The sequence below is a fragment of the Pseudomonas sp. MYb2 genome (assembly GCF_002979955.1).
In the GTDB taxonomy this organism is placed as follows: Bacteria; Pseudomonadota; Gammaproteobacteria; order Pseudomonadales; family Pseudomonadaceae; genus Aquipseudomonas.
This window is the reverse complement of record NZ_PCQC01000003.1, coordinates 110,510-165,141: the sequence shown is the minus strand read 5'-3', so window position 1 is coordinate 165,141 and position 54,632 is coordinate 110,510. Positions and strand designations below refer to the sequence as shown.

Below are 54,632 nucleotides of genomic sequence, written 5' to 3'. Positions count from 1 at the left end.
GTCGTTCTTTAAAAATTTGGGTATGTGATAGAAAGATAGACTGAACGTTACTTTCACTGGTAACGGATCAGGCTAAGGTAAAATTTGTGAGTTCTCTTAATTGAGAAATTCGAATTTTCGGCGAATGTCGTCTTCACAGTATAACCAGATTGCTTGGGGTTATATGGTCAAGTGAAGAAGCGCATACGGTGGATGCCTTGGCAGTCAGAGGCGATGAAAGACGTGGTAGCCTGCGAAAAGCTTCGGGGAGTCGGCAAACAGACTTTGATCCGGAGATGTCTGAATGGGGGAACCCAGCCATCATAAGATGGTTATCTTGTACTGAATACATAGGTGCAAGAGGCGAACCAGGGGAACTGAAACATCTAAGTACCCTGAGGAAAAGAAATCAACCGAGATTCCCTTAGTAGTGGCGAGCGAACGGGGACTAGCCCTTAAGTGGCTTTGAGATTAGCGGAACGCTCTGGAAAGTGCGGCCATAGTGGGTGATAGCCCTGTACGCGAAAATCTCTTAGTCATGAAATCGAGTAGGACGGAGCACGAGAAACTTTGTCTGAATATGGGGGGACCATCCTCCAAGGCTAAATACTACTGACTGACCGATAGTGAACTAGTACCGTGAGGGAAAGGCGAAAAGAACCCCGGAGAGGGGAGTGAAATAGATCCTGAAACCGTATGCGTACAAGCAGTGGGAGCCCACTTTGTTGGGTGACTGCGTACCTTTTGTATAATGGGTCAGCGACTTATTTTCAGTGGCGAGCTTAACCGAATAGGGGAGGCGTAGCGAAAGCGAGTCTTAATAGGGCGTCTAGTCGCTGGGAATAGACCCGAAACCGGGCGATCTATCCATGGGCAGGTTGAAGGTTGGGTAACACTAACTGGAGGACCGAACCGACTACCGTTGAAAAGTTAGCGGATGACCTGTGGATCGGAGTGAAAGGCTAATCAAGCTCGGAGATAGCTGGTTCTCCTCGAAAGCTATTTAGGTAGCGCCTCATGTATCACTGTAGGGGGTAGAGCACTGTTTCGGCTAGGGGGTCATCCCGACTTACCAAACCGATGCAAACTCCGAATACCTACAAGTGCCGAGCATGGGAGACACACGGCGGGTGCTAACGTCCGTCGTGAAAAGGGAAACAACCCAGACCGTCAGCTAAGGTCCCAAAGTTATGGTTAAGTGGGAAACGATGTGGGAAGGCTTAGACAGCTAGGAGGTTGGCTTAGAAGCAGCCACCCTTTAAAGAAAGCGTAATAGCTCACTAGTCGAGTCGGCCTGCGCGGAAGATGTAACGGGGCTCAAACCATACACCGAAGCTACGGGTATCATCTTCGGATGATGCGGTAGAGGAGCGTTCTGTAAGCCTGTGAAGGTGAGTTGAGAAGCTTGCTGGAGGTATCAGAAGTGCGAATGCTGACATGAGTAACGACAATGGGTGTGAAAAACACCCACGCCGAAAGACCAAGGTTTCCTGCGCAACGTTAATCGACGCAGGGTTAGTCGGTCCCTAAGGCGAGGCTGAAAAGCGTAGTCGATGGAAAACAGGTTAATATTCCTGTACTTCTGGTTATTGCGATGGAGGGACGGAGAAGGCTAGGCCAGCTTGGCGTTGGTTGTCCAAGTTTAAGGTGGTAGGCTGAGATCTTAGGTAAATCCGGGATCTTAAGGCCGAGAGCTGATGACGAGTGTTCTTTTAGAACACGAAGTGGTTGATGCCATGCTTCCAAGAAAAGCTTCTAAGCTTCAGGTAACCAGGAACCGTACCCCAAACCGACACAGGTGGTTGGGTAGAGAATACCAAGGCGCTTGAGAGAACTCGGGTGAAGGAACTAGGCAAAATGGCACCGTAACTTCGGGAGAAGGTGCGCCGGTGAGGGTGAAGGACTTGCTCCGTAAGCTCATGCCGGTCGAAGATACCAGGCCGCTGCGACTGTTTATTAAAAACACAGCACTCTGCAAACACGAAAGTGGACGTATAGGGTGTGACGCCTGCCCGGTGCCGGAAGGTTAATTGATGGGGTTAGCTAACGCGAAGCTCTTGATCGAAGCCCCGGTAAACGGCGGCCGTAACTATAACGGTCCTAAGGTAGCGAAATTCCTTGTCGGGTAAGTTCCGACCTGCACGAATGGCGTAACGATGGCGGCGCTGTCTCCACCCGAGACTCAGTGAAATTGAAATCGCTGTGAAGATGCAGTGTATCCGCGGCTAGACGGAAAGACCCCGTGAACCTTTACTATAGCTTTGCACTGGACTTTGAATTTGCTTGTGTAGGATAGGTGGGAGGCTTTGAAGCGTGGACGCCAGTTCGCGTGGAGCCATCCTTGAAATACCACCCTGGCAACTTTGAGGTTCTAACTCAGGTCCGTTATCCGGATCGAGGACAGTGTATGGTGGGTAGTTTGACTGGGGCGGTCTCCTCCTAAAGAGTAACGGAGGAGTACGAAGGTGCGCTCAGACCGGTCGGAAATCGGTCGTAGAGTATAAAGGCAAAAGCGCGCTTGACTGCGAGACAGACACGTCGAGCAGGTACGAAAGTAGGTCTTAGTGATCCGGTGGTTCTGTATGGAAGGGCCATCGCTCAACGGATAAAAGGTACTCCGGGGATAACAGGCTGATACCGCCCAAGAGTTCATATCGACGGCGGTGTTTGGCACCTCGATGTCGGCTCATCACATCCTGGGGCTGAAGCCGGTCCCAAGGGTATGGCTGTTCGCCATTTAAAGTGGTACGCGAGCTGGGTTTAGAACGTCGTGAGACAGTTCGGTCCCTATCTGCCGTGGACGTTTGAGATTTGAGAGGGGCTGCTCCTAGTACGAGAGGACCGGAGTGGACGAACCTCTGGTGTTCCGGTTGTCACGCCAGTGGCATTGCCGGGTAGCTATGTTCGGGAAAGATAACCGCTGAAAGCATCTAAGCGGGAAACTTGCCTCAAGATGAGATCTCACTGGAACCTTGAGTTCCCTGAAGGGCCGTCGAAGACTACGACGTTGATAGGTTGGGTGTGTAAGCGCTGTGAGGCGTTGAGCTAACCAATACTAATTGCCCGTGAGGCTTGACCATATAACACCCAAGCAATTTGCATGCTCCGAGCTGAAAAGCGAGAGAGACCAGATTGCGGTGTGTGAAGACGAAACGAACCGAAAGTTCGATGTTCACAAAACACCAGCTGTCACATACCCAATTTGCTGAAGCGAGGCCATAAGGCCACGACTCAGTACCCGAATTTCTTGACGACCATAGAGCGTTGGAACCACCTGATCCCATCCCGAACTCAGCAGTGAAACGATGCATCGCCGATGGTAGTGTGGGGTTTCCCCATGTGAGAGTAGGTCATCGTCAAGATTAAATTCCGAAACCCCAATTGCGAAAGCAGTTGGGGTTTTGTTTTGCCCGCGAAAAAGTTTTTGAACGCTTTCCATGACTATCCCAACCGTCGCACGAGCAGTCATAGGGGGAAATCGTAATGAAGTGACCGGGCTGTTTTTGGTATGGTGCAGCTCGTTTTTTAACGGACTGATGTCATGCCCACGGATCGGCACTCATTTATGTCAAAGAGTTGCTGTAGAAATGCCTGAACCAATTCCGATCAAGGATCACGAAAAAGAGACGCGTCTGGTCAACAAGCGATTGATCGCCTGCGCCTTGTTCGTCTTCGCCGTCAGCTGTGCCCTGGTCGTGCGCCTGTATATCCTGCAAGTGGTGGAATTCGACTACCACTCGACCATCTCTGAAAACAACCGTGTTCACGTCCTGCCGATTCCGCCAACACGTGGTCTGATCTACGACCGCAATGGCGTGTTGTTGGCTGATAACCGTCCCAGTTACAACTTGACCTTCACCCGTGAACGAGCGACTGACGTCAACCATGAACTGGACGAGGTTATCAATCTCCTGCATTTACCTGCAGAAGACCGCACAGTCTTCGATAAGGCGATGAAGCAGTCTCGCCATCCGTTCACGCCGGTAACGCTGTTTTACGAGCTGACGGAAGAGCAGATTGCCGTCCTCGCGGTCAACGAGTTCCGCTTGCCGGGTTTCGATGTCGAACCCCAATTCGTGCGCCACTATCCGCTTGGAGCACATTTCGCTCACTCGATCGGCTACGTTGGCCGGATTAACGAAAAAGAATCCAAAAGCCTCGACTCGGTTGAATACCGCGGCACGCAATCCATCGGTAAAACCGGTATCGAACGTTTCTATGAGGCGCAACTGCACGGTCACGTCGGTTACGAGGAGGTCGAGACCAACGCCCAAGGTCGCGTATTGCGCGTGCTCAAACACACCGATCCGGTACCCGGCAAGAACATCGTCCTGAGCCTCGACGTCAAACTGCAGGAAGCGGCGGAGGCAGCACTCGGTGATCGTCGCGGCTCGGTAGTCGCGCTCGATCCGTCTACAGGCGAAGTGTTGGCGATGGTCAGCAACCCGAGTTTTGATCCGAACCTGTTTGTCACCGGCATCAGCTCCAAAGAGTACTCGGCGCTGCGCGACTCGATTGATCGGCCGCTGTTCAACCGCGTGCTGCGCGGCCTCTACGCGCCGGGCTCGACGATCAAGCCGGAAGTTGCGATTGCTGGTCTCGATGCCGGTGTGGTAACACCGCAGACCCGCGTCTTCGACCCGGGCTACTACCAACTGCCGGACTTCGATCACAAGTACCGCAACTGGAACCACAGTGGTGACGGCTGGGTAGATATGGACGCGGCGATCATGCGATCCAACGACACTTACTTCTATGATCTCGCGCACAAGCTCGGCATCGATCGCCTGCACGACTACATGGCGATGTTCGGCCTCGGTGAAAAAGTGTCGCTGGACATGTTCGAAGAATCGCCTGGCCTGATGCCATCTCAGGCGTGGAAGCGTGCGACGCGTCGACAAGCATGGTTCCCGGGCGAAACCGTGATCCTCGGTATCGGTCAGGGCTACATGCAGGTCACGCCATTGCAACTGGCCCAAGCTACTGCGCTGATCGCCAACAAAGGCGTGTGGAACCGTCCGCACCTGGCCAAGACGGTCGATGGCATAGCACCGGTCGATGAAAATCCAATGCCGAACATCCTGCTCAAGGATCCGCGAGACTGGGAGCAGGTCAATCACGGCATGCAGATGGTGATGCACGATGCCCGAGGCATCGCTCGTGCGGCCGCGGCCGGTGCGCAATACCGCATCGCCGGTAAGAGTGGTACGGCGCAAGTGGTGGCCATCAAGCAGGGCGAGCGTTATAACCGCGAGAAAACCCTCGAGCGCCACCGCGATAACGCCTTGTTCGTTGGCTTCGCGCCGGCCGAGCATCCGAAGATCGCCATTTCGGTGATGATCGAAAACGGCGAGGCCGGTGGTCGTGTCGCCGGCCCTGTGGTGCGGCAGATCATGGACGCCTGGCTACTTGATCAGGACGGCCATCTCAAGCCGCAATATGCGGCGCCGTCCAAGGCGCCTGGAGACCCGCACGTCTAACGGTTCGCAGCCCCGGCTCATGCTGGAGAGCCGAGGCTGTTAGTTGCCCTGCAAAGTCTACTTGCAGCGGTAGCCTTCGGGCATCGTGACGGTATAGTTGCGCTGCACACGGTCCTCGAAGTTCAGGTTCTGCAAGCCTTGCTCCACCAGAAAGTCTTCGACCTTGGTTGCCTGGCAGTCTTCGTTATAGGACGAAGCGCGGAGCAGGTAGACCGGACGTTTGCTGACTTCATCCCGGGCAGTTGCTATGAACGTACTGAGCGTGGTGTAACCGGTGCGCTCCGAGGTACCTATCGGGCCATAGGTTGTGTTTGGTGTACTCGTGCAATTGAGTCGATCGTCTTTTTTCTTGCTGTTCTTGCACACGGTAGAGGTGCTGGTCGGCACCTGCCCGTAATCGGTAGCGGTATAACGGTAGGTCACTTGTCGGCTACCAATGTCGAGGCTGATGGTCATTTTTATCGGCGCGTGGTTCTTCGGCAGACTGACATCGGTGTAAACCTGCTGGTAGCCCATGTCTTTCAGTGCATTCACCATGTCGCGCAGATAGTAGCGGGCGTTAAGCGCGTTTTCGTCGCTGCCGCCGGCAGACGTCACGAGCACGGTCGCCTTTCGGTCAAAATGATAATCCGGATCAGGTGTCGCATTCAGCGCTACGTCCATTTGTGTGGCGCAGCCGCTGATCACCGCTGTCAGTGAAAACAGCGCGCAGAATAAAAAGCGGGTCATGAAAAAGCAGCCTTGTACTAAGGATTGAATAAGAGTTAAACGATGGAGACTGGCGACAATTAATTGCGCTGGTGCGCAAGGATCAGTCTTTCTGGAATTCCAGCAGATCACTTGGCTGGCAATCGAGTGCTGCACAGAGTTTGTCCAGAGTGGCCATCTTCACGCCCTGACCTTGCCATTCTTCAGTAATGACAAGTTGGCCGCGGTGATGCCCAGCAGGCTGGCTAGCTCTTTCGAGCGAATTTTTTGCGTGGACATGACAACGTCAAGGCGGACGATAATTTTATTCCGGTAATTTGTGGCGGCTGTTCTGACGCCTTCGCGAGCAAGCCCGCTCCCAGATGTTGAAATGCATTCCAATGTGGGAGCGGGCTTGCTCGCGAAGAGGCCCTTAAAAATCGCCGCAAAACTCAGGCCCCCGGCACCGGGCAACTCATGTCACCTTCCTCACACTTCAAATACTCCTTCAGCGCCTCAACCCGCACTTTTGTTACCCCAGTCAGGCAATTGCTGTAAATCAACGGATAAACACTCCCGCCCGTCACTCCTGATGCAGAAAACTTGCACTCCGCATCACGAAACCCGACCCACGCCCGCTGTGCACTGACCAACAGTTTTTTGCCATCAGGGTTGTCCTTCAACCGCCCGGTAATCTGCTGATAAACCGCATTCAACTCTTTATCCGCCGCTTTGAAATCCTGCCCGGCGCACTGGTTCATCGTTGCCTGATCGCTGGCGTTGGCGCAGTCGACGGCGGCGTGGGCGAGGGAGGGGAATAGTAATGGCGTCAGGGCCAGCAACCGGCGTGGGGACATTTTGTGATCTCACTCTTGGTATCAGGATTGCCATGCATTGTAGCGATCAGGTTCAACTACCGCTGTAACCGCGCAGGCGCATGCAGTCATTGGTCAGGTCGATCTGTTTCTCAGCCACCACAATGCCATCACCCACCCCGGCACCGACTGCCGCTGACATGCTTTTGTCCGACGGTGCGCTGCTGTAACTGGCGGTTGCCGATTTGGCCTGATATTGGCACTCGGCTTTATCGTGATCGATGGTCGCCTGGGTCGCACCGGGTTTGCTCCAGTGATCGACAGATGTCACGCAAGCAGACAGCGTCAGCAGGGCTGTCCACAGAAAGAGGTGCGTCAGCCGCATGTGGGGTTTTCCTGTATCCGATGAATTGACCCTTGAGTCTAGACGCAACTCCGTGTGGCACCCGTGACCAAATAGCTCCTTGATACAACTTCACATTGGACATGTGGTCATACAAGCCTAGTGTTCAGAACAGGAGGTGACGTATGAAACCAGTACCCAATAGTTTCGAACGCAAAATCACGCTCAAAGCGACGCGTTCTCATGTCTGGCGTGCATTGGTCGATGCCGAGGCGTTTGGCCAGTGGTTTGGTGTGGCGCTGGAGGGCAGGCGGTTCATTGCCGGTGAATGGACACAAGGGCAGGTCACGTATCCGGGTTATGAACATGTGTTGTGGAATGTGCTGATCGAGCGGGTCGAGCCGCAGCAGTTGTTTTCGTTTCGCTGGCATCCGTATGCGGTGAATCCGAAGATCGACTATTCCCAAGAGCCGACCACGCTGGTCAAGTTCGAGTTGCAGGATTACGAGGACGGCACACTGCTCAAGGTTTCCGAGTCGGGTTTTGCGCATATCCCCGATGTGCGCCAGAAAGAGGCGTATTTCATGGACAGTCGTGGCTGGGAGGAGCAGTTGAGCCGGCTCGAACAATTTCTCGCCGAAAGTGCCAAGGCTCGCGAGCGCGACGGTGGCTGATATTTTCGAACCCTGGCTGACGCGGTGGTCTTTAGTGACGGACGGCGCGCCGATCATCACGCCCGGCAGCCGACTGTTGCCGGTACGCCTTGGCGCCACGCCAGCCATGCTTAAAGTGGCAATGGATAATGACGAAAAGCACGGCAACCGGTTGATGACCTGGTGGGACGGTGACGGTGCTGCGCAAGTCTTGGCGCATCATGAAGATGGCCTGCTGATGGAGCGTGCCATGGGCCGGTGCTCGCTGATGCACATGGCAATGCATGGCGAGGACGACGAGGCGAGCCGGATTTTGTGTTCGGCGCTGGCGCGATTGCATGCACCCCGTCCGATGCGACCGCCGCCGCTGGTCGAACTGGGGCCATGGTTCGCTTCGTTGCGAATCGCTGCTGTCCAACATGGCGGCCTCTACGACCTGAGCCTGCAAACCGCCGAAGCCTTGTTCGCCGCTCCACAGGACGTGGTGGTGCTGCACGGCGACATGCATCACGACAATGTTCTGGATTTCGAATCGCGTGGCTGGTTGGCGATTGATCCAAAGCGGGTCAGGGGCGAACGCGGCTTTGACTACGCCAACCTGATTTGCAACCCGGATCTGCCGACGGCCACCGATCCCCAGCGCTTTCGCCGGCAACTGGAGGTAATTGTCGAGGCTGCCGGGCTTGATCGTCGAAGGCTGCTGCAATGGGTGCTGGCGTTTGCCGGGTTGTCGGCAGCGTGGTTTCTGGAGGATGACGCATTGGAGCAGGCCTCGGGGCAGCTGAAAGTCGCGCACATCGCGGCGTCCATGCTCGATGCCTGACACGTCTAGGGGTTTTCGGAAGGGCTGCTATGGCGAATGTCTTACACGCGCTGGTAGCTTTTACGACTATTGCCGATTGGATCCACTGCGTAACCTACACACATCAACTGAGACACAGGGAGTGTTTCAGGATCACGGATGATCGACCATATGCAAGGATCGCTGCCGACAGGGAGTCGATAATGGTCTTGGGAAAAACCCGCTTCGGCGGGTTTTTTTTCGCCCCCAGAAAAGCACAATCCCCCTGCAGGAACTGCCGCAGGCTGCGATCTTTTGATCTTGTTTTTTTAAACCAAGATCTGGATCAAAAGATCGCAGCCTGCGGCAGCTCCTACATGGGGCATGCGTTACGAGGCGATCAACTGGCGCAGGACGTAATGCAAAATCCCGCCTGACTTGAAGTACTCCACCTCATTCAACGTATCGATCCGGCACAGCACATCGATTTTCTCCTGGCCCCCGTCCTCACGGGTGATCACCAGCGGCAGATTCATCCGCGGTGTCAGCTCGACGCCGGTCAGGCCCTGGATCTCAAAGGTCTCCTTGCCCGTCAGGTTGAGACTCTTGCGGTTCTGATCGAGCTTGAACTGCAATGGCAGCACGCCCATGCCCACCAGGTTGGAGCGGTGGATTCGCTCGAAGCTTTCGGCGATCACCGCTTTCACCCCGAGTAGATTGGTGCCCTTGGCCGCCCAGTCACGACTGGAACCGGTGCCGTATTCTTGGCCGGCAATCACCACCAGTGGCGTGCCCGAGGCCTGATACTTCATCGCCGCATCGTAGATCGCCAGTTTCTCACCGGTAGGAATGTAGATCGTATTGCCACCTTCCTCGCCGCCGAGCATTTCATTGCGGATGCGGATGTTGGCGAAGGTGCCGCGCATCATCACTTCATGGTTGCCACGGCGTGAGCCGTAGGAGTTGAAGTCCCGCGGCTCGACACCTTTTTCACGCAGATAACGCCCGGCCGGGCTGTCGGCCTTGATGTTACCGGCAGGGGAGATGTGGTCGGTCGTCACCGAGTCGCCCAGCAGGGCCAATACCCGCGCACCTTTGACGTCCTTGATTGCCGGCAGCGGGCCGGAAATATCGTCAAAGAATGGCGGATGCTGAATGTAGGTCGAATCGTCCTGCCACACGTATGTCGCCGCTTGCGGCACCTCGATGGCCTGCCACTGTTCATCGCCGGCAAACACTTCGGCGTATTCCTTGTGGAACATTGCCGTGTTGACCTGACTGACCGCATCGGCGATCTCTTTGCTCGAGGGCCAGATATCGCGCAGATACACCGGATTGCCCTGCTTGTCCTCGCCCAGCGGTTCGCTGCTGATATCGCTGCGCACGCTGCCAGCCAAGGCATACGCGACTACCAGCGGTGGCGAGGCCAGCCAGTTGGTTTTCACCAACGGGTGGACGCGGCCCTCGAAGTTACGGTTGCCAGAGAGTACCGACGCGACGGTGAGATCGGCTTTCTGGATGGCCTTCTCGATTGGTTCGGGCAGCGGTCCCGAGTTGCCGATGCAAGTGGTGCAGCCATAGCCGACCAGTGAAAAACCGAGCTGGTCGAGGTATTGCGTCAATCCCGCAGCCATGTAGTAATCGGTAACCACTTTCGACCCCGGTGCCAGCGAACTCTTCACCCACGGCTTACGCGTCAGGCCTTTCTCAACGGCTTTTTTCGCCAGCAGGCCAGCAGCCATCATCACGCTCGGGTTGGAGGTGTTGGTGCATGAAGTGATCGCAGCAATGACCACCGCGCCGTTTTTCAGGCGATAGGTGTGGCCTTCGTATTCGTAATCGGTTTCACCGACCAGATCGGCGTTGCCCACTGCCACGCCGCCACCGCCCTCGCTTTCCAGGCGGCCTTCTTCCTTGCTGGTGGGTTTGAATTGCAGATCGATGAAATCGCTGAAGGCTTGCGGTACGTTCGGCAGCGAGACGCGATCCTGCGGACGTTTCGGCCCGGCCAGACTCGCTTCGACGCTGCCCATGTCCAGCGCCAGGCTGTCGGTGAATACCGGTTCCTGAGCGGGCAGACGCCACAGGCCTTGAGCCTTGGTGTACGCCTCGACCAGTTTCACCACTTCTGGCGGGCGCCCGGACAGACGCAGGTATTCCAGTGTCACGTCGTCGACCGGGAAGAAACCGCACGTCGCGCCGTATTCCGGGGCCATGTTGGCGATGGTTGCGCGGTCAGCCAGTGGCAGGTCGGCGAGGCCGTCACCGTAGAACTCGACAAATTTGCCCACCACACCTTTCTTGCGCAGCATCTGCGTGACGGTCAGTACCAGGTCGGTGGCGGTGATGCCTTCCTTGAGTTTGCCGGTGAGTTTGAAACCGATCACCTCGGGAATCAGCATCGACACCGGTTGCCCGAGCATCGCCGCTTCCGCCTCGATCCCGCCAACGCCCCAGCCGAGCACGCCGAGGCCGTTGATCATGGTGGTGTGGGAATCGGTGCCGACCAGCGTGTCGGGGAATGCGTAAGTACGGCCGTCTTCATCCTTGGTCCACACCGTGCGGCCGAGGTATTCAAGGTTGACCTGATGGCAGATGCCAGTTCCCGGCGGCACCACGCTGAAGTTGTCGAAAGCGCTCTGGCCCCAACGCAGGAACGCATAACGTTCGCCGTTGCGCTGCATTTCAATGTCGACGTTCTGCTCGAAAGCGCTCGGCGTGGCGAATTTGTCGACCATCACCGAGTGGTCGATCACCAGATCCACCGGTGACAGCGGGTTGATCCGTTGCGGATCGCCACCGGCCTTGGCCATCGCCGCGCGCATGGCGGCAAGGTCGACCACGGCGGGAACGCCGGTAAAGTCTTGCATCAATACCCGGGCCGGGCGGTATTGAATCTCGCGGTCGGAGCGGCGCTCCTTGAGCCACGCGGCAATCGCCTTGAGGTCAGCGCCGGTGACAGTTTTTTCATCTTCCCAGCGCAGCAGGTTTTCCAGCAGGACTTTCAGCGACATTGGCAGCTTGTCGAGATCGCCCAGGCTTTTGGCGGCGTCCGGCAAACTGAAGTAATGGTAGGTCTTGTCGTCGATTTGCAGTGTTTTAAGGGTCTTCAGACTATCGAGGGACGGCATTACGATCACTCCTTTGAATCCGCACGGCTACGGATTGAGGGGACGGGCAGAGCTATCAACGTAGCCCTGTTTTCATTAGCTGGCTAATAACTGGACTCTATGGGCAAGTCCAAGGTTCCGACATCGGCTATCATGCGCCGGTTTTCGTGACAGGCTTTGCTGCAACGCAAGGTCTGGACATCGCGCAGGGGCCGAATGATCGCCCGCTGCCCAGGAGTAAGAATGAACACCCTATTCATGCATTGCCGGCCAGGCTTCGAAGGCGAAGTCTGTTCGGAGATTTCCGACCTCGCCGCCCAACTCAACGTGGCTGGCTACGCCAAAGCCAAAGCGGCCACCGCGTGCGCCGAGTTTGTCTGCACCGAAGAAGACGGCGCCGAGCGCCTGATGCGCGGTCAGCGTTTTGCCGAACTGATCTTCCCGCGCCAATGGGCGCGCGGCGTCTTCATCGATCTGCCGGAAACCGACCGCATCAGCGTGATCCTCGCGCACATGGCCGAGTTCCCGGTGTGCGGCAGCCTGTGGCTGGAGGTCGTCGACACCAATGACGGCAAGGAACTGTCGAACTTCTGCAAGAAATTCGAAGGCCCGCTGCGCAAGGCACTGACCGCCGCCGGCAAACTGGTGGAGGACGCGAACAAGCCGCGTCTGCTGCTGACCTTCAAGAGCGGTCGCGAAGTGTTTCTGGGTATGGCCGATGCCGGCAACTCAGCGATGTGGCCGATGGGCATTCCGCGCCTGAAGTTCCCCCGTGAAGCGCCGAGCCGTTCGACGCTGAAGCTGGAAGAAGCGTGGCACCACTTCATCCCGCGTGATCAGTGGGAAGATCGCCTGCACAGCGACATGACCGGCGTCGACCTTGGCGCCGCACCGGGCGGCTGGACCTGGCAACTGGTCAACCGCGGCATGCTGGTGACCGCCATCGACAACGGCCCGATGGCTGAAAGCCTGATGGACACCGGTCTGGTGCAGCATTTGATGGCCGACGGTTTCACCTTCAAGCCCAAGCAACCGGTGGACTGGATGGTCTGCGACATCGTCGAGAAGCCGGCGCGCAACGCGGCGATGCTCGAAGAGTGGATCGGCGAGGGCCATTGCCGCGAGGCGGTGGTCAATCTGAAGTTGCCGATGAAGCAGCGGTATGCCGAAGTGAAGCGTTTGCTTGAGCGCATCGCCGATGGCTTCAAAGCGCGCGGGATCAAGGTCGATATCGGCTGCAAGCAGCTGTATCACGACCGCGAGGAAGTGACCTGCCACTTGCGCCGTCACGACATCAAAAAAACTAAATCCCGCTAAAACACCGCAATACCCTGTGTAGGAGCTGCCGAAGGCTGCGATCTCTTGATCTTAAAAAGCAAAGATCGCAGCCTTCGGCAGCTCCTGCACAGGGTGTGGATTAAAGCTATAGATGACCGAACACCCGGCAGTGCGCGACAATGCCGGCCAGTTTCAGGAGTGAATCATGAGTGAAATGATCGATACCCCGGTCGACGGCACCCTCGACGCCACCGGCCTTAATTGCCCGGAACCGGTGATGATGCTGCACCAACACATCCGTGATCTGGTACCCGGCGGCCTGCTCAAGGTGATCGCCACCGACCCGTCGACCAAACGCGACATCCCCAAGTTTTGCGTGTTTCTCGACCATGAGTTGGTGAGCCAGCACGAAGAGGCTGGTACTTACCTGTACTGGATTCGCAAGAAACACGCCTGAGCCCCCAAGGCGAACGCAAAACCAAATGTGGGAGCGAGCCTGCTCGCGAAAGCGGTATCTCAGTCACTATTGATGGCGACTGATACACCGCATTCGCGAGCAGGCTCGCTCCCACATTTTTTTGTCTTGTGTAAGGAATTTAACCCGCCGAACGACTGATCCGGATACGCTTGCGCGCGCTGCGCGTCAGACGGATCGACAGCATCAACGCCGCACAGCTCAGGCCAACGATCAGACCCTGCCACAAACCGCTCGGGCCGCGTGGTTCACCGAGCCAATCGGTCAGACCGAGGGCGTAGCCCACTGGCAAACCAATGCCCCAATAGGCGAACAGGGTCAGGATCATCGTCACCCGCGTGTCCTGATAACCGCGCAGCGCGCCGGCAGCGGTGACCTGGATCGCGTCGGAAAACTGGAACAGCGCCGAATACACGATCAGCATCGCCGCGATGTGAATCACCGTCGGGTCAGCGGTGTAGATCGCCGCAATCGGTTCGCGCAGCAACAGCATCATGCTCGCCGACAGGCAGGCGTAGGCCAGCGCGGTGCCCATACCGACGCCAGCGGCAAAGCGTGCCTCGCGTGGTTCTTCGCGGCCCAGCGCCTGACCGACGCGCACGGTAACGGCCATGCCCAGCGAATACGGAATCATGAACACCAGTGAGCTGACGTTCAGCGCAATCTGATGCCCGGCGACCACGGTGGCACCGAGGCTGCCGATCAACAGCGCAATCACCGCGAAAATGCTCGACTCGGCAAACACCGCGATACCGATCGGCAGACCAATTGCCAGCAGTCGTTTGATCACCGCCCATTGTGGCCAGTCGAAACGGCTGAAAATTTCGCTGGAACGGTAGGCCGGCGCCCAGCGCTCATACCCGGCCAGCCCCAATGCCATCACCCACATCACAATCGCCGTGGCCCAGCCGCAACCAACACCGCCCATCGCTGGGACGCCGAAGTGGCCATAAATGAAGATGTAGTTCAGCGGAATGTTCAGTGCCAGGCCGCACAGACCCAACACCATGGCCGGGCGGGTACGGCCAATGCCGTCACTGGTGCAGCGCAGGACATGATAGAACGCCACGGCCGGCAGACCGCTGGCGATGCCGTGCAGGTATTGCATGCACGGGCCGATCAGCTCCGGGTCGACCTTCATCAAGTGCAACACCGGCTCGGCGGCCACCAGCATCGCCGTCGCGATCAGCCCGACCACCAGCGCCAGCCACAGCGCCTGACGCACGAGCGGGCCGATTTCGCTGTGGCTGCCAGCGCCAAAACGCTGGGCGACTTTCGGCGTGGTTGCCAGCAACGTTCCGGTCATCAGCAGAAACACCGGCACCCAGATCGAGTTGCCCAACGCCACCGCCGCCAGATCTTTTGGCCCGACACGGCCTGCCATCACTGCATCGACGAAGCCCATGGCCGTGGTCGCCAGTTGCGCGATGATGATCGGCAGCGCCAAGGCGAGCAGGTTCTTGAACTCCAGGCGAATCCGCGCTGGGCGGGTGAGGGAGGTGGCGACAGGTTGGTCAGTTACGGAATTCACAGGCAAAGCGTCCACAGAGGTTGATGCGCAAGGCGCCGCATTCTACGCCGCTGACGCCTTGGTCAGGAAAAATCCTCTGTTGCGCATTTGTAACCTCTAGGAGCTGCCGCAGGCTGCGATCTTTTGACGTTGTTTTTTTAGATCAACAGCAAAAGATCGCAGCCTGCGGCAGCTCCTGCCGTTAAACTGGTTATCCGCCCAAGGAGCCCGCCATGCTGATTGTTGCCGACGAAAATATCCCGCTGCTCGACGCTTTTTTTGCCGGTTTCGGCGAGATTCGCCGCGTGCCTGGCCGCTCGATTGACCGTGCCTCGGTCGAACAGGCGGATGTGTTGCTGGTGCGTTCGGTAACCAACGTCAATCGTGCGCTGCTTGAGGGCAGCAAGGTGCGTTTTGTCGGCACCTGCACCATTGGCACCGATCACCTGGATCTGGATTACTTCAACGAGGCGGGCATCGTCTGGTCGAGCGCACCCGGTTGCAACGCCCGCGGCGTGGTCGATTACGTGCTGGGCAGTTTGATGACGCTGGCTGAAATCGAAGGCGTCGATCTGACGCGACGCACCTACGGCGTTGTCGGCGCCGGTGAAGTGGGCGGTCGACTGATCCAGGTCTTGAAGGGCCTGGGCTGGAATGTGAAAGTCTGCGATCCGCCGCGTCAGGCTGCCGAGGGCGGTGATTACGTCAGCCTTGAAGAGGTGATCGAACAGTGCGATGTGATCAGTCTGCACACACCGCTGACCCGTAGCGGTGATGGCGCGACCTGGCATCTGTTTGATCAGCAACGTTTACAGCAACTCAAACCGGGCGCCTGGCTGATCAACGCGGCCCGTGGTCCGGTGGTCGATAACGCTGCGCTGCGCAATGTCCTGCTGGAGCGTGAAGACCTGCAAGCGGTGCTCGATGTCTGGGAAGCCGAACCTGAAGTCGACGTCGCGCTGGCAGAGCTCTGCGTATTGGCCACACCGCACATCGCCGGTTACAGCCTCGATGGCAAACAGCGCGGCACGGCGCAGATCTATCAGGCGTACTGTGAATTTATCGGTCAGCCCGCGAGCATCCAGCTCAGTGACCTGCTACCGGCACCGTGGTTGTCGGAAGTTTCCCTGCACGCCGAGAGCGATCCGGCCTGGGCGCTTGCGATGTTGTGCCGTGGCGTGTACGACCCGCGCCGCGATGATGCGGATTTTCGCCGCAGCCTTGTAGGTAATGTCGGCGAGCAGCGTGCGGCGTTTGATGTGTTGCGCAAGCAGTATCCGGTGCGGCGCGAGATTGAAGGGCTGAAGGTGCGGATTGAGGGGCATTCGCCGGCGTTGGCGAAGATCGTGGCGGCGCTGGGGGCGGTGGCCGTCTAGAAACCGGGTCGGCCCTTTCGCGAGCAGGCTCGCTCCCACAGGAGATCTTCAGAGGTCCATGTGGGAGCGAGCCTGCTCGCGAAGGCCGCGCCACAAATACCTGATCTGCAGACAGAAAAAACCCGGCCAAAGGGGCCGGGTCAGGAAGACGGTGGCTATATCACTCTTGTTCGGCAGGCTTGACCAATCGCTTCTCCAGTTCGCGGCAGGCGTCCTGGATCATGTCTTCAGTGATCGGTACTTCGCGCCCATCCTTATCGATAATCGAGCAACCCAGAGTCTGGCCGGGTTTGGTGCGGATCACTTCAATCTTGTCATCGCTGCTGTGTTGCAAGGACATGGCCTGTCTCCTCATCAGGTTGTACGCCTAAGTTAAAACCGCCACGTGACCGGGCTGTGACAACTCCCTGCGGTCTGTCGATGGTGGCAACTCCACTCCAACAGAAATGACCGCTCGTCTCAACCCGGCCATTAGACCAATAGCAACTATGGCCTAGTCTTTGGGGGCATATTTAACCTGACTCATTGTGATTTACAGAGTTCCGCCCCAAGAAGGTTTAGGCTAGCCCTTTCATCAACACGGATGTGTACCTGAATGACCCCGAAGCTTTCTTCCAGGCACCGGCGCGCCCTGCGTCTGACCAGCCGATTTCTGGCCCCTTACCGCTGGCAGGTCATCGGTGCGCTGCTGGCGTTGATCGTCACTGCTGCCGTCACGTTGTCGATGGGGCAGGGGATCAAATTGTTGGTCGACCGCGGCTTCATGACCCAGTCGCCGCATCAGCTCAACCAGAGTATCGGCATCTTCATGTTGATGGTGCTGGGCCTGGCGGTCGGCACGTTCGCGCGGTTTTACTGGGTGTCGTGGATCGGCGAGCGTTGCGTGGCCGATATTCGCCGCGAGGTGTTCAACCATCTGGTTTATCTGCACCCCGGCTTCTATGAGAACAACCGCAGTTCGGAGATCCAGTCGCGGCTGACCGCCGATACAACGCTGCTGCAGTCGGTGATCGGCTCATCGCTGTCGATGTTCCTGCGCAACCTGCTGATGGTTATCGGCGGTGTCATTCTGTTGTTCGTGACCAACGCGAAACTCACCAGCATCGTGGTGATTGCCTTACCGTTCGTGGTTGCGCCGATCCTGATTTTCGGCCGACGCGTGCGCAATCTGTCGCGTTTGAGCCAGGACCGGGTCGCCGATATCGGCAGCTATGTGTCGGAAACCCTTGGCCAGATCAAAACCGTGCAGGCCTACAACCACCAGGTCCAGGATGAGCGCCGTTTTGCGACAACGGTCGAGGACGCTTTCGACACGGCGCGCAAACGCATCTTCCAGCGCTCGTGGATGATCACCATGGTGATCGTGCTGGTGCTCGGCGCGGTGGCGGTGATGTTGTGGGTCGGCGGCATGGACGTGATCGCCGGACGCATCACCGGTGGCGAACTGGCGGCGTTTGTCTTTTACAGCCTGATTGTCGGCAGTGCCATTGGCACCTTGAGCGAGGTGATTGGCGAACTGCAGCGAGCAGCAGGGGCCGCTGAGCGCATCGCGGAACTGCTCGGTTCGGAAAACATCATCCAGCCACCCACCACCGGGCTGGTGACCTTGCCGCAGCGCGTGCGAGGCGAACTGCAATTGCAGGACGTGCGCTTTTCCTACCCCTCGCGTCCTGAAAGCTACGCGGTCAATGGCTTGAATCTGACCATTCGGGCTGGTGAGACACTGGCACTGGTCGGGCCGTCTGGCGCCGGTAAGTCCACGGTATATGACTTGCTGTTGCGTTTTTACGACCCGCTGGAGGGGCAGATCCTCATTGATGGTGTGCCGTTGACCCGTCTTGATCCGCTGGATTTGCGCCGCCATTTCGCTTTGGTGTCACAGTCGCCGGCGCTGTTTTTCGGCAGCGTTGAAGAGAATATTCGTTACGGTAACCCCGGGGCGACGCTGGCGCAGGTCAAGGAAGCCGCAAAGATTGCTCACGCCCACGATTTTATCGAAAACATGCCCAACGGTTACCAGACCCATCTCGGCGATGGTGGTCTCGGTCTTTCCGGTGGTCAGCGTCAGCGTCTGGCGATTGCCCGGGCGTTGCTGGTCGACGCACCGATCCTGCTGCTGGACGAAGCCACCAGCGCCCTTGATGCACAGAGCGAACACCTGATTCAGGAAGCGCTGCCGAGTCTGATGCAGAATCGCACTACCCTGGTGATCGCGCATCGACTGGCCACGGTGAAAAACGCTGACCGGATTGCGGTGATGGATCAGGGCAAACTTGTGGCCATTGGTACTCATCAGGAGTTGATTGCCAGCAATCCGCTGTATGCACGGTTGGCGGCGTTGCAGTTTAATGATGGAAAAGTCACGGCTGATCAACTCTGATGGGTATTGCTTGCATCGGGGGATGATCGGTCTATAGGCACCTGTAGGAGCTGCCGCAGGCTGCGATCTTTTGATCTAAAAATGCCCGCATGAAAATGCGGGCATTTTTATAAGCAGGATCAAAAGATCGCAGCCTGCGGCAGCTCCTACAGGTCATTGATCATCGAAGTAGCGTTCGTGCCAATCCACCAGCGGCTGTGGCGAGTTGAGTTTCTGGCCGTAGATCACCGAGTACGACAGTACGTTCTGCACGTACTGGCGGGTTTCGTCGAACGGGATACTTTCCACCCAGACGTCGAAACTCAGGTGATCGGCGCCACGCAGCCATTGGCGTACGCGACCGGGGCCTGCGTTGTAGGCAGCGGAGGCGAGGACGCGGTTGCCGTTGAACTGGCTGTGCACCTGGCTCAGGTAAGCGGCGCCGAGCTGGATGTTTTTGTCCGGATCGAGCACTTGCTGCGGCGAGGCCAGCGGGATGCTGAACTTGCGCGCGGTTTCCTTGGCGGTGCCGGGCATCAGCTGCATCAGGCCGCTGGCGCCGACGCCGGAGCGCGCGTCGTCCATGAAGGCGCTTTCCTGGCGGGTGATGGCAAACACCCAGCTCGAGTGCAGGCCGCGTACCTTGGCTTCACGCACGAGGGTGTCGCGGTGGGCCATCGGGAAACGAATATCCAGATCGTCCCAGTACTGTGCCTGACTGATGGTGCGGATCGCCGGGAAGTACCATTTCAGGTCATAAGCGAGTTTTGCCTGGGCAACCATCTCATCGCGGTTGAAATGGCGGCTGACGTGATACCACTCGCGGCGACCGTCGACGATCTGCCCGCGAGCATGGAATTCCAGCGCACGGCGGACGCCCGGGGTGTTGCGCACCTTGTTGATCAGCGCCTGGCTGAGCATCAATGGCTTGTTGTTCAGCGAGTACGGCGATTGCGAGCGGTCAGCGGCGAGGAAACCGTAGAAATCACGCTCGCGCGCGAGGTTTTTGTACAGGGTTTGCGCCTCGGGGTTCTGTGGCTGCGCCAGTTCCAGACTGCGCGCCTGCCAGTACCGCCAGCGGTTGGTGGTAGCGAGGTCTTGCGGCAGACGCTTGGTCAGTTGATAGGCGTCGTCCCAGCGAGCCAGACGCAACAGCAGGCGCAGGCGCCATTCGGAAACCGTGTTGTCACGCAGCTCGGGGTCATACTTGGTCATCACGTCCAGCGCGCGACTGTCGAAACGCCGGGCCAGGGTCAGGCCGATTTCCCGAGCGATCGCGACTTTCTCATCGCGGGAGAAATGCATGCTGCTGGCGTATCCGTCCAGCATTGCCATGGCCTTGTCCGGATCCTGACGGGCGAGGCGGCGCAGGCCGAGGCTGACCACGTCGGACATCGGTTCGTCGGCCGGGGTAAATCGCGATGGCTGATTGAGCAGCTCCGGTTTTTGCGCCACATCAACCAACAAGCGACCGCGCGGGGCGAGGGTGGTCAGACCGTTGACCAGGCTGTTTGCCAGCGGATAGTTGCGCGCCTGAGCAGCGAGCTTGGTGCGCTCCCAGCGCTTCTGTTCAGTCAGTTGGCCATCAGCGGCCCAAATGCCGAACAACGCGTCACACGCGGCGGGTTGCGATTTACCGGTCAGCCAGAGCTTTTCGGCATTGGCATAACCTTCGGCTTTCTTGTCGTGGGTGATCTGGTACTGCGCGTTGAGGCAGTCCAGTTCGGTGAAGTTGAGTTTCGGATCGTAGTATCTGACGAAGGTTGCCCAGTCGCCACGGTCGGCGAGCCAGCGCAACCAGCGCAACTTCATCCAGTTGGCCTGGGGCAGGTCACCGTGCTCGGCGAGGAATTTTTCGATCTCCGCGTTGCTTGCGGTTTTCAGGCGCGCGGTCAGTTCGTCGTAGGCCAGGTACGGTTCCAGGGGATAATCGGCCAGCGCCTGACTGTAACGGAAATACGGGCCAGTATCGCCTTTGGCCAGCGCACGCTTGGCTTCATCGTAATACTGGCGTTGAGTGGACAGGTCCACCGCCTGGGCGGATTGAACGGCAGCGGCGGTAAGTAGCAAACAGGACAAAACACTGAAAAGGCGACTGCGCATGAGACATCCGGGCAGAGAAATCATGACAAGTGCCGACACGAATCAGCACTGAATTATCTGTAGCTTAGCCTTTTGCCAGCAAGCGGCGAAAGCTTTGCCGGCCTCGCAGCACAAGTTCGCAACAATTGTTGTGCAGAGTGCTTCGACAGACAAATTGCCGGCCTGCTGAAGCCCTAACTCAGGTAGAATGCGCGCCCGGTTTTTGGAGAAGCTCATGACCCTGCTCAAATTCAGCGATGTGTCCCTTGCGTTCGGCGCTATGCCGTTGTTGGACAAGGTGTCCTGGCAGATCGCCCGTGGTGAGCGGGTGTGCATCATCGGCCGCAACGGCACTGGCAAGTCCAGCATGATGAAACTGGTCAAGGGCGACCAGAAGCCCGATGACGGCTCGGTGTGGCGTGCCCCCGGTCTGAAAATCGGCGAATTGCCGCAAGAATTGCCAGTGGCCGACGATCGGACGGTGTTCGACGTGGTCGCTGAAGGCCTTGATGGCGTGGGCGCGTTGCTCGCCGAGTACCATCACCTCGCGCAGAACTGCGTCACTGAAGAAGACCTGAACAAGCTGATGCACGTTCAGCAAGATCTCGAGGCCCGTGATGGCTGGCGTTTGCAGACTCTGGTCGAAAGCACCTTGAGCCGCTTGCAACTGCCGGCCGACAAGACCCTCGCCCAGTTGTCCGGCGGCTGGCGTCGGCGCGTGCTGCTGGCGCAGGCGCTGGTGTCCGAACCGGATCTGCTGCTGCTCGACGAACCGACCAACCACCTGGACATCGGTGCGATTGCCTGGCTCGAAGAAGCACTGAAAGATTTCCAGGGCGCCGTGCTGTTCATCACGCACGACCGTTCCTTCCTGCAAAACCTCGCGACGCGCATTCTCGAACTGGATCGCGGCGGCCTGATCGACTGGAACGGCGACTACGCCAGCTTCCTCGTGCACAAAGAAGCCGCGCTGGCCGCTGAAGAAACCGCCAACGCGCTGTTCGACAAGAAACTGGCCCAGGAAGAAGTCTGGATCCGCCAAGGCATCAAGGCCCGTCGCACCCGTAACGAAGGTCGCGTCCGCGCCCTGAAAGCGTTGCGCGTCGAGCGCAGCGAGCGTCGTGAGCGCACTGGCAAGGCCAACATTCAGCTGGACACTGCCGACAAGTCGGGCAAGCAGGTGATGGTGCTCGAGAACGTGAGTTTCGCTCACCCGGGCGGCCCGTTCCTGATCAAGGATTTCTCGATGGTACTGACGCGCGGCGACCGGATTGGTCTGCTCGGCGCCAACGGTACCGGCAAGACCACCCTGCTGAAACTGATGCTCAGCGGTCTGCAACCGACCAGCGGCAAAGTGGAGGAGGGCACACGGATCGACGTGGCGTATTTCGACCAGTTGCGTCATCAGCTGGATCTGGAAAAAACCGTGATCGACAACGTCGCCGAAGGTCGCGACTTCATCGATATCGACGGTCAGAGCCGCCACGTTCTCAGCTACCTCGGTGACTTCCTGTTCAGTCCGCAGCGTGCCCGCACGCCGGTCAAGGCGCTGTCGGGTGGCGAGCGTGCACGTCTGTTGCTGGCCAAACTGTTCAGCAAACCGGCGAACCTGCTGGTGCTCGACGAACCGACCAACGACCTCGACGTGGAAACGCTGGAACTGCTCGAAGAAGTGCTGCTGACCTTCAACGGTACCGTGCTGATGGTCAGCCACGACCGGGCATTCCTCGACAACGTGGTGACCAGCACGCTGGTCTTCGAAGGCGAAGGCAAGGTGCGTGAGTACGTCGGTGGTTATCAGGACTGGATCCGTCAGGGCGGCTCGCCGCGTCTGCTGGGCGTGACTGAAAGCAAGTCGGGCAAGGCTGATCTGAATTCGGCGGTGGTCACTGCCGAGCCAGCAGACGTTGCAGCGCCTGCCGCCGCAGCCCCGGCCGCAAAGAAGAAGTTGAGCTACAAGCTGCAACGCGAGCTGGAAGCGTTGCCGGGCGATATCGACGCCAAGGAACAGCAGATCGCTGCCGTGGAAGCTGAAATGGCTGACGCAGGTTTCTATCAGCGTCCTGCAGCTGAAACGGCCAAAGTAATTGCTTCGCTGGAGCAGTTACAGGTTGAACTGGATGCGTTGGTGGAGCGTTGGGCCGAGCTGGATGCCTGATTGATCCTGATGTGAAAAAGCCCGGCGTTCAGTGATGAACGCCGGGCTTTTCATATGTAAACGCAGCTCCCTTGTAGGAGTGAGCCTGCTCGCGATAGCGGTTTGGCATTCAACGGATTCGTCGACTGTCAGAACGCTATCGCGAGCAGGCTCACTCCTACATGGAACGGTGTTTCAACGTTTGACCAGGTGTACTGCCAATACATCGCATGGCGCGCCGTGCAGCACGTCGTTGGCGGTCGAGCCGAGCAGCAAGGCCAGGCCGTGACGACCATGACTGCCGACCACGATCAGATCGCACGCTTGTTCCTTGGCGAAATGATGGATTTCCTGGCGTGGCTGGCCATAAGTCAGGTGGCAGTTGGCGCCTTCGAGTTCGGAGTACTTGAGCTTCAGACGCTCCAGGCGCTCCTTGGCCTGATCAAACTGCTGTTGTTGCAGTTGTGACAGATCCATCGGCACGTCGCCGCCGAACGCCATGGCCATCGGTTCGACAATATGCACCAGCGACAGCTTGGCGCCATTGCTCACGGAAAGCTCGCGGGCGCGGTGGATCACAGGGTCGCACTCTTCGGTCAGATCTACAGCGACCAGGATGTGGTGGTAGGGCATGAGGTGCTCCTCGTGAGGTTTCAATATTGTTAAGTATGGCTGGTTTCAAGCGCATTGGTTCCAAAGTGACACAATGCGCTCACCGAGAATTGGGAATAGAGATATGACGGTCTGGTTAGTGGTGTCAATCCTGCTGGTGGTTTTAAGTCCGCTGGCGTGGTTGCGTCCATCGCGCGCGCAAAGCGGTCGAATCGCCCTGCGTATGGAGGCGCGGCGCATCGGCCTGGCCATGCAGCTGGCGCCTCAGGAATGGCCGCACTGGCTGGCGCAAGAGCCACCGAATCCTTGTGCGCAGTATCATCGGCCACGTCGGAGCAAGCAGCCTGTCTGCTGGACTTACTGGCAGAAATCGCCGGGTGTATGGGTCAATCAGTGGCAGGAAGTCTGCGAGGATCAAACGCTGCTCAATCATTTCGAAAAGTTGCCGGGCAATGTTTTCAAAGTCGAGGCGGACAAGCAGATGATCGCTCTGTATTGGGGCGAGAAGGGCGAAGCCACGGTTTTGCAGGATATCGACGCCACTCTGAAAGCGCTGGCATGACGCGCGGACTTTTCGCACTGCAACGGTGTGAAACGTCCGGCAGACGCGCAATAAAAAGCCCGACATGATTCATCGGGCGGGGTTGGCCAGGCAGGCCGGAAACTCTTTTCATGTTGACTCGGTCAGCGACATCTCCGTGTAGTCACTCCAGCGTAGCCCTTTAAACAATAGCTGCGGCGAATTAGGGCGACTTTTCTAACTATTGATTCTATGAATGACTTTACATGCAGATGCGTGTTGCGGGTCTTCGTCTTACAGAAATGACCGCAAAGTCGCTTTTCAACCCGTATTTTGGGCGATTGACAATTGTCGGAAATTCCGTGAAGGTGACGTACCCAAATCAAACGGGCGTATGAATTGAGCGTTTGTCTTACAGACTGCTCCTACAGAATCCCGACTATCGCGTTGGCGGGTGTGCCGGGTGGATTGGCGTTAGCATCGACGAAAAAGCGTCCTGCCGAGCCATTCGCCTGCGTCCGACGTGTACTGTTCAGCTTCCATATCGTGGAGATCAGTTGATGATTTACGAAGGTAAAGCCATCACGGTTAAAGCTCTTGAAAGTGGCATCGTCGAATTGAAATTCGACCTCAAGGGTGAGTCCGTCAACAAGTTCAACCGTCTAACCCTGAACGAACTGCGTCAGGCCGTAGACACCATCAAGGCAGATGCTTCGATCAAGGGCGTGATCGTCAGCAGTGGCAAGGACGTGTTCATCGTCGGCGCCGACATCACCGAATTTGTCGAGAACTTCAAGCTGCCGGATGCCGAGCTGGTTGCTGGCAATCTCGAAGCCAACAAGATCTTCAGCGATTTCGAAGACCTCAATGTTCCGACTGTAGCGGCCATCAATGGCATCGCTTTGGGCGGCGGTCTGGAAATGTGCCTGGCGGCTGACTATCGCGTCATGTCGACCAAAGCCAAGATCGGTCTGCCGGAAGTCAAACTGGGCATCTACCCAGGCTTCGGCGGTACGGTGCGCCTGCCGCGTCTGATCGGTGTCGACAACGCCATCGAATGGATTGCCGCCGGCAAGGAAAACCGCCCTGAAGACGCTCTGAAAGTCAGCGCCGTCGACGCCGTGGTTGCTCCAGAGAAACTGCAGGAAGCTGCCCTCGAACTGATCAAGCGCGCCATCTCCGGCGAGTTTGACTTCAAGGCCAAGCGTCAGCCAAAACTTGAAAAACTCAAGCTGAACGCCATTGAACAAATGATGGCTTTCGAAACCGCCAAAGGTTTCGTGGCAGGGCAAGCTGGCCCGAACTACCCGGCACCGGTTGAAGCGATCAAGACCATCCAGAAAGCCGCGAACTTCGGTCGTGACAAGGCGCTGGAAGTCGAAGCCGCCGGTTTCGTCAAACTGGCCAAGACCTCTGCCGCGCAGAGCTTGATCGGTCTGTTCCTGAACGATCAGGAGCTGAAGAAAAAGGCCAAGGCTTATGACGAAATCGCCAAAGACGTGAAGCAGGCCGCTGTACTCGGCGCCGGCATCATGGGTGGCGGTATCGCTTATCAGTCGGCCTCCAAAGGCACGCCGATCCTGATGAAGGACATCAACGAGCACGGTATCGAGCAGGGGCTGGCCGAAGCCGCCAAACTGCTGGTTGGCCGCGTTGATAAAGGCCGCATGACCGCGGCGAAAATGGCTGAAGTGCTCAACGCCATTCGTCCGACCCTGTCCTACGGCGACTTCGGTCACGTCGATCTGGTGGTCGAAGCTGTGGTCGAGAACCCGAAGGTCAAGCAGGCTGTACTGGCTGAAGTCGAAGGTCAGGTCAAAGAGGACACCATCCTCGCGTCCAACACCTCGACAATTTCTATCAGTTTGCTGGCCAAGGCCCTCAAGCGTCCGGAAAACTTCGTCGGTATGCACTTCTTCAACCCGGTGCACATGATGCCGCTGGTTGAAGTGATCCGTGGCGAGAAGTCGAGTGAGCTGGCGGTTGCCACCACCGTGGCCTACGCCAAGAAAATGGGCAAGAACCCGATCGTCGTCAACGACTGCCCGGGCTTCCTGGTCAACCGCGTCCTGTTCCCGTACTTCGGCGGTTTCGCCAAGCTGGTCAGCGCCGGTGTCGACTTCGTCCGTATCGACAAGGTCATGGAAAAATTCGGCTGGCCGATGGGCCCGGCATACCTGATGGACGTGGTCGGTATCGACACCGGTCACCATGGTCGTGACGTAATGGCTGAAGGCTTCCCGGATCGCATGAAGGATGACCGTCGTTCGGCCATCGACGTACTGTACGAAGCCAAGCGCCTGGGTCAGAAGAACGGCAAGGGCTTCTACGCCTACGAGGCCGACAAGAAAGGCAAGCAGAAGAAAGTTGCCGATCCGTCGGTACTGGAAGTGCTCAAGCCGATCGTTTACGAGCAGCGCGAAGTCACTGACGAAGACATCATCAACTGGATGATGATCCCGCTGTGCCTGGAAACCGTGCGTTGCCTGGAAGACGGCATTGTTGAAACTGCCGCCGAAGCCGACATGGGTCTGGTCTACGGTATCGGTTTCCCTCCATTCCGTGGCGGTGCGCTGCGCTACATCGACTCGATCGGTGTTGCCGAGTTCGTTGCCCTGGCTGACCAGTACGCTGATTTGGGCGCGCTGTACCACCCGACCGCGAAGCTGCGTGAAATGGCTAAAAACGGCCAGAGCTTCTTCGGTTAAGCGCCCCCAACTAGAGTGAGAGTGAACTTATGAGCTTGAATCCTAGAGACGTCGTGATTGTCGACTTCGGTCGTACTCCGATGGGCCGCTCCAAGGGCGGCATGCACCGCAACACCCGCGCCGAAGACATGTCTGCGCACCTGATCAGCAAATTGCTGGAACGCAACGCCAAGGTCGATCCTGCTGAAGTCGAGGACGTGATCTGGGGCTGCGTCAACCAGACCCTGGAGCAGGGCTGGAACATCGCGCGCATGGCGTCGCTGATGACCCAGATCCCGCACACCTCGGCCGGTCAGACCGTCAGCCGTCTGTGTGGCTCGTCGATGAGTGCTTTGCACACTGCTGCGCAAGCGATCATGACCGGCAACGGTGACGTGTTCGTGGTTGGCGGCGTCGAGCATATGGGTCACGTGAGCATGATGCACGGTGTCGATCCGAACCCGCACATGTCGCTGTACGCGGCAAAAGCCTCGGGCATGATGGGCCTGACCGCTGAAATGCTCGGCAAAATGCACGGCATCACTCGCGAGCAGCAAGATGCTTTCGGCGTGCGTTCCCACCAGTTGGCCCACAAGGCTACTGTGGAAGGCAAGTTCAAAGACGAAATCATCCCGATGCAGGGCTACGACGAGAACGGTTTCCTGAAACTGTTCGACTACGACGAAACCATTCGTCCGGAAACCACCCTGGAAAGTCTGGCGGCCCTCAAGCCTGCCTTCAATCCAAAGGGCGGCACCGTGACTGCCGGTACTTCGTCGCAGATCACCGATGGTGCTTCGTGCATGATCGTGATGTCGGCGCAACGTGCACAGGATCTGGGTATCCAGCCAATGGCGGTTATCCGTTCGATGGCAGTGGCGGGTGTGGATCCGGCAATCATGGGCTATGGTCCAGTTCCGGCGACACAAAAAGCGCTGAAACGCGCGGGCCTTGGCATCAACGATATCGACTTCTTCGAGCTCAACGAAGCTTTCGCCGCACAGGCCCTGCCAGTGCTGAAAGATCTGAAAGTGCTCGACAAGATGAACGAGAAGGTTAACCTGCACGGCGGCGCGATCGCCCTGGGTCACCCGTTCGGTTGCTCCGGTGCCCGTATTTCCGGCACCTTGCTGAACGTGATGAAGCAGAATAGCGGCACCTTCGGGGTGGCCACTATGTGCATTGGTCTTGGCCAAGGCATCTCCACCGTCTTCGAACGCGTCTAAGCGTCTCGTTGATGGAAGCCGGGGCCAAGTGCCCCGGTTTTTGTTTTTGTGGATTTATTTTGTTTTTATTTTGAAAAAATTTGAGTGAGCGCCATCACATGCCGATACAACCTGGGCTCTACCAACATTACAAAGGTCCGCAGTACCGCGTATTCAGTGTGGCGCGGCATTCAGAGACCGAAGAAGAAGTGGTGTTTTACCAAGCCCTGTATGGGGAATACGGCTTTTGGGTGCGCCCTCTGAGCATGTTCCTCGAGTCAGTCGAGGTTGACGGCGAGCAGGTGCCACGCTTTGCTTTGGTGCAAGCCGAGCCAAGCCTTTTTTCCAAGGCATAAGGCGAGTGCGCACAGAACCCTGTGCTTGACCTCACCTTGTATCAACTATATATAGCGGTGCCGCGTCAGGCGCCAACCGCCTTTCACTTCTAGAATTCAGGAATTTTCTGATCCATGGGCAAATCGCTGGTCATTGTGGAATCCCCGGCTAAGGCCAAGACCATCAACAAGTATCTGGGTAACCAATACGTGGTGAAGTCGAGTATCGGCCATATCCGAGACCTGCCCACCAGCGGTTCGGCTAGCGCCAGCAAAGAGCCAGCCGCCAAGCGCGGCAAGGCTGCTGCGGGCGAAGGTCCGGTGCTCTCGCCGAAAGAGAAAGCGCGCAAGCAACTGGTCTCGCGTATGGGTGTCGATCCCGATCATGGCTGGAAAGCCAAGTACGAGATCCTCCCGGGCAAAGAGAAGGTCATCGAAGAGCTGCGCCGGCTCGCCAAAGATGCTGACACCATCTATCTCGCAACCGACTTGGATCGCGAGGGGGAAGCCATTGCCTGGCACCTGCGCGAAGCCATCGGTGGTGACGACAGCCGTTACAAGCGCGTGGTGTTCAACGAGATCACCAAGAAGGCGATTCAGGAAGCGTTCTCCAAGCCGGGCGAGCTGGACATTGATCGTGTCAACGCTCAACAGGCACGTCGTTTCCTTGACCGCGTTGTCGGTTACATGGTCTCGCCGCTGCTTTGGGCGAAGATTGCCCGTGGCCTGTCCGCCGGTCGCGTGCAATCGGTAGCCGTAAAGCTGGTCGTTGAGCGTGAGCGCGAAATTCGTGCGTTCAACCCGGAAGAGTACTGGGAAGTGCATGCCGATCTCGGCACCGCCAAAGGCTCGACCGTGCGTTTCGAAGTGGCTCGCGAAAAAGGCGAAGCCTTCAAGCCGCTCAACGAAGCCCAGGCCACGTCCGCGCTGGAGAAGCTCAAGGCTTCCAGCTACAGCATCGTCAAACGCGAAGACAAGCCGACCAGCAGCAAGCCTTCGGCTCCATTCATCACCTCGACTCTGCAACAGGCTGCAAGTAACCGCCTGGGCTTCGGTGTGAAGAAAACCATGATGATGGCCCAGCGTCTGTACGAAGCCGGCTACATCACCTATATGCGTACCGACTCGACCAACCTCTCGGCCGATGCCGTGACGATGGCGCGTGCCTATATCGAAGACGAGTTCGGCAAGAAGTACCTGCCGGAAACGCCGAACGTCTACAGCAGCAAGGAAGGCGCACAAGAGGCTCACGAAGCGATTCGTCCTTCTGACGCCAACACTATTCCAAGTAAGCTGGCGGGCATGGAGCGTGACGCTGAACGGCTCTACGAGCTGATCTGGCGCCAGTTCCTCGCTTGCCAGATGCTGCCGGCGCAATACCTGTCCACCACTGTCAGCGTCGGTGCTGGCGATTTCGAGCTGCGCGCCAAAGGCCGTATCCTCAAGTTCGACGGTTACACCCGCGTCATGCCGCAGATTGCCAAGCCGGGCGATGACGACGTTCTGCCTGATATGGCGCAGGGCGACGTGATGAAGCTGATCAAGCTCGATCCGTCCCAGCACTTCACCAAACCGCCGGCCCGTTACTCGGAAGCCAGTCTGGTGAAAGAAATGGAAAAACGCGGTATTGGTCGTCCTTCGACTTATGCAGCGATCATTTCGACCATTCAGGATCGCGGCTACGTGACCCTGCATAACCGCCGTTTCTATTCGGAAAAGATGGGCGATATCGTTACCGAGCGTCTCTCTGAAAGCTTCTCGAACCTGATGGACTACGGCTTCACCGCCGGCATGGAAGAGAATCTCGATGATGTGGCGCAGGGCGAGCGCGACTGGAAAAGCGTGCTGGACGAGTTCTACGGCGACTTCAAAAAGAAACTCGAAGTCGCGGAGAATCCGGACAACGGCATGCGTGCCAACCAGCCGGTGATGACTGACATTCCGTGCACCACCTGTGGTCGTCCGATGCAGATTCGTACCGCATCGACCGGCGTGTTCCTTGGTTGCTCGGGTTACAGTCTGCCACCGAAAGAGCGCTGCAAGGCCACCGTCAACCTGGTGCCGGGCGATGAAATCGCTGCGGACGACGAAGGTGAATCGGAATCTTTGGTACTGCGTGGCAAGCATCGTTGCCCGATCTGTAGCACGGCGATGGACGCTTACCTGCTCGACGAGAAGCGCAAGCTGCACATCTGCGGTAACAACCCGGATTGCGCGGGCTACGAAATCGAAGAGGGCAGCTATCGCATCAAGGGCTATGAAGGTCCGAGTCTGGAGTGCGACAAGTGCGGCAGTGAGATGCAACTCAAGACCGGTCGTTTCGGCAAGTTTTTCGGTTGCACCAATCCGACCTGCAAGAACACTCGCAAGCTGCTGAAGAGTGGTGACGCAGCGCCGCCGAAGATGGATCCGGTGAAGATGCCCGAGCTGAAATGCGAGAAGGTCAATGACACCTACATCCTGCGCGACGGAGCCTCTGGTTTGTTCCTCGCGGCCAGTCAGTTCCCGAAAAACCGCGAGACACGTGCTCCGTTGGTGATCGAGATTCTGCCGCACAAGGACGAGATTGATCCGAAGTATCACTTCCTGTGCGAAGCACCGCAGAAGGATCCGGATGGTCTGCCAGCGGTCATCCGCTACAGCCGCAAGACCAAGGAGCAATACGTGCAGACCGAAGTCGATGGCAAACCTACCGGTTGGAAGGCTTATTACGACGGCGGCAAGTGGACGGTTGAAGACAAGCGTACGAAGGCCAAAGCTGAGTAAGCATTAGCCTGATACTGAAAGGCCGCATGAACACCCTCGGGTTTTCATGCGGCCTTTTTGTTTTGTGCTTGCGGTGGGATCGACTGATCCATGACACTGTGCGGCCTGTGTGAAGCAATTATTTCGTAGTGGAGACTGCCTTCATGGCCCACGAACTCTATACCCGTACCAACCAGAAGATCTATTTTGCCGGCCTGTCGCTGGAAGCTTTGGCTCGCGCAGAAGAGGGGCGGGCGATGAATTCTCTGGCGCTGATTCAGGCCGGGCGCGAATCCGCGTTGTTTCACCTCTACGGCGCCTTGTTGGGTCTTTGCCATGAAATTGCCGGTTTCTACCGCCTGCCACAAGCCAATGCGCCACGCGCAGAGTTGCTGCTGACGCGCGAAGTGCTGGAGTCGATCGCAATCCCGGAGCTGGCGGAAATGATCGAGTTGGCAGGCAACTCGGAAACGTGGCTGGCAAAACTGCTGGCGGCGCATTCGGCGATGTTTCAACCGCCTCGCGTGCCCCATAAGCCAAAAGGCGATGTAACTCAGCCATTGATTCAGGCCGTTAACCTTGACGAAGAAGAGGCGTCTGAAGAGTTGAGCCGAGAGGAGTTGGAAAGCTGGCGGCAAAACCTTAAAGGCTTGGCTCTCCGGTTTCGCGAAGGCTTGAACGAGTGCTGATGGGGATTGACTCGGTGGCAATCTGAAACATGCTGCTGGTCAAGATCCCGAGCGAAGCCTGAATGATGTCTATATAATCCCTGCCTTTCGTGGAGAACAGACCTATATGCCAACGTCCTTTCTAGAAATTGTCGAGTTACCAGACGGCCGAATCGAACTGCGCAGGGCTGAGGACGAAGGTTCTCTGGTGACTCTGGATTTCTCCGAGGATGCCAAAACCTTCCTGCAGGGCCAGCACGTGGAAATCGCGAAGGCGATGTTGAGCGTCGGCGTGCAGATGGCAGGTCGAATGATTGAAGGGGAATTTGATAAGGACGAGGGGCCGCGGGTTCTTCATTGATCCCTGCCTGTTTTCAGTTTTTTGTCATTGTCGCTTCAGATCGGCTTCTCTGTCCCTGGAGAAGCCCTGCGCTTCACTCAGCGCTTTTTACCAGCTAATCAACCCAAGCGAATATTCAGGCTTTGAGCGTCGCCCGTACGTGCAGCGTTGATCAGTTGTTGGCGTGAACTGCTGTTCAACGGGTTGAGCCAGGTTACCACTGTGTGGCTGCGGCCCAGGCGCAACGCTTCGCATGCCAGTTGCTGTGCGCTCTGAGTGCCTCGCGGTTGCAGCAGTAGAATACGCTCACGATTCAGGCCGGCATCCCGCAACCAGGTTTGCGTGAGACTCGCCGGTGGCGCAATCAGCGTCAGCCAGCGTGCGTCCTGATCTTCGCTCAACTCGCGGAGGATCGGGGCAAGCAGGTTCAGGCAGTTTCCGGCCGCACCGCGCAGTGACAGCTCACTGAATACTTCAGGTTCGGCATTCCACGGACGTTCGACCACTTCTTTCAGGGTCGGCGCCATCGGTTGCGCCAGAAACGCTTCGAATAAAGGCAGTTGTGTTTGCTGAGGTGTGTGTGGGAACTGCATAAAGCCTCCTTTAGCGGCGGATGACGCCGACACTCAAGCCTTCGATCACCAGTTCCTGATCTTTCAGGTCGACTTCGATAGGGGCGAACTCGGGGTTTTCGGCAATCAGCCAGACCTTGCTGCCTTCACGCTTGAAGCGTTTGACGGTCACTTCATCGCCGATGCGTGCAACGACGACCTGGCCGTTGCGTACTTCGCGGGTGGTGTGCACCGCCAGCAAATCGCCGTCGAAAATGCCTATGTCCTTCATGCTCATACCGTGAACGCGCAGCAGATAGTCGGCGCGCGGATGAAAGAAGGCTGGATTGATGTTGCAGGATTCTTCGATGTGCTGTTGGGCGAGGATGGGCGCACCGGCGGCGACACGGCCAATGATCGGCAGAGTGGAGTCGTCAGCCTTGGCTTCGAAGCCCGGAATACGAATGCCCCGCGAGGCGCCTGGGGTCATCTCGATCGCACCTTTGCGGGCCAGGGCCTTGAGGTGTTCTTCAGCAGCATTGGGCGATTTGAAACCCAGTTCCTGAGCGATTTCCGCACGGGTTGGCGGGTAGCCATTGTCTTCGAGGCAACGTTTGATAAAGGCCAGAATCTCGGCTTGGCGTGGCGTCAGCTTTAGCATATTGATCGCTCTGTCTTTTTATACAGTGACTGGGATTATATACAGTGAAGCGGTCTTGGCAATGCCCGTTTTTTTGCAGGCCGCCGGACGGTCGGCAGCCTTGCTTACTAATGCGCGCGTCTTGTGTGGTTAAATAGCTGACCGACCATTCCCAAAACGAACCGGCAGGCTTGACAAGGCACAGGCTGAAACGTATGTTTCAAACAAGTGTTTGTCAGGCGGAGTAGCCATGGCCCAGTCGGAAACCGTTGAACGCATTCTTGATGCTGCCGAGCAGTTGTTCGCGGAGAAAGGTTTCGCTGAAACCTCATTGCGTTTGATCACCAGCAAGGCTGGCGTCAACCTGGCAGCGGTTAACTATCACTTCGGCTCGAAGAAGGCGCTGATTCAGGCGGTTTTTTCGCGCTTCCTCGGGCCGTTCTGTATCAGCCTCGATAAAGAGCTGGAGCGTCGTCAGGCCAAGCCTGAAAACAAGCCGACGCTTGAAGAACTGTTGGAGATCCTCGTCGAGCAAGCCCTTGTGGTTCAGCCGCGCAGCGGCAATGACCTGTCGATCTTCATGCGTTTGCTCGGTCTCGCGTTCAGCCAGAGCCAAGGCCACTTGCGCCGTTATCTGGAAGACATGTACGGCAAGGTATTCCGTCGCTACATGTTGCTCGTCAACGAAGCTGCGCCGCGCATCCCGCCGATCGAGCTGTTCTGGCGCGTGCACTTCATGCTCGGCGCCGCGGCATTCAGCATGTCCGGCATCAAGGCGCTGCGTGCGATTGCCGAGACCGATTTCGGCGTCAATACCTCCATCGAACAAGTCATGCGCCTGATGGTGCCGTTCCTCGCCGCTGGCATGCGCGCTGAAACCGGCGTCACCGATACGGCGATGGCCACTGCGCAACTGCGTCCGCGCAGCAAATCAACGCCGGTCGCCGCCAAGGTTTAACCGCGCACGGGTGGGCGCGGCTGCTTGTATCCGCTAAGCTAGCCGCCCATGCCGACTCTCGTTCTGAACCCGATCTTCACAGATATCGCCGACCTGCCGGGCAATGCCCCCGGGGGCGATTTCGTGCGGATCGGGTTTTTCGTTTTCAAGGAATCTCTATGACTGCTGGCCTGCAAGGCTCGTTGATGGTGGACGTCGCCGGTACCTGGCTGACGGCTGAAGATCGCCAATTGTTGCGTCAGCCCGAAGTGGGCGGTCTGATCATCTTTGCGCGCAACATTGAGCATCCACGCCAGGTGCGTGAGCTCAGCGCCGCGATCCGCGCGATTCGCCCGGATTTGCTGTTGGCCGTGGATCAGGAGGGCGGTCGTGTGCAACGCCTGCGTCAGGGCTTCGTGCGCCTGCCAGCGATGCGCGCCATTGCCGATAATCCTAATGCCGAGTACCTCGCTGAGCAGTGCGGCTGGATCATGGCTACCGAAGTGCTGGCCGTCGGCCTGGACCTGAGTTTCGCCCCTGTGCTCGATCTGGATTACCAGCGCAGCGCCGTCGTCGGCACGCGTTCTTTCGAGGGTGATCCGGAGCGCGCAGCGTTGCTCGCTGGCGCGTTTATTCGCGGTATGAACAGCGCGGGCATGGCGGCCACCGGCAAGCACTTTCCCGGTCATGGCTGGGCCGAAGCCGATTCCCACGTTGCGATCCCGAATGACGAGCGCAGCCTCGACGAAATTCGCGCCAACGACCTCGTGCCCTTCGCCAGACTCAGCAGGCAACTGGCTGCGATCATGCCGGCGCACGTTATCTATCCGCAGGTCGATTCGCAGCCCGCCGGTTTCTCCCGGCGCTGGTTGCAGGACATTCTGCGCGGCGAGTTGCAGTTCGACGGCGTGATCTTCAGCGACGACCTGTCGATGGCTGGCGCCCATGTGGTCGGCGACGCCGCCAGCCGTATCGAAGCCGCGCTGACTGCTGGCTGCGACATGGGTCTGGTGTGCAACGACCGCGCCGCTGCCGAACTGGCTTTGAGCGCTGCGCAACGCATGAAGGTCAAACCTTCCGAGCGCATCGCTCGCATGCGTGGTCAGGCATTCGCCAGCACCGATTACCGTCAGGATCCGCGTTGGCTCACCGCCATCGGCGCGCTCAAAGACGCTCAACTGATCGATTAAGGATTTTTCGCTATGACGGTTTACGCAATCATCGGCGGCACTGGCCTGACCCAGCTCGAAGGCTTGACCATTCGCCAATCGCTGGCGGTGGACACGCCCTACGGCGCGCCGTCGGCCGACGTGCAGATTGGCGAGTACGCCGGCAAGGAAGTGTTGTTCCTCGCCCGTCACGGCCACCCGCATCGCTTCCCGCCGCACAAGGTCAACTACCGTGCCAATCTGTGGGCGTTGAAACAGGCCGGCGCCGAAGCGATCATCGCGGTGAATGCCGTGGGCGGTATTCATTCGGCCATGGGTACCGGGCATTTCTGCGTGCCGCACCAGATCGTCGACTACACCAGCGGCCGTGAGCACACTTTTTTCGCCGATGATCTGGAGCATGTCACCCACATCGACTTCAGCTTTCCTTACAGCGAGCCGTTGCGCCAGCAATTGATTGCTGCGGTGGCCGCTGAAGGCTGCGAGTACAGCGATCAAGGCGTGTATGCCTGCACCCAGGGCCCGCGTCTGGAAACCGTGGCGGAGATAGTGCGTCTTGAACGTGATGGCTGCGACATCGTCGGCATGACCGGTATGCCGGAAGCGGCGCTGGCGCGTGAGCTGGATCTGGATTACGCCTGTCTGGCGCTGGTAGTGAACCCGGCGGCGGGCAAGACCACGGAAGTGATCACCATGGCCGAAATCGAGCAGGCGTTGCATGACGGGATGGGTAAGGTGAAATCGGCGTTGGCGCGGGTGCTCAAGGGCTGCAGCTGACCGAGACCGAGTTGGCCCCATCGCTGGCAAGCCAGCTCCACAGGTATCGAGTTGAATCACAGTTTTGTGTGCGACTCATAAGTCTGTAGGAGCTGGCTTGCCAGCGAAAGCTATCTGACAGGCGACGCAGGTCTCAACGCTTGTCGGACTTATCCGGCAGCGGCGCAAACAGCGCTTCAATATCATCACTCTGCAACTTCCAGTCCCCGGCCTTGCGCCCATCCAGCACGCCCGCCGCCAAGTCGGACTTTTCCTTCTGCAGGTGCTGAATCTTCTCTTCCACCGTGCCCCGCGCGATCATCTTGTAGACGAATACCGGTTTCTCTTGACCGATCCGATAAGCACGGTCGGTTGCCTGATTTTCCGTCGCCGGGTTCCACCACGGATCGTAGTGAATCACCGTATCCGCCTCGGTCAGGTTCAAGCCGACACCGCCAGCCTTCAGGCTGATCAGAAAAATCTGCCGCTTGCCGCTCTGGAATTCCTTCACCGGTGTACGCCGATCGCGGGTCTGGCCGGTCAACAACGCGTAGGAAACGTTACGTTTTTTCAGCTCGTCTTCGATCAATGACAGCATCGAGGTGAACTGCGAAAACAGCAGAATCCGCCGGCCTTCCTCGAACAACTCCTCAAGCATTTCCATCAAACTGTCGAGCTTGCCCGAGGTGCTGCCGCGAGCGGGCAGGGTGGCGTCGTTGACCAGGCGCAAATCACAGCAAACCTGACGCAGCTTCAACAGCGCCTCAAGAATGATGATCTGGCTGCGCGCCACGCCTTTGCGGGTGATCTCGTCGCGGACTTTCTTGTCCATCGCCAGGCGCATGGTTTCGTACACATCGCGTTGCGCTTCGTTGAGATCGACCCAGTGGATGATCTCGGTTTTCGGCGGCAACTCGGTGGCCACCTGTTCCTTGGTGCGGCGCAGTAGAAACGGTTTTATTCGACCGTTAAGGTGCTGAAGTCTGACCTCGCTGCCGCGCTTTTCAATCGGTACACGGTAATCGGCGTTGAAGCTTTTTACGTCGCCGAGCCAGCCTGGCAGCAGGAAGTGAAACAGCGACCACAGTTCACCCAAGTGGTTTTCCAGCGGGGTACCACTCAGGCACAAACGCTGACGCGCGTTCAGCTCGCGCGCGGCTTGAGCGGCTTTGCTGTTCGGATTCTTGATGTACTGCGCCTCATCCAGCACCAATACGTGCAGCGGCTGCTTGGCCAGACGTTCGACGTCCTTGGGCAGCAGCGCGTAGGTGGTGAGGATCAGGTCAAAATCGGCCAGATTATCGAAATGTTTTTTACGAGTGGCGCCGTACAGCGCGACCACTTTCAGCTGCGGGGTGAAGTGCGCCGCCTCATCCAGCCAGTTCGGAATCAGGCTGGTTGGCATCACCACCATGCACGGTCGATCGAGGCGCCCGGCGTTTTTCTCGCTGAGAATATGCGCAAGCGTCTGTAGGGTTTTACCCAGACCCATGTCATCCGCAAGGATCCCGCCAACCTCCAGTTGCCGCAATGATTGCATCCAGCTCAAGCCTTCGAGCTGATAAGGACGCAGCGTCGCATTCAGGCCCTCTGGAGCTTGCGCGCTGAAATCACGAATGTCGCGCAGGCGTTGAGCAAACGTACGAATCTGCTCGCCACCCTCCCAGAGGAGCGGAATGCCTTCCAGTGAGTTCAGGCGTGTGGCGTCGGCCTTGCTCAGGCGCAAAGTGGTTTCGCCCGGTTCCTGCAAATAGAACTCGCCTAGGGTCATCAGCACCGGTTTCAACCGCCCCAGCGGCAACGCCACTTGCAGCGGCCCGTGCTCGCTGTTGCGTTGCGGAATATTGACCAGAATCAGCTCGTCATCGCGACGGCGCGCAAGGCGTTCCGGATTGAGGATTTCCGCGTGCGAGCGCATCAGATTGAGCAGGATCGGCAGCAGACTCAAGCGCTCGCCGTTGACGATGATTCCCAGTTCCAGATCGAACCAGTCACGCTCCGGCGCCTGCTCGACCGTGGCGTACCAGTCATCCACAGCGGTCAGGTCGAAGCCGAACTCTTCGTCGATCTGCAGCTCCCAACCTTGGCTGCGTAGTTTTGGCAGATCGTTGAGGGTAAACGTCAGCCAGGCGCTGTCATTGACCATCTCGTACAGCTCGCCCGCGCTTTCCGGCAGCGCTTTGCTCTGCCGCGTGGCGATACGAAAGCCGAGGATTCTTAACTGTTCGCGGTAGGACTGTTCGACGTCCGGGTGGCGTTTTATCCGCAGTGTCTGGGTTTCCTGGCGGATCAGGATGTCGCTGTTCTTCTGCCCGCTGACGTACTCATCCAGATAGCTGAACGACAACGCCGCGCGGTGCTGAATATAACGCTGCATCTTGCCGTTGCGCGGTTCGAAGGCGCTGAACTCGACGCTGGCCAGCCACAGGCGCGGCAAGGGTTGCACGTTGTCGACCAGCACTTGCGGTGGCGCTTTCGGGCCACGGTTTTCCAGCACGGCTTGGAGCTTCTCCAGTAATTCGGCGTCTTTGGCCGCGGCAGGGTAATCGAGGGTTTCCTGCACTTTCAGCAGGACAGCAGCGCAGTGTTTGCAGTTGCTGCGAACCGGGCAGGTACAGCCGGCATCGACCAGCAGCAAAGTGCCTTTGGCTGACTCGCGAAGATGAATCGTCTGACGGTAAACGTTACCGCCAGAGCCTTCGCAACTGGCGGTGATCGTTGCATCGCCGACCTGGGCGATGCGTACCCGGTTTTCCAGGGCGTAGCGGCGGCCACGCTCCAGGCTCTGTTCCTTGAATCGGCTGACCCAGGAGGGCGCCAACGGTTTACTCAGCGGCGGGTTCATAAGGACTTCGATCAGTCCGGAATCGCTTCAGGCGCTTCCCGTGGCGCAGGTGCGGTCAGGGAAGTGATCTTGATCAGCAGCGCCAGATGGCCGTTATCGAGATAGTTGAGTTGGCCGTTCTTGGTGTGGCTGTCCTGTTTCAGGCGCTCACTGGCGCTGACCAGGCCGTTGGTGTTGATCTTGTTGACCCAGAAATCGGCCGCGACGTCGGTGAAACGCCCGAGCTTCATCTCCAGCGTGCCCTCGATCGGGAACTGGCCGTACTGCTCCTGACCGTCGCTGACCGCGACTTTCGATGGCGCTTCACCGAGGGTTTGCTGCCAGGCTTTGTGCATCAGCACGCTGTAGTCGCCGCTGGCGGTGAGTTTGGTGACAATGTCATTCAGCGCAGGCGTGCGCTGGCTGTCCTCGGCCAGGCGCTGGGCGCCGGCGGCCCAGTCTTCCGGGGCGGCACGGCTGACAATCGCCTGTACAGCGTTCTGGCGAACCAGAATCATCTCGACCTGATACAGGTCATCGGCAAACGCCGTAGGCGCTACCAAGGTGAGTAGCAAAGTCAGCGAGCGAAACAGGCGCATGCGGCGTCCTTCAAACAGTTTTCGGGAGGAGGCGCTCAAACAGCGCCTCTACAGTATTAAAGCGCTCTTCCGGGCGTTCCATCGGCACCTGGAACTTGAACATCGTGGCGCCTTCGAATTTGTAGCGTTTTGGCTGGCTCTGGATCAGTTTGATCAGGGTCATCGGGTCCACTGGCGTCTGTGCTTCGAACTCGATGCGCCCACCTTGCGGCCCGCCATCGACCTTCTTGATGCCCAGTTGCTCAGCCTGCAATTTCAGCGCAGTGATACGCACCAGATTTTTCGTCGGTTCCGGCAGCAGGCCGAAGCGGTCGATCATCTCGACTTGCAGATCCTTCAGGCCTTCCTCGTCGGTGGCCGAAGCAATGCGCTTGTACAGAATCAGACGCGCGTGAACATCCGGCAGATAGTCTTCCGGAATCAGCGCCGGCACTCGCAGGTTGACCTCCGGGCCACCGCCCAGCGGTTGATCGAGGTTCGGTTGCTCGCCCTTGCGGATCGACTTCACCGCGCGTTCGAGCATCTCCATGTACAGCGTGAAGCCCACGGCCTGAATCTGTCCGCTCTGACCATCGCCGAGCAGTTCACCGGCGCCACGGATTTCCAGGTCGTTGGTCGCCAGCACGAAACCGGCGCCGAGATCCTGGGTGTTGGCAATCGCTTCCAGACGCTTTTCCGCGTCCGAAGTGATTTGCTGGCGCGGCGGCGTCAGCAGGTAGGCGTACGCCTGGTGGTGGCTGCGACCGACACGACCGCGCAACTGGTGCAGTTGCGCCAGACCGAACTTGTCGGCGCGTTCGATGATGATGGTGTTGGCGCTTGGCACGTCGATACCGGTCTCGATGATGGTCGAGGCGATCAGCACGTTGAAGCGCTTGTGATAGAAGTCGCTCATCACCTGTTCGAGTTCGCGTTCGCGCATCTGCCCGTGACCGATGCCGATACGCGCTTCCGGCACCAGTTCGGCGAGATCGGCGGCGCATTTTTCGATGGTTTTCACATCGTTGTGCAGGTAGTAAACCTGACCGCCACGCAGCAGTTCGCGGAGCAGGGCCTCTTTGACCGTGCTCTTGTTCTGCTCCATGACGAAGGTGCGCACCGACAGGCGTCGCGCCGGCGGCGTGGCGATGATCGACAGATCGCGCATGCCCGACACCGCCATGTTCAGCGTGCGCGGAATCGGTGTGGCGGTCAGCGTAAGAATGTCGACTTCACTGCGCAGGGCCTTGAGCTGTTCTTTCTGACGCACACCGAAACGGTGTTCTTCGTCGATGATCACCAGCCCGAGGTTTTTGATTTTTACATCGTCGGACAGCAGCTTGTGCGTGCCGATGACAATATCGATCTTGCCTTCCGCCAGATCGGCGATCGCCGCATTGACTTCCTTGGCCGACTTGAAGCGGCTCATCACTTCCACAGTCACCGGCCAGTCGGCGAAGCGGTCGCGGAAGCTGTTGTAGTGCTGCTGGGCGAGCAGGGTGGTCGGCACCAGAATAGCCACCTGGCGACCGCCGTGCACAGCGATGAACGCTGCGCGCATGGCCACTTCGGTCTTGCCGAAACCGACGTCGCCACAGACCAGTCGATCCATTGGCTTCGGCGCGAGCATGTCTTCGCGCACGGCTTCGATGGTCGATTGCTGGTCCGGGGTTTCTTCGAAAGGGAAGCCAGCGCTGAATGTGGCGTAATCGGCTTTCGGGTCGGCAAATGCGTAGCCTTCGCGAGCGGCGCGGCGGGCATAGATGTCGAGCAATTCAGCAGCAACATCGCGCACCTGTTCGGCGGCTTTGCGTTTGGCTTTCTGCCAAACCTCGGAGCCGAGGCGGTGCAGCGGGGCCAGCGCATCGTCGCTGCCGGTGTAACGGGCGATCAGATGCAGGTTGGCCACCGGCACGTAGAGCTTGGCGTTCTCGGCATATTCCAGGGTGAGGAATTCGGCAGCCTGATTGTCGATTTCCAGAATCGTCAGGCCCAGATAGCGGCCGACACCGTGGTCGATGTGCACCACCGGCGCGCCTTCGCGCAGCTCGGTGAGGTTTTTGATCACTGCATCGTTGTTGCCGTCGGCACGCTTCTCGCGGCGGCGACGCTGCATGACGCGTTGGCCGAACAGCGGACTTTCCGCGACCAGTGCCAGCGCAGGATCGTCGAGCATCAGGCCTTCGTCGAGCGGGGCAATGGTGATCGCCAGGCGATCCTTGCTCGCGACGAAGTCCGGCCAGCTGTCGACGGTTTTCGGTCGCAGCTTCAGACGCTCCAGCAACTCCAGCAGCACTTCGCGACGGCCGGCGGATTCGGCGGTGAACAGCACGCGACCGGGGAATTCATCGAGGAAGGCAGAAAGCGCGGCCAGCGGTTGCGTGGCTTTGGCTTCAATCGCCAGATTCGGCAGTGCTTGTGCAGGAAAGCGCTCACGACCGACGCCAGTTTCCACGTCTTGCTGGCTGGCGACCACGCGTGGCCAGCTCTTCAGGCGCGCGAAGCAGTCTTCCACCGGCAGGAACAATTCGGCGGGTGGCAATAAAGGACGCGAAGGATCGACGCGGCGCTCTTCATAACGATTGCGCACGTCGTTCCAGAAATTCTCCGCTGCTTGCTCGATACCCGGCAACGAGAACACCTGGGTGTCCTGCGGCAAATAATCGAACAGCGTCGAGGTTTCGTCGAAGAACAGCGGCAGGTAGTACTCGATACCGGCCGGAGTGATGCCACTGCTCAGATCCTGAAAGATCGGGCAGCGCCGGAAGTCGACGTCGAAACGCTCGCGAAAGCGCGCCTTGAAGCGGGTGACCGCATCTTTCTGCAGCGGAAACTCACGAGCCGGCAACAGCTTTACCGATTCGACCTTGTCGATGGAGCGCTGGTTTTCCGGATCGAAGGTGCGCAGGGTTTCGATTTCGTCGTCGAACAGGTCGATGCGATAGGGCAGCTTGCTGCCCATCGGGAACAGGTCGATCAGCGCGCCGCGTACGGTGAATTCGCCGTGTTCGTACACCGTGTCGACGTAGCGATAGCCGCTGGCTTCAAGCCGCGAGCGCATCTGTTCGACATCGAGTTTCTGCCCGACATCCAGTACCAGACTGCTGCCGAGCAAAAACTTGGTCGGCGCCAGGCGGTGCAACGCCGTGGTGATCGGCACCACCAGCACGCCATGTTCCAGCTCGGGCAGCCTATATAAGCTGGCGATGCGCTGGGAAATGATGTCCTGGTGCGGCGAGAACAGGTCGTACGGCAGGGTTTCCCAGTCGGGGAAATGCAGCACGGGCAAATCCGGGGCGAAGAAACTCAGCTCCTGTTCCAGTCGTTCAGCACTCTGGCTGTCGGCGGTCAGTAGCAGGGTGAAGCGCTTGGCAGCGCTGGCAGCCTCGGCAATCGCCAGGCTGAGGGCAGCACCGGGCAAATTGCCCCAATGCTGTTTACCTGCCTCGGCAGGGAGTTGCGGTAGACGCAGAACGGGCACGGAAGGTTGAGCTCCAGGCTTTGCGACAAAGTCGGTAATTGTAGCGGCGTCCGGTGCCGCCTGTCAGTTGCAGACTACGTCTATCTTCGCTGTTTTGGCGAAATGTAGTGGTAACCATAAAAACGAGCACTTTTTTAGTGGTTATGTAGTGCCGAAATTGGCTCGTGTTACGGAGGGTTACAGACATCGTCTAACAGTCGACGAAAAATTGACTGCGCTGGAAGCCGCGTATTTACTGGGCTGGCGCGAGGCGTTGTTTTTTTGAAAGGAATTTTGTTACCGATTTCGCGACAAGCGCGCATTGCTGAATGAGGTTGTCGGCGGCATAATGTAGCCCCTTTTTTCTGCCCCTACATGTGGAAGGTTACCGTGACTCAGAAGCCCGACCAGTGTCTTGGTGAATGGATCGACCGTGAAGCACTCGCAGAAGCGATGATTCCGCTTATCGGTCAGCTCTACCGCAATAACAACGTGGTGAGCTCGATCTATGGCCGCAGCCTGATCAACCAGTCTGTCATCGCGATTCTCAAAGCTCACCGCTTTGCTCGCCACCGTTCTTCCGACGACAGCGAACTCTCCGTCCACGAAACATTCCCACTGCTCAAAGCCATGAGCGAGCTCAAGCTCGGCGCGGCTTCGGTAGATCTGGGCAAGTTGGCGTTCAAATTCCGTAACGAAGGCAATGGCCGCAGCGCCGAGCAATTCGTTCGTGAAGAAATGGCTGACGTGGTTGGCCAGCAAAACGCTTCCGCACGTAAAGGCACCGACGTTGTGCTGTACGGCTTCGGTCGTATCGGCCGTCTGCTGGCGCGCATCCTGATCGAGAAAACCGGTGGTGGCGACGGTCTGCGTCTGCGTGCCATCGTCGTGCGCAAAGGCGCCGAAAACGACCTGACCAAACGCGCCAGCCTGCTGCGTCGCGATTCGGTACACGGTTCGTTCAACGGCACCATTACCATCGACGAAGAAAACAACACCATCACCGCCAACGGTAACCTGATCCAGGTGATCTACGCGAAGAACCCGACTGAAGTGGATTACACCCAGTACGGCATCAAAGACGCGCTGCTGGTGGACAACACCGGTGTATGGCGTGACGCCGATGGCCTCGGTCAGCACCTGGCGTGCCCGGGTATCGACCGCGTAGTTCTGACCGCGCCTGGCAAAGGCAAGCTGAAGAACATCGTTCACGGTATCAACCACAGCGAAATCACCGCTGAAGACAAGATCGTGTCCGCCGCTTCCTGCACCACCAACGCCATCGTGCCGGTGCTGAAAGCGGTGAATGACAAGTTCGGCATCATCAACGGTCACGTCGAAACCGTTCACTCGTACACCAACGACCAGAACCTGATCGACAACTTCCACAAGGGCGATCGCCGTGGCCGTAGCGCTGCGCTGAACATGGTCATCACCGAGACCGGTGCTGCCACCGCTGCTGCCAAGGCCCTGCCTGAGCTGGCCGGCAAGCTGACCGGTAACGCGATCCGTGTTCCGACGCCGAACGTGTCGATGGCCATTCTCAACCTCAACCTTGAGAAAGCCGCCACCCGTGAAGAGATGAACGAGTACCTGCGCTACATGGCGCTGCACTCCGATCTGCACAAGCAAATCGACTTCGTCAATTCGCAGGAAGTGGTTTCGACCGACTTCGTTGGCTCGCGCCACGCCGGTGTAGTCGACGCTGAAGCGACCATCGTTCAGGATAACCGCGTTGTTCTGTACGTCTGGTACGACAACGAGTTCGGTTACAGCTGCCAGGTGGTTCGCGTGATGGAAGACATGGCTGATGTGAATCCGCCAGCGTTCCCGCGCTAAGCGATAGCTGCACATGAAAACGCCCCGACCTTGGTCGGGGCGTTTTTTTATGCCTGCTAAATCTCGATTGACTGTTGCGGCCTCATCGCTGGCAAGCCAGCTCCCACAGGGTCTTGGGGTGTGAATGCAATTGTGTAACCGCCAAATAAACTTGTGGGAGCTGGCTTGCCAGCGATGGCGTCCTATCGGGCGCCGCCGGGTATGGCCGCTTGCGCAGTGCGCAACTCATGCTTGTTGCCCCGGAACAACACCAATGTCGCCAACAGCCCCAACACCGCCGCACCACTCAGCCAGATCCCCGGTGCTGCCTTGTTATCCAGCACATGAATCAGATACGTACACGCCGCCGGGGTAAACCCGCCGAACGTCGCTGTCGCCAGGCTGTAAGCCAGCGAGAACCCGGTCGTACGCACTTCCACCGGCATGATCTCGGTCAGCGCCACCACCATCGCGCCGTTGTACGAGCCGTACAGGAACGACAACCACAGCTCGACAATCAGCAAATGACTGAAGCTCGGATTTGCCACCAACCACGACAGCGCAGGATAGGCGGTAAGAATCGCCAGAATCGTCGCCGCAAGCAGTAGGGGCTTTCTCCCGATTTTATCGGACACCGCACCCATCACCGGCAACCAGAAAAAGTTCGACAGGCCGATGCACACCGTCACCAGCAGCGCATCGAGATCCGACAGATGCAGCTCAGCCTTGCCGAAGGTCGGGGTGTAAGCGGTGATCAGATAGAAGGACACGGTGGTCATCACCACCAGCGCCATGCCGGCGATGACGATGCCAAAGTTCTGACCGATCGAGCGGACAATTTCCCGCAGGGTAGGGCGATGTTTCCGCGCCTGGAATTCCGGGGTTTCTTCCAGTGAGCGACGAATGACAAAGATCACCGGCACAATCATGCAGCCGATCAGGAACGGCACGCGCCAGCCCCAATCACCCATTTGTTCCGGGCTTAGCCAGTGATTGAGGCCGACGCCGAGCAGGCCGGCGAAGACGACCGCCGCTTGCTGGCTCGCGGATTGCCAACTGACGAAAAAGCCCTTGCGACCCGGGGTGGCAATTTCTGCCAGATACACCGACACGCCACCGAGTTCGACGCCCGCCGAGAAACCTTGCAGCAGTCGGCCGAACAGAACGAGCAAAGGTGCGGCGACACCGAGGGTGGCATAACCCGGAACGCAGGCAATCAGCACCGTACCGGCAGCCATCAACGCCAGCGTGATGATCAAGCCTTGGCGGCGGCCATGACGGTCAATGTAGGCGCCGAGGAAAATCGCCCCCAGTGGGCGCATCAGGAAGCCAGCGCCAAAAGTCGCCAGTGAAAGCATCAGCGAGGCGAAGGCGCTGTCGGTGGGAAAGAACGTTTTAGCGATGGCCGTGGCATAAAAGCCGTAGACCATAAAGTCGAACATTTCGAGGAAATTGCCGCTGACAACGCGAAAGATCGCTTTGCCTTTGCCCGTGGTGGAGGACATGGTCAGGTCTCACTATTGGATTTTGTATAAAGATGTTGCAGATCCTTTAATTCATAATGGCCGTCGCGGTTTTACGGAGAGATGAATAATTGTTCACTGGACGGTTGCTTGGGCTCGTGATTCTTGCGGGCATATTGGCTGGCTGCGGCAATGGCGATTCCACGGAAGGTTTCGGTGGGCCGACCATGGGCAGCACGTACTCGATCAAGTACGTGCGCCACGCCGGCATGCCTGACGCGACGCAGGTTCGCCGTGAAGTGGAGAGCATCCTTGGCGAAGTCGATCGGCAGTTATCGACTTATCGCAATGATTCGGACATCGAGCGCTTCAACGCTTTGCCCGCGAACAGCTGTCAGAAAATGCCTGCCTCGGTGCTGGAATTGGTCCTTGTGGGCGAGCAACTGTCAGCGCAAAGCGAAGGTTCTTACGATCTCACCGTGGAGCCGCTGATGAATCTCTGGGGCTTCGGCCCGCAAGGGCGCGAAGAGAAAGTCCCTGACGCCGAGGCACAGGCTGAGGTGATGTCGCGCATTGGTCATCAGCACTTGCACGCCAATGGCGATCAGTTGTGCAAAGACGCCGCCGTCGAAGTCGACTTCAACAGCATTGCTGCCGGTTATGCCGTCGACACTATCGCGGCGAGGCTCGACGCCATGGGCATTCAAGACTACTTGGTCGAAGCCACCGGTGAATTGAAGGCCAAAGGCAAAAAACTCGACGGCTCACCCTGGCGCATCGCTTTGGAAGAACCCCGTGATGATCAACAGGTCGTCGAACGCGTCATTAATGTCGATGGCTACGGCGTCTCCACGTCCGGCGACTATCGCAACTATTTCCTGCAGGATGGCCGGCGTTATTCCCACACCTTTGATGCGCGCAGCGGTGCACCCGTCCTACACGACCTGGCGTCAGTCACAGTGATTCATCCTTCAGCGTTGATGGCCGATGGACTATCGACGCTGTTGCTGATTCTTGGCCCGGAAAGGGCGTGGGACTATGCCGAAAAACATGACATTGGTGCATTCTTCGTCATTCGTGCCGATACAGGTTTTGTCGTCCGCACCAACAAGGCTTTCGAACGCCTCAGTGGCGAAAAAACTGACTGAGAACAATACGAAAGCTGGCGTTGTAGTGCAGGCAAAAGTAGCCTACGACGCGACCAAGGGTTAATGTGCGCGGCGTTGACGCTTCTATAGACTGTGTCCGGGTTCTTGATTGACCCCCAATTGTTCCTTCGCGCCGCTGTTCGGCGTGATTTAGCCGTAGGTGCTGCTGGCACCGCGGCCTGTTCTGAGGAGTACGCATGGCTGTCTACAACTACGACGTGGTGGTGCTGGGTTCCGGCCCGGCGGGAGAAGGCGCGGCAATGAACGCCGCCAAAGCAGGGCGCAAGGTCGCGATGGTCGACAGCCGTCGCCAGGTCGGCGGCAACTGCACCCACCTCGGTACCATCCCGTCCAAGGCACTGCGTCACTCGGTGCGGCAGATCATGCAGTTCAACACCAATCCGATGTTCCGTGCGATCGGCGAGCCACGCTGGTTCTCCTTCCCGGACGTGTTGAAAAGCGCCGAGAAGGTCATTTCCAAACAAGTTGCTTCGCGCACCGGGTACTACGCCCGTAACCGCGTCGACGTGTTCTTCGGTACCGGCAGCTTCGCTGACGAGCAAACCATCGAAGTGGTCTGCGCCAATGGCGTGGTCGAGAAACTGGTGGCCAAGCACATCATCATCGCCACCGGTTCGCGTCCTTATCGCCCGGCGGACATCGATTTCCACCACCCGCGTATCTACGATAGCGACACCATCCTCAGCCTCGGCCACACCCCGCGCAAACTGATCGTTTACGGCGCCGGCGTGATCGGTTGCGAGTATGCGTCGATCTTCAGTGGTCTGGGTGTATTGGTTGAGCTGGTCGATAACCGTGGCCAGTTGCTGAGCTTCCTCGACTCGGAAATCTCCCAGGCGTTGAGCTACCACTTCAGCAACAACAACATCACTGTGCGCCACAACGAAGATTACGATCGCGTTGAAGGTGTCGATAACGGCGTGATCCTGCACCTGAAGTCGGGCAAGAAGATCAAGGCCGACGCCTTGCTCTGGTGCAACGGCCGTACCGGTAACACCGATCAATTGGGTCTGGAAAACATCGGCGTCAAGGTCAACAGCCGTGGCCAGATCGAAGTCGACGAGGCTTACCGCACCTGCGTACCGAACATCTATGGTGCCGGTGACGTGATCGGCTGGCCGAGCCTGGCCAGTGCTGCCCACGACCAGGGCCGTTCGGCCGCTGGCAGCATCGTTGATAACGGTAGCTGGCGTTTCGTGAATGACGTGCCGACCGGCATCTACACGATTCCGGAGATCAGTTCGATCGGCAAGAACGAGCAGGAACTGACCCAGGCCAAAGTGCCCTACGAAGTCGGCAAGGCGTTCTTCAAGAGCATGGCGCGTGCGCAGATCGCCGGCGAGCCGCAAGGCATGCTGAAGATCCTGTTCCACCGTGAAACCCTGGAAGTGCTGGGCGTTCACTGCTTCGGTTATCAGGCGTCGGAGATCGTCCACATCGGTCAGGCGATCATGAACCAGCCGGGCGAGCTGAACACGCTGAAGTACTTCGTCAACACCACGTTCAACTACCCGACCATGGCCGAAGCCTATCGGGTAGCAGCGTACGACGGCCTCAACCGGCTTTTTTGACGGGCTCCGGCCGGTGGCCTGAGCCGGCCGGGGAGACCGATTTCAGCAATTCTCGAGGGTGGCAGTGGCCAAACCGGGAAAGTCTGTAATCAGGCTGTCAACGCCGAAGTCGGCGAGCCTGCGCATCAGCGCAGGTTCGTTGACGGTCCACACCGACACATGCAGCCCCTGACGCTGCGCCTTCTGCAGGCGTTCCGGCGTACACAGGGTCCAGTTCAACGCGAGAATCTCACAGCCATAACTGGCCGCGACCTTCAACGGATCGAGCCAGGCGTATTCGGCGACCAACCCCCGCGACACATCCGGCACCAGATCCAGCGCCGCTTTCAGCACTTCCCGCGAACTCGAAGTGATGGTCACCTTGTCGAGCAGGCCGTGGCGCTGAGCCATTTCACGAATCGCCAACACCGTGGTTGCGGCGCGAGTACGCGAAGCGCTTTTCACTTCGAGCTGCCAGTGCTCGAAATCACACTGCTCGAACAATTCTTCCAGCGTCGGAATCGGGCACGGCTTGATCCAGCCCGGGCCACCCTTGCGCGCGTCGTAGGTGACCAGTTCGGCGGCGGTGTGCTCGACGACCTTGCCACGGCGGTCCGTGGTGCGTTTGAGGGTCGGGTCGTGGATGACCATCAACTCGCCGTCCTTGGACAGGTGCAGATCGAGTTCGCAACGGCGCACGCCGTGCTTGAGACATTCCTGAAAGCTGCTCAGGGTGTTTTCCGGTGCTTCGCCCTTGGCGCCGCGGTGGCCGTAGATGAGGGTCACGGTTCTTCCTTAAATTAAATGCCTGATTCGTTCTGTTCGCGGGCCAGACGTCGTTCCTGGGCCTGCTTCTGCAAGATATAGCGGGCGAGCAACTGGCGCTGGGCATCGGTCAAGTGTTCGAACTCGGTGCCGACGTCATAACCCTCGCCCTTGCGGTCGCAATGGGTGACACGGGCGCGCAGCAACAGGCCGAGCGCTTGCGGCATCAGCACCAGTTTCACCGACAGGTGTGCACCGGTGGCAATCGGCGTCGGGTACTGAAAGTCGATCCCGCCTTCGGAGATGATCACCGATTGCGGCTCGCCGATATGGCCGAGCACGGTCAGGGCGACCACCTGACTGAGCAGGTCAATGCGCTTGTTCTGCGATTTCAGGAACGCGGCGATGGCCCGATCGCGCTCGCTGATCTGGCGCAACAGGTGCTGCGACTCGAATTCGCTCAGGTGCAGTTCGCTGAGCAGGTTGAACAGTGGGGAAGCATCCTGCAACACTTCCTGGCCTGCGGCTTCGGGAGCGGACAGGGGCCGAATTTCCAGTGCGATCGTGTCCTCGATACGGTAGTATTCGCGGCGATCTTCTTCATCTAATGTCGACATGGCGAACCCATGGTAGCGGCGGTGGTCTGAGTGTAAAGCTGGTTATCGACCCCCGCCACAAGGACGTTCCTTTTCCCTCCGAACAAGCCCCGACATGTTCAGACCTCTCTTCGTATTTATCGGCACGCGTTATACCCGTGCAAAGCGTCGCAATCATTTTGTGTCATTCATTTCCCTGACTTCGATGATCGGGCTCGCCCTTGGCGTGGTCGTGATGATCGTCGTGCTGTCGGTGATGAATGGCTTCGATCATGAGATGCGCACCCGCGTGCTGGGCATGGTGCCCCACGCGACCATTGAATCCACTGAACCGATCAACGATTGGCAAAGCCTGGCCACCAAGGTCAAGCAGAACCCGCAGGTGACGGCGGTTGCGCCGTTCACCCAGATGCAGGGCCTGCTGACCAATAACGGTCAGGTGTCCAAGGTGTTGCTCAATGCCATCGACCCGGCGCTGGAGCGCAACGTGTCGATCATCGACAACTTCATGAAGCAGGGCAAACTCGACGATCTGACGCCGGGCAGCTTCGGCATCGTCATCGGCGACAAGGCGGCGACCAAGCTCGGCGTCGGCATTGGTGACAAGGTCACCTTCGTCGCACCGGAGGTCAGCCTGACCCCGGCCGGCATGTTCCCGCGCATGAAGCGCTTCACCGTGGTCGGCATTTTCCATGTCGGCGCTGGCGAACTCGATGGCTATCTGGGCGTCACCAACCTGCAGGATCTGGCGAAGATGCACCGCTGGAAGCCTGATCAGGTACAGGGCATCCGCCTGAAGTTCGACGACTTGTTCCAGGCACCGCGCGTTGCATGGAACATCGCCCAGCAACTCGGCGAAGACCATTACTACGCCCGCGACTGGACGCGCACCCACGGCAATCTGTATCAGGCGATCCGCATGGAAAAAGCCATGATCGGCCTGCTGTTGTTGCTGATCGTTGCCGTGGCTGCGTTCAACATCATTTCCACGCTGGTGATGGTGGTCAACGACAAGAAGGGCGACATCGCCATTCTGCGCACCTTGGGCGCGACGCCGGGCACGATCATGCGCACGTTCATGGTGCAAGGCACGGTGATCGGTGTGGTCGGCACGGCGATTGGTGCGGTAGTCGGCATTTTTGCGGCGCTTAATGTCAGCCCTGCGATCTCGGCACTGGAAGGCCTGATCGGCCACAAATTCCTTAATGCTGACGTGTATTTCATTGATTATCTTCCGTCGCAGGTGCAGAGCCAGGATGTGATCATGGTCTGCGCTGCTGCGTTGGTCCTGAGTTTCCTCGCCACCCTGTATCCAGCCTGGCGTGCCGCGCGCACCCAGCCGGCGGAGGCGCTACGTTATGAGTGAGTCGGGCATGAGTGAACAAGCAATCCTGAGCTGCCGCAACCTGGGCAAATCCTATGAAGAAGGCCCGGAATCGGTAGAAGTACTGGCTGGCCTGCAACTGGAGTTGCACCCTGGCGAACGTGTGGCGATCGTCGGCACCTCGGGTTCGGGCAAAAGTACTTTGCTCAACCTGCTCGGCGGCCTCGATACGCCAACCAAGGGCAGCGTCTGGCTCGACGGTGAAGAACTGTCGGCGCTGAGCGAGAAGAAGCGTGGCCTGCTGCGTAACCGTGCGCTCGGTTTCGTTTACCAGTTCCACCACTTGCTGCCGGAATTCACCGCGCTGGAAAACGTCTGCATGCCGCTGCTGATCGGCAAGACGCCGATCCCGGAAGCCCGTCAGCGCGCCACGGCATTGCTGGAACGCGTCGGCCTCGGCCATCGTCTGGAGCACAAACCGGCGGAACTGTCCGGTGGCGAGCGTCAACGTGTGGCGATTGCCCGCGCCTTGGTCAACAAGCCAGGCCTGGTGATGCTCGACGAGCCAACCGGCAACCTCGACTCCCACACCGCCCAGGGCATTCAGGATTTGATGCTGGAACTCAGCACCTCGATGCGCACCGCGTTTCTGGTAGTGACTCACGACATGAACCTGGCCCGCCAGATGGATCGCGTATTGCACCTGCAAGAAGGCTGCCTGACGCCCATCTGATTGGCTGAAACCCGGCGCCTGCAAAGGTGTCGGGTCTTTTATTTTTATACGGTGCCCCAGCGAATGTTCAGACCGTTATCGATCTTTATCGGCACGCGCTATACCCGCGCCAAGCGCCGCAATCGCTTCGTTTCGTTCATTTCGATGACCTCGATGATCGGCCTCGCCCTTGGCGTGCTGGCGATGATCGTGGTGTTGTCGGTAATGAACGGCTTCCAGCGCGAAATGAGTTCGCGCATCCTCGGCATGGTGCCGCACGCAACCATCGTTGGCGTCAAGCCGATCGATGACTGGCAGCCGGTGGCCGCCGCCGCGATGAAAAATCCAGAAGTGACCGCCGCCGTGCCGTTCACCGAGATGGAAGGCATGCTCTCTTACAAGGGCTTGATGCAGCCGATCCAGATCAGCGGCGTCGATCCGGCGCAGGAAGGCAAGGTCTCGATCGTTGCCCAGCACATTGTGCAGGGGCGTCTGGATGCCTTGAAACCGGGCGAGTTTGGGGTGGTGATTGGTGAAATCACCGCGCGACGTTTCCGCCTCAACGTCGGCGACAAGATCACCCTGATCGTCCCGGAAGTCAGCACCGCGCCGGGTGGCATCACCCCGCGCATGCAGCGCCTGAACGTGGTCGGCGTGTTCAAGGTGGGTGCTGAACTGGACGGCTCGATGGGCCTGATTCACGTGGCCGATGCCGCGACCATGCAGCATTGGCAGCCGAATCAGGTGCAGAGTGTGCGTCTGGCGGTCAAAGACCTGTACGCGGCGCCGAAAGTCTCCTCGGACATCGCCGCCGGTCTGGGCGCCGATTTCAAGGCTGACGACTGGACCCACACCCAGGGCAGCCTGTTCAGCGCGATGAAAATGGAAAAAACCATGATCGGCCTGCTGTTGCTGATGATCGTCGCGGTGGCGGCGTTCAACATCATCGCGACCCTGATCATGGTGGTGAACGATAAGGGCGCGGACATCGCGATCCTGCGTACCATCGGTGCCACGCCTCGGCAGATCATGGCGATCTTCATGGTCCAGGGCACGGTGATCGGCATTGTCGGTACCATTATTGGCGGCGTGTTGGGCGTGATCGCCGCGCTGAATGTCAGTCAGATCGTGGGCTGGATCGAGCGAGTCAGCGGGCAGCACATCTTCAGTTCCGATGTGTATTTCGTCAGCAATCTGCCCTCGGAATTGCAGGGTGGGGACGTGCTGTTGATCTGCTCGGCGGGCTTTATTCTGAGCTTTTTGGCGACGGTGTATCCGGCCTGGCGGGCGGCGAAGATCGAGCCGGCTCACGCGTTGAGATATTCGTAAGCGACTCCATGCTCGTTCCCACGCTCTGCGTGGGAATGCCTCAACGGACGCTCCGCGTTCGGCTTAGGATGGGACGCGGAGCGTCCCGGGCTGCATTCCCACGCAGAGCGTGGGAACGATCAGGTTCGAGGCAACTCAATCACAAACCGCGTCCAGCCCGCCTCCGATTCGCAACGAATCTGCCCACCATGGGCACGAACGATCGACTGAGTAATCGCCAACCCCAACCCCGCATGCTCACTGCTGCCTTCCTGCCGCGCCGGATCAGCCCGATAAAAGCGGTCGAACAAGCGTGGTAGCAACTGCGCTGAAATCCCCTCGCCACTGTTTTCGACTGAAATACGCACAGCGCTCGCTTGATCAACGATCCGCAAACTCACGTAGCCCTCAGCGGGGGTAAAGCGCAGCGCGTTATCCAGCAAATTCGACAAGGCCCGGCGCAACATGCTGCGATCACCCTCGATCCGCGCATGGCCCTCGCGCGTCAGCTTGACCCCGGCGTCCTCCGCCAGCGGCGCAAAAAACTCCAAAAGCACATCCGTTTCATCCGCCAGCTCCAGCGGTTCACGCTTGGGCATCAGCAAACCGTGATCGGCCTTGGCCAGGTACAACATGTCGTTGACCAGTTGCGCCATCCATTGCAGCTCTTCGAGGTTGCTGTGCAGGGCTTCGCGATAATCCTCGATCGGCCGTGGGCGGGTGAGGGTGACCTGAGTGTGAGTCAGCAGGTTCGACAGTGGGGTGCGCAGTTCATGGGCGATGTCGGCGGAAAACGCCGAGAGCCGCTGAAACGAGTCGTCGAGGCGTGCGAGCA

41 protein-coding genes, 2 rRNA genes and 1 pseudogene (1 of these 44 cut by a window edge) are annotated in these 54,632 nt (G+C 58.4%); 26 read left to right on the top strand and 18 right to left on the bottom strand.

Annotation, left to right across the window (positions count from 1 at the left end):
* Nucleotides 1-165: 165 nt before the first annotated feature.
* From CQ009_RS05940 to mrdA, 3 genes are all read left to right on the top strand, one after another.
* A 23S ribosomal RNA gene (locus CQ009_RS05940) occupies nucleotides 166-3,059 on the top strand.
* Between the two features lie 166 nt (nucleotides 3,060-3,225).
* Nucleotides 3,226-3,341 (top strand): 5S ribosomal RNA (gene rrf, locus CQ009_RS05935).
* 225 nt (nucleotides 3,342-3,566) lie between these two features.
* Entirely contained in the window at nucleotides 3,567-5,459 is a 1,893-nt protein-coding gene (gene mrdA, locus CQ009_RS05930; protein WP_105705176.1) for a penicillin-binding protein 2, read from the top strand.
* Nucleotides 5,460-5,516: 57 nt separating this feature from the next.
* Here mrdA and CQ009_RS05925 read toward each other — a convergent pair whose 3' ends face one another.
* The 4 genes and pseudogenes from CQ009_RS05925 to CQ009_RS05910 all read right to left on the bottom strand — a co-directional run bounded on the left by CQ009_RS05925 (nucleotide 5,517) and on the right by CQ009_RS05910 (nucleotide 7,346).
* On the bottom strand, nucleotides 5,517-6,188 hold the full coding sequence (locus CQ009_RS05925; RefSeq protein WP_105705175.1) for a hypothetical protein: 672 nt from the start codon (nucleotides 6,186-6,188) through the stop codon (nucleotides 5,517-5,519).
* An 82-nt stretch (nucleotides 6,189-6,270) separates the two neighbouring features.
* Nucleotides 6,271-6,446, bottom strand: a pseudogene (locus CQ009_RS05920) (helix-turn-helix domain-containing protein).
* A 152-nt stretch (nucleotides 6,447-6,598) separates the two neighbouring features.
* Nucleotides 6,599-7,003, bottom strand: a complete 405-nt coding sequence (locus CQ009_RS05915; RefSeq protein ID WP_105705174.1) for a lysozyme inhibitor LprI family protein — start codon at nucleotides 7,001-7,003, stop codon at nucleotides 6,599-6,601.
* A 52-nt stretch (nucleotides 7,004-7,055) separates the two neighbouring features.
* Nucleotides 7,056-7,346: a hypothetical protein gene (locus CQ009_RS05910; RefSeq protein ID WP_064392843.1), complete on the bottom strand. Its 291-nt coding sequence runs from the start codon at nucleotides 7,344-7,346 to the stop codon at nucleotides 7,056-7,058.
* A gap of 143 nt (nucleotides 7,347-7,489) precedes the next feature.
* Between CQ009_RS05910 and CQ009_RS05905 the strand changes: the two genes are divergently transcribed.
* On the top strand, nucleotides 7,490-7,978 hold the full coding sequence (locus CQ009_RS05905) for an SRPBCC family protein (protein WP_016983720.1): 489 nt from the start codon (nucleotides 7,490-7,492) through the stop codon (nucleotides 7,976-7,978).
* Between the two features lies 1 nt (nucleotide 7,979).
* On the top strand, nucleotides 7,980-8,780 hold the full coding sequence (locus CQ009_RS05900; RefSeq protein ID WP_105705348.1) for an aminoglycoside phosphotransferase family protein: 801 nt from the start codon (nucleotides 7,980-7,982) through the stop codon (nucleotides 8,778-8,780).
* Between the two features lie 347 nt (nucleotides 8,781-9,127).
* On the opposite strand, the gene acnA is transcribed toward CQ009_RS05900, so the two are convergent.
* Nucleotides 9,128-11,869: an aconitate hydratase AcnA gene (acnA, locus tag CQ009_RS05895; RefSeq protein ID WP_105705173.1), complete on the bottom strand. Its 2,742-nt coding sequence runs from the start codon at nucleotides 11,867-11,869 to the stop codon at nucleotides 9,128-9,130.
* Between the two features lie 222 nt (nucleotides 11,870-12,091).
* On the opposite strand from acnA, the gene rlmM reads away from it, so the two are divergent.
* Together rlmM and tusA are read left to right on the top strand one after the other, a co-directional pair.
* A complete protein-coding gene (gene rlmM / locus CQ009_RS05890) occupies nucleotides 12,092-13,165 on the top strand; it encodes a 23S rRNA (cytidine(2498)-2'-O)-methyltransferase RlmM (protein ID WP_064392841.1) in 1,074 nt (357 codons plus the stop codon).
* A 166-nt stretch (nucleotides 13,166-13,331) separates the two neighbouring features.
* Complete coding sequence (gene tusA / locus CQ009_RS05885) at nucleotides 13,332-13,583, top strand: sulfurtransferase TusA (RefSeq protein WP_007910424.1); 252 nt, start codon at nucleotides 13,332-13,334, stop codon at nucleotides 13,581-13,583.
* A gap of 139 nt (nucleotides 13,584-13,722) precedes the next feature.
* On the opposite strand, the gene CQ009_RS05880 is transcribed toward tusA, so the two are convergent.
* Complete coding sequence (locus tag CQ009_RS05880; protein ID WP_064392840.1) at nucleotides 13,723-15,132, bottom strand: MATE family efflux transporter; 1,410 nt, start codon at nucleotides 15,130-15,132, stop codon at nucleotides 13,723-13,725.
* A 212-nt stretch (nucleotides 15,133-15,344) separates the two neighbouring features.
* Here CQ009_RS05880 and pdxB point away from each other — a divergent pair, with 212 nt between their 5' ends.
* Nucleotides 15,345-16,487 (top strand): 4-phosphoerythronate dehydrogenase PdxB, encoded by a 1,143-nt coding sequence (pdxB, locus tag CQ009_RS05875; RefSeq protein ID WP_105705172.1) that lies wholly within the window; start codon nucleotides 15,345-15,347, stop codon nucleotides 16,485-16,487.
* 160 nt (nucleotides 16,488-16,647) lie between these two features.
* Here pdxB and CQ009_RS05870 read toward each other — a convergent pair whose 3' ends face one another.
* Entirely contained in the window at nucleotides 16,648-16,827 is a 180-nt protein-coding gene (locus CQ009_RS05870; RefSeq protein ID WP_064117840.1) for a PA1571 family protein, read from the bottom strand.
* A 255-nt stretch (nucleotides 16,828-17,082) separates the two neighbouring features.
* Here CQ009_RS05870 and CQ009_RS05865 point away from each other — a divergent pair, with 255 nt between their 5' ends.
* A complete protein-coding gene (locus tag CQ009_RS05865; protein ID WP_064392838.1) occupies nucleotides 17,083-18,867 on the top strand; it encodes an ABC transporter transmembrane domain-containing protein in 1,785 nt (594 codons plus the stop codon).
* Between the two features lie 153 nt (nucleotides 18,868-19,020).
* On the opposite strand, the gene CQ009_RS05860 is transcribed toward CQ009_RS05865, so the two are convergent.
* Nucleotides 19,021-20,949 carry a transglycosylase SLT domain-containing protein gene (locus tag CQ009_RS05860; RefSeq protein WP_105705171.1) on the bottom strand — a complete coding sequence of 643 codons (1,929 nt, stop codon included), beginning with the start codon at nucleotides 20,947-20,949 and terminating at the stop codon, nucleotides 19,021-19,023.
* 214 nt (nucleotides 20,950-21,163) lie between these two features.
* On the opposite strand from CQ009_RS05860, the gene CQ009_RS05855 reads away from it, so the two are divergent.
* Nucleotides 21,164-23,086, top strand: a complete 1,923-nt coding sequence (locus tag CQ009_RS05855; RefSeq protein ID WP_105705170.1) for an ATP-binding cassette domain-containing protein — start codon at nucleotides 21,164-21,166, stop codon at nucleotides 23,084-23,086.
* Between the two features lie 174 nt (nucleotides 23,087-23,260).
* Here CQ009_RS05855 and CQ009_RS05845 read toward each other — a convergent pair whose 3' ends face one another.
* Entirely contained in the window at nucleotides 23,261-23,698 is a 438-nt protein-coding gene (locus CQ009_RS05845) for a universal stress protein (protein WP_007910454.1), read from the bottom strand.
* Nucleotides 23,699-23,801: 103 nt separating this feature from the next.
* Here CQ009_RS05845 and CQ009_RS05840 point away from each other — a divergent pair, with 103 nt between their 5' ends.
* The 7 genes from CQ009_RS05840 to CQ009_RS05805 all read left to right on the top strand — a co-directional run bounded on the left by CQ009_RS05840 (nucleotide 23,802) and on the right by CQ009_RS05805 (nucleotide 32,198).
* Nucleotides 23,802-24,239: a hypothetical protein gene (locus CQ009_RS05840; protein WP_064392835.1), complete on the top strand. Its 438-nt coding sequence runs from the start codon at nucleotides 23,802-23,804 to the stop codon at nucleotides 24,237-24,239.
* Between the two features lie 518 nt (nucleotides 24,240-24,757).
* The gene (gene fadB / locus CQ009_RS05830) at nucleotides 24,758-26,905 is read left to right on the top strand and encodes a fatty acid oxidation complex subunit alpha FadB (protein WP_105705169.1); all 2,148 of its coding nucleotides are present in this window, start codon (nucleotides 24,758-24,760) and stop codon (nucleotides 26,903-26,905) included.
* A 29-nt stretch (nucleotides 26,906-26,934) separates the two neighbouring features.
* Nucleotides 26,935-28,110 carry an acetyl-CoA C-acyltransferase FadA gene (gene fadA / locus CQ009_RS05825; protein ID WP_007910465.1) on the top strand — a complete coding sequence of 392 codons (1,176 nt, stop codon included), beginning with the start codon at nucleotides 26,935-26,937 and terminating at the stop codon, nucleotides 28,108-28,110.
* Between the two features lie 98 nt (nucleotides 28,111-28,208).
* A complete protein-coding gene (locus CQ009_RS05820; protein WP_064392833.1) occupies nucleotides 28,209-28,445 on the top strand; it encodes a DUF1653 domain-containing protein in 237 nt (78 codons plus the stop codon).
* Nucleotides 28,446-28,559: 114 nt separating this feature from the next.
* Nucleotides 28,560-31,190 carry a type I DNA topoisomerase gene (gene topA / locus CQ009_RS05815; RefSeq protein ID WP_105705168.1) on the top strand — a complete coding sequence of 877 codons (2,631 nt, stop codon included), beginning with the start codon at nucleotides 28,560-28,562 and terminating at the stop codon, nucleotides 31,188-31,190.
* A gap of 143 nt (nucleotides 31,191-31,333) precedes the next feature.
* A complete protein-coding gene (locus CQ009_RS05810) occupies nucleotides 31,334-31,858 on the top strand; it encodes a DUF6586 family protein (RefSeq protein WP_105705167.1) in 525 nt (174 codons plus the stop codon).
* A gap of 106 nt (nucleotides 31,859-31,964) precedes the next feature.
* Nucleotides 31,965-32,198 (top strand): hypothetical protein, encoded by a 234-nt coding sequence (locus tag CQ009_RS05805; RefSeq protein WP_064392830.1) that lies wholly within the window; start codon nucleotides 31,965-31,967, stop codon nucleotides 32,196-32,198.
* Nucleotides 32,199-32,296: 98 nt separating this feature from the next.
* On the opposite strand, the gene sulA is transcribed toward CQ009_RS05805, so the two are convergent.
* Together sulA and lexA are read right to left on the bottom strand one after the other, a co-directional pair.
* On the bottom strand, nucleotides 32,297-32,770 hold the full coding sequence (sulA, locus tag CQ009_RS05800) for an SOS-induced cell division inhibitor SulA (protein WP_064392829.1): 474 nt from the start codon (nucleotides 32,768-32,770) through the stop codon (nucleotides 32,297-32,299).
* Nucleotides 32,771-32,780: 10 nt separating this feature from the next.
* On the bottom strand, nucleotides 32,781-33,389 hold the full coding sequence (gene lexA, locus CQ009_RS05795; RefSeq protein ID WP_064392828.1) for a transcriptional repressor LexA: 609 nt from the start codon (nucleotides 33,387-33,389) through the stop codon (nucleotides 32,781-32,783).
* A 229-nt stretch (nucleotides 33,390-33,618) separates the two neighbouring features.
* Between lexA and CQ009_RS05790 the strand changes: the two genes are divergently transcribed.
* From CQ009_RS05790 to CQ009_RS05780, 3 genes are all read left to right on the top strand, one after another.
* Nucleotides 33,619-34,326, top strand: a complete 708-nt coding sequence (locus tag CQ009_RS05790; protein WP_016986747.1) for a TetR/AcrR family transcriptional regulator — start codon at nucleotides 33,619-33,621, stop codon at nucleotides 34,324-34,326.
* Nucleotides 34,327-34,496: 170 nt separating this feature from the next.
* On the top strand, nucleotides 34,497-35,495 hold the full coding sequence (nagZ, locus tag CQ009_RS05785; protein WP_177330983.1) for a beta-N-acetylhexosaminidase: 999 nt from the start codon (nucleotides 34,497-34,499) through the stop codon (nucleotides 35,493-35,495).
* Between the two features lie 12 nt (nucleotides 35,496-35,507).
* Nucleotides 35,508-36,251, top strand: coding sequence for an S-methyl-5'-thioinosine phosphorylase (locus tag CQ009_RS05780; RefSeq protein WP_064392826.1), 744 nt, complete (start codon nucleotides 35,508-35,510; stop codon nucleotides 36,249-36,251).
* Nucleotides 36,252-36,384: 133 nt separating this feature from the next.
* On the opposite strand, the gene CQ009_RS05775 is transcribed toward CQ009_RS05780, so the two are convergent.
* The 3 genes from CQ009_RS05775 to mfd are packed head-to-tail and all read right to left on the bottom strand — an operon-like array spanning nucleotide 36,385 to nucleotide 43,113.
* Entirely contained in the window at nucleotides 36,385-39,075 is a 2,691-nt protein-coding gene (locus CQ009_RS05775; RefSeq protein ID WP_105705166.1) for a DEAD/DEAH box helicase, read from the bottom strand.
* Nucleotides 39,076-39,086: 11 nt separating this feature from the next.
* The gene (locus CQ009_RS05770) at nucleotides 39,087-39,653 is read right to left on the bottom strand and encodes a CsiV family protein (protein ID WP_105705165.1); all 567 of its coding nucleotides are present in this window, start codon (nucleotides 39,651-39,653) and stop codon (nucleotides 39,087-39,089) included.
* A gap of 10 nt (nucleotides 39,654-39,663) precedes the next feature.
* Entirely contained in the window at nucleotides 39,664-43,113 is a 3,450-nt protein-coding gene (mfd, locus tag CQ009_RS05765) for a transcription-repair coupling factor (protein WP_105705164.1), read from the bottom strand.
* 354 nt (nucleotides 43,114-43,467) lie between these two features.
* Between mfd and CQ009_RS05760 the strand changes: the two genes are divergently transcribed.
* Nucleotides 43,468-44,931, top strand: coding sequence for a glyceraldehyde-3-phosphate dehydrogenase (locus tag CQ009_RS05760; protein WP_105705163.1), 1,464 nt, complete (start codon nucleotides 43,468-43,470; stop codon nucleotides 44,929-44,931).
* A 182-nt stretch (nucleotides 44,932-45,113) separates the two neighbouring features.
* Here CQ009_RS05760 and CQ009_RS05750 read toward each other — a convergent pair whose 3' ends face one another.
* Nucleotides 45,114-46,415 carry an MFS transporter gene (locus CQ009_RS05750; RefSeq protein WP_064392821.1) on the bottom strand — a complete coding sequence of 434 codons (1,302 nt, stop codon included), beginning with the start codon at nucleotides 46,413-46,415 and terminating at the stop codon, nucleotides 45,114-45,116.
* An 89-nt stretch (nucleotides 46,416-46,504) separates the two neighbouring features.
* Between CQ009_RS05750 and CQ009_RS05745 the strand changes: the two genes are divergently transcribed.
* Both CQ009_RS05745 and sthA read left to right on the top strand, forming a co-directional pair.
* Nucleotides 46,505-47,521 (top strand): FAD:protein FMN transferase, encoded by a 1,017-nt coding sequence (locus tag CQ009_RS05745; protein ID WP_105705162.1) that lies wholly within the window; start codon nucleotides 46,505-46,507, stop codon nucleotides 47,519-47,521.
* 197 nt (nucleotides 47,522-47,718) lie between these two features.
* Nucleotides 47,719-49,113: a Si-specific NAD(P)(+) transhydrogenase gene (gene sthA, locus CQ009_RS05740; RefSeq protein WP_007984277.1), complete on the top strand. Its 1,395-nt coding sequence runs from the start codon at nucleotides 47,719-47,721 to the stop codon at nucleotides 49,111-49,113.
* A 42-nt stretch (nucleotides 49,114-49,155) separates the two neighbouring features.
* Here the strand turns inward: sthA and CQ009_RS05735 are convergent, their stop codons facing one another.
* Complete coding sequence (locus CQ009_RS05735) at nucleotides 49,156-49,878, bottom strand: glycerophosphodiester phosphodiesterase family protein (protein ID WP_008087738.1); 723 nt, start codon at nucleotides 49,876-49,878, stop codon at nucleotides 49,156-49,158.
* A gap of 14 nt (nucleotides 49,879-49,892) precedes the next feature.
* Complete coding sequence (locus CQ009_RS05730; RefSeq protein WP_105705161.1) at nucleotides 49,893-50,474, bottom strand: PilZ domain-containing protein; 582 nt, start codon at nucleotides 50,472-50,474, stop codon at nucleotides 49,893-49,895.
* 94 nt (nucleotides 50,475-50,568) lie between these two features.
* Between CQ009_RS05730 and CQ009_RS05725 the strand changes: the two genes are divergently transcribed.
* The 3 genes from CQ009_RS05725 (at nucleotide 50,569) to CQ009_RS05715 (ending at nucleotide 53,818) form a co-directional block, all read left to right on the top strand.
* The gene (locus tag CQ009_RS05725) at nucleotides 50,569-51,819 is read left to right on the top strand and encodes a lipoprotein-releasing ABC transporter permease subunit (protein ID WP_105705160.1); all 1,251 of its coding nucleotides are present in this window, start codon (nucleotides 50,569-50,571) and stop codon (nucleotides 51,817-51,819) included.
* Nucleotides 51,812-52,510, top strand: coding sequence for a lipoprotein-releasing ABC transporter ATP-binding protein LolD (lolD, locus tag CQ009_RS05720; RefSeq protein WP_007910506.1), 699 nt, complete (start codon nucleotides 51,812-51,814; stop codon nucleotides 52,508-52,510). Before CQ009_RS05725 ends, lolD begins: the two co-directional genes overlap by 8 nt.
* A gap of 63 nt (nucleotides 52,511-52,573) precedes the next feature.
* The gene (locus CQ009_RS05715; RefSeq protein WP_064392818.1) at nucleotides 52,574-53,818 is read left to right on the top strand and encodes a lipoprotein-releasing ABC transporter permease subunit; all 1,245 of its coding nucleotides are present in this window, start codon (nucleotides 52,574-52,576) and stop codon (nucleotides 53,816-53,818) included.
* A 119-nt stretch (nucleotides 53,819-53,937) separates the two neighbouring features.
* On the opposite strand, the gene CQ009_RS05710 is transcribed toward CQ009_RS05715, so the two are convergent.
* A protein-coding gene (locus tag CQ009_RS05710; RefSeq protein ID WP_105705159.1) for a heavy metal sensor histidine kinase crosses the window boundary here: on the bottom strand, nucleotides 53,938-54,632 show its 3' portion. Its footprint extends 652 nt past the window's final position; 695 of the gene's 1,347 nt are visible here — the last part of the coding sequence; its start codon lies beyond the right edge, outside the window; its stop codon occupies nucleotides 53,938-53,940.

Bases quoted from the DNA above. Each gene is read 5' to 3' on its own strand.
- mrdA (WP_105705176.1), top strand. From the start codon at position 3,567: ATGCCTGAACCAATTCCGATCAAGGATCACGAAAAAGAGACGCGTCTG.
- CQ009_RS05925 (WP_105705175.1), bottom strand. From the start codon at position 6,188: ATGACCCGCTTTTTATTCTGCGCGCTGTTTTCACTGACAGCGGTGATC.
- CQ009_RS05915 (WP_105705174.1), bottom strand. From the start codon at position 7,003: ATGTCCCCACGCCGGTTGCTGGCCCTGACGCCATTACTATTCCCCTCC.
- CQ009_RS05910 (WP_064392843.1), bottom strand. From the start codon at position 7,346: ATGCGGCTGACGCACCTCTTTCTGTGGACAGCCCTGCTGACGCTGTCT.
- CQ009_RS05905 (WP_016983720.1), top strand. From the start codon at position 7,490: ATGAAACCAGTACCCAATAGTTTCGAACGCAAAATCACGCTCAAAGCG.
- acnA (WP_105705173.1), bottom strand. From the start codon at position 11,869: ATGCCGTCCCTCGATAGTCTGAAGACCCTTAAAACACTGCAAATCGAC.
- rlmM (WP_064392841.1), top strand. From the start codon at position 12,092: ATGAACACCCTATTCATGCATTGCCGGCCAGGCTTCGAAGGCGAAGTC.
- tusA (WP_007910424.1), top strand. From the start codon at position 13,332: ATGAGTGAAATGATCGATACCCCGGTCGACGGCACCCTCGACGCCACC.
- pdxB (WP_105705172.1), top strand. From the start codon at position 15,345: ATGCTGATTGTTGCCGACGAAAATATCCCGCTGCTCGACGCTTTTTTT.
- CQ009_RS05870 (WP_064117840.1), bottom strand. From the start codon at position 16,827: ATGTCCTTGCAACACAGCAGCGATGACAAGATTGAAGTGATCCGCACC.
- CQ009_RS05865 (WP_064392838.1), top strand. From the start codon at position 17,083: ATGACCCCGAAGCTTTCTTCCAGGCACCGGCGCGCCCTGCGTCTGACC.
- CQ009_RS05860 (WP_105705171.1), bottom strand. From the start codon at position 20,949: ATGCGCAGTCGCCTTTTCAGTGTTTTGTCCTGTTTGCTACTTACCGCC.
- CQ009_RS05855 (WP_105705170.1), top strand. From the start codon at position 21,164: ATGACCCTGCTCAAATTCAGCGATGTGTCCCTTGCGTTCGGCGCTATG.
- CQ009_RS05845 (WP_007910454.1), bottom strand. From the start codon at position 23,698: ATGCCCTACCACCACATCCTGGTCGCTGTAGATCTGACCGAAGAGTGC.
- CQ009_RS05840 (WP_064392835.1), top strand. From the start codon at position 23,802: ATGACGGTCTGGTTAGTGGTGTCAATCCTGCTGGTGGTTTTAAGTCCG.
- fadB (WP_105705169.1), top strand. From the start codon at position 24,758: ATGATTTACGAAGGTAAAGCCATCACGGTTAAAGCTCTTGAAAGTGGC.
- fadA (WP_007910465.1), top strand. From the start codon at position 26,935: ATGAGCTTGAATCCTAGAGACGTCGTGATTGTCGACTTCGGTCGTACT.
- CQ009_RS05820 (WP_064392833.1), top strand. From the start codon at position 28,209: ATGCCGATACAACCTGGGCTCTACCAACATTACAAAGGTCCGCAGTAC.
- topA (WP_105705168.1), top strand. From the start codon at position 28,560: ATGGGCAAATCGCTGGTCATTGTGGAATCCCCGGCTAAGGCCAAGACC.
- CQ009_RS05810 (WP_105705167.1), top strand. From the start codon at position 31,334: ATGGCCCACGAACTCTATACCCGTACCAACCAGAAGATCTATTTTGCC.
- CQ009_RS05805 (WP_064392830.1), top strand. From the start codon at position 31,965: ATGCCAACGTCCTTTCTAGAAATTGTCGAGTTACCAGACGGCCGAATC.
- sulA (WP_064392829.1), bottom strand. From the start codon at position 32,770: ATGCAGTTCCCACACACACCTCAGCAAACACAACTGCCTTTATTCGAA.
- lexA (WP_064392828.1), bottom strand. From the start codon at position 33,389: ATGCTAAAGCTGACGCCACGCCAAGCCGAGATTCTGGCCTTTATCAAA.
- CQ009_RS05790 (WP_016986747.1), top strand. From the start codon at position 33,619: ATGGCCCAGTCGGAAACCGTTGAACGCATTCTTGATGCTGCCGAGCAG.
- CQ009_RS05780 (WP_064392826.1), top strand. From the start codon at position 35,508: ATGACGGTTTACGCAATCATCGGCGGCACTGGCCTGACCCAGCTCGAA.
- CQ009_RS05775 (WP_105705166.1), bottom strand. From the start codon at position 39,075: ATGAACCCGCCGCTGAGTAAACCGTTGGCGCCCTCCTGGGTCAGCCGA.
- CQ009_RS05770 (WP_105705165.1), bottom strand. From the start codon at position 39,653: ATGCGCCTGTTTCGCTCGCTGACTTTGCTACTCACCTTGGTAGCGCCT.
- CQ009_RS05760 (WP_105705163.1), top strand. From the start codon at position 43,468: ATGTGGAAGGTTACCGTGACTCAGAAGCCCGACCAGTGTCTTGGTGAA.
- CQ009_RS05750 (WP_064392821.1), bottom strand. From the start codon at position 46,415: ATGTCCTCCACCACGGGCAAAGGCAAAGCGATCTTTCGCGTTGTCAGC.
- sthA (WP_007984277.1), top strand. From the start codon at position 47,719: ATGGCTGTCTACAACTACGACGTGGTGGTGCTGGGTTCCGGCCCGGCG.
- CQ009_RS05730 (WP_105705161.1), bottom strand. From the start codon at position 50,474: ATGTCGACATTAGATGAAGAAGATCGCCGCGAATACTACCGTATCGAG.
- CQ009_RS05725 (WP_105705160.1), top strand. From the start codon at position 50,569: ATGTTCAGACCTCTCTTCGTATTTATCGGCACGCGTTATACCCGTGCA.
- lolD (WP_007910506.1), top strand. From the start codon at position 51,812: ATGAGTGAGTCGGGCATGAGTGAACAAGCAATCCTGAGCTGCCGCAAC.
- CQ009_RS05715 (WP_064392818.1), top strand. From the start codon at position 52,574: ATGTTCAGACCGTTATCGATCTTTATCGGCACGCGCTATACCCGCGCC.